A 57,671-nucleotide genomic window follows, 5' to 3' on the forward strand; every position below is an offset into this window, starting at 1 on the left:
GGAGTGGATGGTGTTTGACTCCTGGGGGATTAGCGTTACAGGCGAGACCCCGCAGGAGTGTCAGCGACGAGGAGGCTCGGCGAACGCCCCCCGGAAAGCAAACACCTGGAACGGAAATCAACGTATTTTAACAAAAATATAATCCCAAAATGACAAAGACATCGAGAGGGAGTCCTCTCGATGTCTTTTGTTGACAATCTGAAGCCATCCATTTTGATGGCTTTTTTAATTTTTTTCGAAAATTCTTAGCAAACTCACTTTGACTAATGTATAATTTTTCATTATGAAAGGAAAGGATTTTAGAGCATATGAATTCTTTTGTAAAAAAACAAATCGAACAATTTAAAATGCAAAATCAACATCGTGGACGTTTATTGGTGAGCTGCCCAGACCAGCCAGGAATTGTTTCTGCCATTTCTCAGTTTTTATTTTCATATAATGCCAATATCATAGAGTCTAGTCAGTATTCAACCAATCCTGAAGACGGGGTCTTTTTCATTCGGATTGAGTTTGAGTGCCCGTCATTGAAAGAAAAAGAAGGACAAATGGCGGAAAAATTTTCGGGAATTGCAGAAAAGTTTTCGATGGATTGGCATTTAACCCCTGTTTATAAGGTTAAAAAAACAGCTATTTTTGTTTCGAAAGAACTTCACTGTCTGCAGGAGCTTTTATGGGAGTGGCAAAGCGGAGATTTAATGACAGATATTGCTTTAGTTATAAGTAATCATGAAGCAGCCAGAGAGGTGGTAGAAGGTTTAGATATTCCTTTCTATTATATTCCAGCTAATAAGGATATTCGAGAGCAAGTGGAAGAACAGCAGTTGGAGCTGTTGAAAGAATATGACATCGACGTCATTGTTTTAGCCCGTTATATGCAAATACTGACGTCTAAATTCGTCTCAGCGAACTCAAAGAAAATTATCAATATCCACCATTCCTTTCTCCCAGCCTTTATCGGGGCAAGGCCATATGAACGTGCATATGACCGCGGGGTAAAATTAATCGGAGCTACAGCCCATTTTGTAACAGATGATTTGGATGAGGGTCCGATTATCGAACAGGATATTGCACGAGTTGATCACCGTTCCAATGTGGAAGCCCTTAAGAAAAAAGGACGTGCGATTGAACGAAGCGTATTGGCGCGGGCTGTAAAATGGCATCTTGAAGACAGAATCATTGTACATCAGAATAAAACGATTGTTTTTTAATGAAAAAAAGTATGTGGGTCAGATTCTCGGAAGATGAACAATTTTCGGGAAACTGACCCTTTTGTCATTTTTATGGCAGCAGGTTGAGAGGAGGTATATAATAGACGGGGACTTTAGAATATGGGAGGAGACGTAATGAATAAGCTGACGACATTGTTTCATCAAAGAATAGGTGTTCCGGAAAATGAAGCAGCAGCTTTTGAAAGTTTGGCTTCAATTCTTGAAAAAACAGCTGAAACAATCCCATTTGAAAATAGGTCAATAATGGAAAATAATCTGCGTGAGATCACTAAGGAAAACTTAGCTCATAAAATTTTAGAGAAAAAGGAAGGCGGACTTTGTTATGAATTAAATCCGCTATTCTATTTTTATCTACTAGAAAACGGGTTTAATGCAAAGTTAGCAACAGGGGTTGTGTTCAATCAAGCAGCAGGTCAATATGCCGCATTAGGAAGAACCCATGTGACAATTCTTTTAAATCATAAGGATCAATCCTATTTAATTGATACTGGTTTTGGCGGGAATTTGCCATTAATACCCGTTCCTTTTACTGGGGAAACCGTATCAACTAAAAATGGTGATTTTAGAATTAAAAAGGTTAAGATTGAACAGGGAGACTTTGCTCTAGAAATGAAATTAAAGCATAAAGATGCTGATTGGAGAATCGGTTATGCTTTTGATTCCCAAAATCTGATTACGAATTTAAATCAATTGAATGAAATCCAAACCATTATTGCAAAGCATCCAGAATCCTCTTTTAATAAACACCCATTATTGACCCGGCTGACGGAAACCGGAAATATTACTTTAACAGATTCACATTTTACACAATGGGTGGATGGGAATGTTTCGAAGGAGAATGTTAATAAAGCAAAATTCGATGAGCTCATTAAACTATTTTTTTGATGGTAAAATAGTGAAAGAAACGCTGTAATTATTGAATTGGCTGATTTATCATTTCGTTAGTTTTAAAAATGTTGTGGTTACACTAAAACATGTGTAATCTTTTAGAAAAGTTGGAGGAAACATCATTGGAATTTAAACCGAAAGCGATATTTTTAGATATGGATGGGACCATTTTGAACCATCAAAATAAGGTCAGTATCCGTACGAAAGAAGTCATTGACGAATTAAGAAAGCAAGGAATTTTCGTTTTTATTGCGACAGGAAGGTCATATGATGAAATCGAAGCAGTCGTACCAGCTGGATTTCAAGTAGATGGGGTCGTTTCTTCAAACGGCATGTTGGGAAATGTCGGGGATGAAGTGGTGTTTAAGGAATTACTCCCGCTTGAGCTGGTTGACCTTCTCATTAAAAAAGCAAGAGAATATCAATTATACTATGAAGTTTTTCCCTATGGAAGCCCCCGTTTTACTTTAAAACAGGATCAAACATATATGGAGAATGAGATCAGGGACCCCAAGCCGGAAGGTGTTGGAATCAATGAATGGCTTTCACGCAAGGAGGCTGTTCCAGAATTAATTGAATGGAAAGATCAAATAGATGGAAAAGAGTTTTCCAAATTTTACTTCTTTGCCAGAACAAAAGAACATATTAACAGCTGGAAACAAGAATTGGAGCGAATTCAAAACGACATAGATTTTACGATGTCTGTCTCCTCTGAGTACAATGTTGAGGTTATGGCGCCAAATGTAACGAAAGCTACTGGTATTCAACATATGCTCCAGTATTTTCATTTATCAGAAAATGAAATGATGGCAATAGGAGATAGTGACAATGATTTGCCGATGCTAAAACTAGCACATTTTGCCGTTGCCATGAAAAATGCACCCGATTTCATAAAAACAGCTGCTGATGATGTAACAGAATTTACCTGTGATGAAGATGGTGTATACTATTATTTGAAGTCAAAATTTGATCTTTAAATGGGGGAGTAAACCGAAATGATTAAAGTAGTGGCAAAAGGGAAATTAAAACCTGATGTTAAAGCAGAAGAATATATCAGGATATCAAGAGAACTTGTGGCTGAAACCCGAAAAGAAGAAGGTTGTATCTCATATGCTCTATTTGAAGAATTAAATGATCCTTCTATCTTTACAATGCTTGAAGAATGGGAGAATGAAGAGGCATTAGAGAAACATAATCAAACTGAACATATGAAAAGAATTATTCCAGAACTTTCGAAATTACGGGAGAGTATGGAAGTTAATATTTATCGAGAAGTGGAATAAATGGAAAAAATGCTGAAGTCAAAAGCTTCAGCATTTTTTCTTATAGGTCATGTTCCTTGCGTATTTTTTCCAGCAATGCCATACACCCTTCGGAAACAAGGTCATAAGTTTCCTGGAAATCTCCAGTGTAATAGGGATCCGGCACATCTTTTGGATGGTTGGTTAAATCAAGGAGACGGATTAGCTTTGGATGGCTTGGATTACCGGCAATCTCGGAAAGGTTTTTCATATTACTATCATCCATGCCAATAATATACTCGAATTTTTCAAAGTCATCTTTTGTTATTTGGCGGCCGATAAGACCCTCAGAGGAAATATTGTATTTTTTCAAAATAGTAATCGTTCCTTTGTGGGGAGGCGAACCAATCTCCCAAGAGCTGGTTGCTGCAGAGTCAACAGAAATTTTATCCGATAAATTTTCCTTTTCCAGTAAATTCCGAAAAAAAGCCTCAGCCATTGGAGATCGGCAGATGTTTCCTAGGCAGACAAATAAAACATTAATCATTTGAGAAACCCCTTTTTATGTATGTGAAATAATATTCATTCCAAATATGATAGTAAAAAAATGAAGAATAGTAAAGGAAAATGAAAGAAATTTGTTCCTTTCGAAAATCAAAAACTTTATTAATTTTCAATTAAATATGTTAAAATGAAGGCGGTATAAAGATGATGGAGGAGAACAACAGAATAGTGAAGCAATCAGTATGATGAGACAGAGAGATAAAATACATAGTGATGATTGATTATTTGTGAGAGGAGATAAAACATGAAATTCGTGAATTTTAAGGCAGATGGCCAAATTCGTTTAGGAATTAAAACGGACAAAGGTATCGTTGATGTTGAACAAGCTGCAAAGGCCTATCATTTGGATGCACCATTAACGATCGAGCAGGTGATCGCCAGCGGAGAAAAGGGACTTTCGCAATTAGCAGAATTAACAAATAAGGATATTCAAACGATTCTAGAAGAGGAAATTGTTTATGCACCCTGTGTAACACAGCCTGAAAAAATTTTATGTGTCGGTCTCAATTATGTGAATCATGCAGAAGAGTCCAAAATGGATATTCCAACTTCTCCTATCATTTTTAGTAAATTTAACAATGCATTGGCAGCACACAATCAAAAGATTCCGCTTCCAAAAAGTTCGGAGAAAGTTGATTATGAAGCAGAACTTGTAATTGTCATCGGGAAAGAGGCGGTAAATGTATCAACAGAAGATGCCTTATCGCATGTGTTTGGCTATACGGTTGGAAATGATTTATCGGCAAGGGATTTACAATTCCGCTCAAGCCAATGGCTGCTAGGAAAAAGCTGTGATTCTTTCGCACCAATTGGGCCATATTTGGTAACAGCGGATGAAATTGATCCAAACTCTTTGGAGGTTACCTGTAAAGTGAATGGGTCACTTCGCCAATCAGCTAATACGAAAGATATGATATTTGATTGTGCAACCATTATCAGCTATTTATCCCAGCATATGACATTAATGCCGGGAGATATTATTTTTTCTGGAACTCCGGATGGGGTGATTTTAGGATATCCGGAAGATCAACAAGTTTGGTTGAAATCAAATGATGAAGTGGAAATCTCGATTGAAAATATAGGCACTTTGGTAAATGTGCTGGATTAAAATGAAGAAATTGTGTTCGTTCTTAGACCGTTTGTGTTCATTACCAGCGGTCTTTTTCATTTCTTGTTTTTTTCCATATTCTTCACTTAAAATAGATAACTAGAGTAGACAATAGTGAATTTAGCATTAGAAGGTGTCGTTTTGGAGAAACAAAAGATTGGTTTTATTTATGAATGTATTTTAGCTGGACTGATTATTTTTTCTTTGAGTGTTGATTTGCCTGCACGGGAGGACGCAGTGTTAGGCTGGTTTGTATGGGGGCTGTTTGTGTTCGATTACTTGATCCGCTTTTTCTTAAGCAAGAATAAATGGGAATTTGTTAAAAATCATCCTGTTGAATTGCTGGCACTGATTCCTGTAGATCAGCTATTTAGAACGCTCCGTTTAGTACGTTTAATTCGTTTAATTAGATTAATCCTCGTCCTAAAAAGAAATAATTCTATTTTAGATCTCCTATTTGAAAAATATCGATTGGATAAAATATTTGTCACCGTTATTGCCCTCTTATTTTTATCAGCAATCCCCATGACTTGGATTGAACCGGGATTCGACAGCTATGGTGATGCTTTATGGTGGACCGTCGTAACAACGACAACTGTCGGCTATGGAGATTTATATCCCGAAACAGATGCCGGGAGAATTATAGCGAGTGTGCTGATGTTTGTCGGGATTGGTTTAATTGGGGTTGTAACCGGAACAGTGGCATCTTTTTTCTCTCATAAAACTAGTGATCTTCCCGAGCAGTTAAAATATGTAAGAGATAAGATTGATAACTATCCATCCATTACAGAACCTGAGCTCCGTGTCATGATTGAACAATTGAAAGAGTATCAAAAGGAACAAAATAAATCAGAGTAAAAAAAGTGCCAGACACCTAAAAATGGTGTTTGGCATTTTTCATTTATTTGAATTCATACTTTACAGATAGGAATTATAGAATTATAATAAGGGTAACAAAAAAATCTGAATGGATGTTTAATAAGGCAAGCCTTTAAAATAGTTGAAAAAGAAACATAAAATACCGAAGGAGTGTTTCTGATGCGAAAAAATGATGAAAAGAGAAGACAAAAATTAATCAATAAATTACTATTCTTTAACGTATATACTAAAGAAGATAAAAAGCTTTACGAAATGCCGCTGCTTAAATTAGAACGGGAATATAAAAAGTTTAAATTACAAAACCATCCACACGGCGAATTTGGCTCTATTAAGTGGGTGTAAAAAGAGATGCAAATTTCCTTATGTCAGGCACCTTCCAAACGGGGGAGAGGTGCCTGACATTTGTTTTGGGAAAATTTATCTGCAGGTTTGGTAAAGAAATCTGCTATTTTTGAGATTTATCTGCAGTTTTTAAGAAGATATTTGCAATTTTTCAAATGTATCTGCAATTTTAAAATCACCGCAATAAACTCTTCGATTTATCTGCGCCTTTTTCTTCCATAAAAGCCTAAAATAGATGTTTTCATGATAAACTAATATAAAAATAGACTATATGGAGGTTTATTTTGGGGAACGATATAATCTTTTTTAGTATTATTTTGACAGCATCTATCTTGCAAACGAGTACAGGATTTGGTTTTTCTATAATGGCAACCCCTTTTCTTTTATTGATATTCCAACCAAAAGAAGCGGTTCAAATAAACCTTATTTTGTCTTTAGTAATCTCTATATCCCTTATTTGGAAAATAAAATCAGATGTAAATGTTAAGCTGCTAAAGAGATTTATTATGGGAAGCATTGTTGGCGTACCTTTTGGAATTTTAATCTTTATGTCAATAAATTTGAATGCTTTTAAATTAATCGTCAGCATTCTTCTCTTAGTTTTAACGATGTTACTCATATTTAATTTTAAGGTTCGATCAACAAATGGAAGAGATTTAATTGTTGGAGGTTTTTCAGGACTTTTCACGACAAGTATTGGCATGCCGGGACCGCCGATCCTGCTTTACTTGACGGGAACGGATACTGAAAAAGGGAAATTGCGGGCGACCACTTTAGCCTTTTATCTGTTTATCTATTTTATTAGTTTATTCACCCAAATTATTTTTACCGGGACCGACCTAGTTATTTGGAAATCATCCCTTCATGCACTGCCACTGGTTCTCCTTGGGTTGTTTGCTGGTCAAATCATCTTTAAATGGATTAATCAGCGGATTTTCAAGATTTTTACATATATTCTCTTAAGCTGTACCGGCTTTTATTTACTATTGGAAAGCTGTAACTTGTTATAAACCATTAACAATGGATTTTATTTTGGAGGAAGACATGAGCAACCGTTTATTCGATTTCGTTAGACAATTTTCAAATGAGCTCGCAGATTTAGCACAGAGTATAGAGGATCAATTGTTTGAGAATCCTCATGGTACATTAATGCAAACTCGATTGTATGCGGAAGAGCTGGTTAAAATCATCAGCCAAAAAGAGGGATTGGAGAAAATCTATCCATTAAAACCGGCAGAGCGAATACATAAATTATATCGGCAGGATCTTATTGAGGAAGAAATTTATACCAAACTGGAGTGGATTAGAAGAACGGGGAATAAAGCAGTCCATGATGTGAAAAAAGCGGAGATAAAGGATGTTCTTGAAGCTCATAAACTGTTATTTGAAATCAGTGTTTGGTATATGCAGGTGTACGTAAACTTCGATTTTGAAGTTCCGGAATATCAGCTGCCAGTAAAAACAAGCCAGGAAGGCACACTCATTGCATTAGAAGACTTGGATGAACGGATTAGGGAAGAAGTGAAACGGCAAATTGAAGTAATTCGGGAAGAATCCATGAAGGTTCATCAGCGGCTTGAAGCAAAAGCAGTACAAAATTCAGCAGTTCTGGAAAAAGCCCCGGAAAAAATGGTCAAAATATCAGAAAGCAAAAAGAGCTTCTGTGATATTTTAGAAAAAAATGATTATATCATCACCAATGAAACGCCAAAAGCGGTGGAATTTGAACATACAATTAGCAAACAAATAATTTACATGGCACCTAATAAAAAAGAAACCAGCATCGTATTAGATCCAAATTTTGTGAATAAGCATGAAACATTAAAAAGCAACGGGGTGCGCCGAAGCAGTACTGCTTATAGGAAATTTCCAAAGGACTTAAACAAGGGAAAAACGCCTATCAATTTTGGTTATATGTATACTTTCAATAGTGAAGCGGAATTCGATTTGTTTTTAAAAAGCATAAACATCTTTCAGAGTAATTAGAATCAGGCACTGCTCGAAATGGGGCGGTGCCATTATTTTTACGGGGAAAGATTGGAAAAATCAAAAGCTTTCCGTCCTCATAGAGGATAGAATAAAGCGTTGATTTTACCAGCGAAAGCGGAAAAAACGGGTAAAGGTAAATATAAAGCAGTGATTCTTCCCGTTTAAAGAACACAATGCATTTTATGGTAAAAATGATCCTTGGTTTTTCGGAAATTTGATAAATAGGTGATCAGCATGGATACCTAGGCGGCAGCATGAGAGTTCTCCTATTTAAAAAAACCAAATATCCGCCACCCAAACCAGCCTTACCCATTTTTGGTACACCATAAAAAAATTAATCGTTTATAATGTACATGAGCACCAAAGGAAAGGGAGGAAAACATAATTGGAAAGAATCCATAACATTATTGACAAATACAAAATGATACCATTAGACCAAATTCTAACCCAGCATAAGGATATGTTTGATCAGCAATTTGAAAGAACGGCCAGCTGGCATATCGAGTATGACCAGAGGGTGGAGGGGATGAATTGGGATGCCAATAAAAAAGCGGCGTTCCGAAGAATAATGGATATCATCCGCACACCGGATGCTGTTTTTACAGAAGACGACATGACGGATTTGGATCTGTTTACAGGCGTAGTGGATATGATTGTAAAAACAAATAACATGATCAACAACTTTAAGTCGAGTAAACTCGATATTGTTGCATTATTTAATGAAATCAAAACCCAGAATGAAGACTACCGGATCATCCGGGACAACTTCGAAATGCCGAGTAAACTGAAAGGACATTTTGTCCATCTTTACTCAATTGTCAAAAACATGCAATTGCCTAATCAATTCATTGTGGCCTATAAATTTGAACGAAGCATTAACCGCCTCATTTTTGGAAAAAGATCGGATGATGATTATATCGATTTGCTAGATACATATCAGAAATTCCCTGAGATCAATGGCAAAAAGGATTTGACCTTCTATGTCTATACAGCAGTTATATTAAATTTAATTACTAACGACATAAATGAGCTCAATCCGCCGCTTAAACAAAATGAGTTTAAGAAGTTAAGCAAGCTGATTTTTCAATTCTCAGATCGAAGTGATTCTTTAAAATTAGATTGTTCTCTATTATCTTTCCAATCTGCGGCTTCTATAGCTGAAATGGAGGAAAAATTAATACATAATACTTTTATCATTGGAGCCATTGAAACAGAGGATATAAACAGGAAGACTCTTCCATACATACACCAAGCAACATTATATATCTGCGACCGTTCTACTAAAGAAATTGAATGGGCTGCTGCGATTGATGAAATCATCTTGAATGAAGAAGAAATTCCTTCACACATGGAAGTTCTAAATCTTCAAAACGTCTCGTCGAAAGGGAAAAAGATTTGGTTAAAGATTTCAAGTCTGACTAAATTATCACCACGAATAATGCTTGATCAATTCGCACCGGTTCATGGATCAACGGCGAAAATGCCGCAGCAGGATATTCATTTAGTTTTTACAAACGACAAGGAAACTGGAAAAACAAAGATTGTGAGGAACGAGACATTGGAAGTAGAACTAGTGCCAAACCATGAGAATGATGAACTGCTATTTGCACCAAATTTAATTTTGTACGGACCACCTGGTACAGGGAAAACTTATCAAGTGGCATCTAAAGCCCTGGAAATTATCTATCAAATGGCTCAAGATGATTTAACGGAAAAAATAGATATAAAGAATTATTATAAAAAGCTGCAGCAACAGGGACAAATTCGTTTCGTCACCTTCCACCAATCCTATGCCTATGAAGATTTTATTGAAGGGCTGCGTTCTGACGGGAAGGCATCCTTTGTACCAAAAGACGGAATTTTCAAACAAATTGTCATCGATGCACTTTTTGCCGGCCTGACCCAATCTTCCTACACACTCAATTATGAAGAACGTAAGAGCAAAGTATTAGAGGCTCTTGAACAGAACCAAGAATTCCATTTTGATAGGGCAGACCGCTATGTCATGATTATTGATGAAATAAACCGCGCTAATATATCAAAGGTGTTTGGGGAACTGATTACTTTATTGGAGGAAGACAAACGGCTCACAACTGAAAATGAAACAATAGTCAAATTACCTTATTCGGGTGATACCTTTGTCCTGCCGCCAAACCTTTATATCATTGCTACCATGAATACGGCCGATCGTTCGATTGCTTTATTAGATACAGCTTTACGGCGCCGGTTTGAATTTGAAGAAATCATGCCGCAGCCTTCTCTTTTGTCATCGATTGATGATATTGATCTGCCAACATTGTTGCACCGTATTAATCAACGGATCGAAGTGTTGTACAGCCGGGACCATATGATTGGCCATGCTTATTTCATTCATGTTGAAACCGTGGAGCAGTTGATTTCAACGATGCAGAACAAAATTATTCCTTTGTTGAAAGAGTATTTTTATGATGACTGGGAAAAAATTGGTCTGGTGCTTGGAGGGATAGGCAAAAGTGAACAAGACTCCTTTATCATTTACCAGGAGCAGGCTGATGTCTCTGCCTTGTTTAAACGGGCTTCAGGGTATACACCGCTGGATCTTCCGCCAAGATATCATGTGAAAGCCAATATTACGGTAGAAGATATTAAAGGGATTTATGAGTAATGAAATCCATAACGATACGTGAGGCCTATGATTGGCTTTATTTGGAAGAACATCTGACAAAAATGGAATGGGAGCACCTGACTCAATTTTTTGAACAAAAATACCAAAATGAAAATGTAGTAGAGTACGGGAACAAGCGGCTTAGGTTTATTAATTTAACAGGCGTAATCCAGCTAAAAACGGTTCGGATTGAGATTCTTCCAAAGCTGGACCTGCATCAGACCGACACCGCTCTAAACAGGCGTGCCTTATTAAATATGCTGAGTTTAACGAAACAGCTCCCGGTTCAGCTGAATGACCAGACAATCAGTCAGTTTGAGAAGGTTGATTTGGCCCATATTCTAGCACGACTTTATATTACCGAGCTCTTCAAGGCGGTCAAACGGGGACTATATCGCGGATATACGACAAAGTCTGAAAATATGAATCATTTAAAGGGGCGGCTGTTAATCTCTCCGCATATCCGTAAAAACGCTTTTGTTTCGGTAAATGCCTTTTGTGAATATGATGAGTTATCTCCGAATGTCCTGTTTAACCAGGTTTTAAAGGCTGCTTTGAAAATCATCTATCCTTATGTTCAGCAGTCTGCGTTAAAAACGCAGACTCTCATGATTTTTGAAATGTTTGATGAAGTGGACGATGTTTATGTAAATCCTGCTACAATGGATACTATTCAGATTAATCGTCAAAACCAGCACTATGAAGCTGTCCTGCAGCTCGCTCTTGCTATTATTCACTCTACATCCATGGGAACAGGGGCAAGCGGCCAAATCGCCTTTACATTTTTATTTAAAATAAATGACTTATATGAAGGATATGTCGGGGAATGCCTAAAAAGGGTTCTCCCGCCGTCAGATTATCAACTGGACTTGCAGCATCGGGGCAGAAAACTTTTAATTGATGCCAACACAGGCAGAAAAACGATTCAATTAAAACCGGATTTTGTGATTTCACGTCTGTCCGGGGAAGAGCCTGAACCTATCATCATCCTTGATACAAAATGGAAAAACATACTCTACCATTCACAGCAAGGTGATATTTATCAAATGTATGCCTACATTACTTCTTATAAAACAGCAGAGCGGTGTATCATTCTTTATCCAAGGATTAAGGATGAAGGACTACTTCCAAAATGGAGAGTGCCAGAGTCCACACCTGTGAAACATATTGAGGTGCAAACCATTCGATTAGATAGCGCTCAGCACACAGTGGATGATTTGAAAAAAATACTCTCAGATCTGGATGAAACGGGATGACTTAGATTTTAATCAGGGGGTGTACTATTTTTAGTACACCTTTTTGTATATAATAGTACATAGAAAATAAGGAGTGATCGCAGTGGGAGAAGTTATTTTTTCTAACTTTCAGGATACAGCTTCCAAACACCGCCTGAATGAATGGTTCATCCGGCAATCCGAGGAACAGAAACCAATTTACTATATACTTCCTTCCAAAGGAAAATGGCTTCTCACAGCGCGGCAATTGAAGCCGGGAATCCAATATAAAACGTTTGATGATCTGGCTGAATCTCTTTTAAAATCAGCTGGAGTTGAATTTGTCCGGATTTCAAAAGAAAATCGGATGCATATTTTTTATGAAATCCTTAAAAAACAAGTGAAAAATAAATCGGAAAAGGAATACTTGCTAAAAGCTGAAGCCTTTGCTGAAAGCTATGGGCAGTTAAAGCAGTTAGGGCTAACAGTGGAAGAAACCCCTGAACAATTGGCAGAGCTCAAAGAAGTATTTTACCAATACGAAAATGAGTACCGAGACAAAAAGCGTCTATTTGATTCCGAAAACCGGATTCAGATGGCTGCAGCAGCAGGTTTAAAAGGAGATTCCTTTCCGCTTAGTCATGTAGTGATAGACGGATACATGGAATTTGGACCAATACAATATCAGTTTATTGAATATTTAATCAGAGCATCCGTACCTTGTACCATTTATTTGCCGGCACTGGATATGCCAATAATCCGGGAAACAGCTGCTGTACTTAAAAGACTGGGATTGAAAGTACGAGAGGATTCAATACCACAGCTTGTGCAAGTTTGCCAAACTACTACTGTTGCTGGCGCAACTACAATGGAAGAGGAAATTTACGGGGTGCTTGAATCAATTGCTCAACTAAAGGGAGAGGAAGAATATCGCCAGTTTGGAATAGTGCTGACAAATGAACGAGCCTATTTACCAGAACTGGAACGAATCAGCGAAAAAATTCAAGTGCCGATTAAACGTTCTAAGAAAAAGCCGCTAGCTGAAACGTCCTTCATGCCATTCTTACAGCTGTTGTTGGATAAGCCAGAAATTCAAACAAAATGGGACTTGCTTCCCTTCATCGATACGGTTGCCAAACTCTATTTCCTCTTCCCAAATGAATTCAATGAAATAAAACAATTGTTTATTCAATCCGGGGAATGGGAACAAGAGGAGATTGCCTCCATTTTACAACAGATTGGGCAGTTTCAAGCGGGATTACCAGAAGAAGCAGCCACATTGGACTATCAAAAGTACCTGCTTCATTTTTTAGAAGAATTACAGCTTCCTGCAATATGGAAAAAGCTAATTAAAGCTAGAATGGCAGGATTTTCGGAGGCTGCACTTGAATGGAGGGCGTGCCAGCAGGTAAAGCAGTTTCTATCGACCGCGATTGAGGCAAAGTATTCGGTTGAAATGCCGATTCGATTGGAGACATTTAGAAATCTCCTGCTAAATAGATTGGAAGAAGTAGAACTCTATATTGACAGGGCTCCCACAGATGGCATCACACTATATTCATTCCAGGATGTTTCATTGTTTAAAGGAAAGCATTTATTTGTTCTCGGTCTTAATGAAGGAGAGTTTCCGAAGCAAACGAGTTTAAAGGGGTATTTCCAGGAAAGGTATCTGGATCATATCTTAAGTCCATTCCCATTCCCAACTGAAGCCTATTATCGAAAAAAAGATGACGCGTTATTTGCACAACTAAACGAAATTGCCGAAAATCTATCTTTTTCGTATGTAAAGGGAATGAATCCAAATCAGCCATTATTACCTTCCAAATATTTAATGGAGTTAACGGATCAAATCACCACCTATTCCACTATTTCCAGATTTACGGACGATACGTTCCTGACAAAAGATGAGTATGAGGAAAAACTCGCCTTCCATTCGGGAATAGGAAGACAGGTAACAAAGGCAGCGCCGCTTTTAGAAAAATATCAGAAAAACTTAGACCATTTACAATCAGGTAAAGAAATGATACCTAAAAAATGGGCTGATAAGCTTGCGTCAAACCGGACAAGCATTACAAAGCTCGAAAGTTATGCTGCCTGTTCGTTTAAATTTGCTATGGAAAAATGGCTGAAAGTGAAAGAGCCGCTGGAAAAACAGACTAGGATTGACCCAATTGAAACGGGTAATATGCTGCATAGGATTATTGAAACATTTTATAAGGAAGCAATAGGGGTACCTTTTAGCCAGTTACATTCATTTTTTCAAGGTATGGAAGAAAAGAAACTAAGGGAAATTTTTGAAACAGAATGGGAAACAATTGAACGAAACCATTTGGAGATTCCGAAATACACACTTGACCTGGAAAAAGCGGAATGGTGGAAAAAGCTGAGAAGATGGCTGGCCGCTGAAAAAATGTGTTTTTGGCACAATGAAGAGCTTGCAGATATGAGTATTTTCCGGCTGGAAGAACCTGTTGAGCTAACTTTTGAACTAGAAAATCATGAACTTCTTACCCTTACAGGAACAATCGATCGTATTGATATTGATGAAAATGGCTTCGTGATTTATGACTATAAGTCGAGCAATAAAGGCCTGGATTTTAAGACGGAAGTTCCTTGCGGCTTGGTGATGCAGATTCCTTTATACATGATTGCTCTTGAACATGAGTTTAAAGAGGGGAAATACCAGCATCATCGGATTCCAATTGGAGAGGCTGTTGGCGGCGGCTATATTTCTATTAAAGAACCAAATCAAAGAAAGAGAAATACGGTTTGGAGGGATGAAGAGCAGAAATTAAGATTCGCACCAAACAAAAGGGCCAAGGCCAATATCACCCCGCTTGACAGTCATTCACTTAAAGAGGATTACAAAATTCCTGAATTAATCGAAAAACTGTGGTATGGAACCTACACAGATTTTTCAGTCCGGCCATTTTCTAAAAGCTCCTGTACGTATTGCCAATTCAAGTCAGTCTGCCGGGTAACAAAGGAACAGCAGGATTCATAAGGAGAGGTGAAGAAAATGAATTATAATCAAGAGCAATCAAAGGCCATTTTCGGGGATGAACCGTTAATCGTAGTTTCAGCAGGAGCCGGTTCTGGAAAAACAAGGGTATTAACAGAACGCTATGTTCATTTATGTGAACTTAAGCTGCAAAGCTTACTGGGATATACGGAAAATACCCAAATGGGAGCCGAAACAAATGAAATTGTCACCCTCACCTTTACAGAAGATGCGGCATTGGAAATGAGAAGCCGGATTCGAAAAAGCCTGCTGGGGAAGCTCAAAAATGCGAAGGCGGAATATCCAAATTCAATGGAGGCGGAAACCTTCTGGAAAAAGCAGATTGAAGGCATGGAAACAGCCGTTATTTCAACTTTCCATAGTTTTTGTCAGAGGATTATTCAGGAGAATTCCCTTGAGGCAGATTTGTTCCCACATAATGTGGTGCTGGATAACATTCAAAGCTCATTCCTGAAGTCGGAAATATTTACAGATTTAATCAAACAAGCTGAACAGGACAATAGATGGCAGGCATTATTAAAGTCCATTAACAAATGGTCACTTAAAGACTGTCTTTATTTAGTTTATGGAAAGATTAGGGAATATGAAATGGGAGGTTTATTAAAAGATACCTTAAATGTGGAAGCAATGGCAGAAATCTGGCGGAATGAAGCAGAATCTCATTTACAAGCATTTGAACAAGATTTTTACCGATTTTTCCAATCTGAATCTGACAATCCGAAGTTGTCACCAGCAAACCAGCCGCTATTTTACGGTCCAAGGGAATTATTTGAAAAAGGACTGCATGGAGAAGAATTGCTAAATGGTCTGAAAATCAAATGGGAGTCAGTTAGTAACAAGGTGCCAAAAACGCTAATGGCTCAAAACCCCAGCTTATATACTTTGCTGGGAACGTGGCTGGATGTACGAGTATATCTTCCATATCAGCTGTTAGGGGCGGTTTTATTTGATTTTGAAGAGCTGCTAGTTTCATTTCACCAAGAATATAATCAAAGAAAACGCGAGATGGCAGCGCTTGATTTTTCCGACTTACAGCAACAGGCAATTGCCCTTATAGATAATCCTGCCATTCAACCATACTATTCAACTAAATTCAAACATTTTTTAGTAGATGAAATGCAGGACACCAACCAGCTGCAGCTTCGGATGATTGAAAAAATAAACCCTGCATACCGCTTCATTGTCGGAGATGGAAAACAATCCATCTACCGGTTCCGCGGTGCAGATGTACAAATTTTTAATGGTTTAATGAATCAGGCGAAGGTAGACAGCGGCTGCTCTTTTATTGATATGAATACGAACTATCGCACATGTGATTCAATTATTCGGTTTATTAATTTTCTGTTCGGCCAGGAAGAGCTGATGGGTGTTAGAGAGGGAGAATCCGCAGACCTTCTGTATAAAACCGCCTATTCCCCAATGACTGCCTTTCGAAACGAGGAGCGTGCTGCAAAACGAAGGGTGGAGTATATCAAAGTAAGCGAGGAACAGGAAAATTCGGCTGATGAAAATCAATATATGATGCTGGCACGGAGAATGGCGGAATTGGAAAGGGCGCAAACAGAAATTTTTGATAAGGATGAAGAGATGTGGCGCCCTGTAGAATGGCGGGATATGGCGGTCCTGATTGCTTCCAGAACTAACTTGACTACATTAGAGCTGTCCTTACAAGCCTATGATATTCCGTATAATGTCTACGGAGGACTGGGATTTTATGAGCGGCAGGAAGTTATCGATTTTCTTAGCCTGCTGCAGTGGCTAAACAAACCTTTTGAACCGCTTTACATGATGTCGGTTTTAAGAGGACCGCTTTTCGGAGTAACAATGGAAGAGTTTTTGGAGATTCAGTATGGACAAGAGAAACAGGAGAACCTTCCCATTTTTATTTACGGGAACAAATTTATAAAACTCAAAAACCCTGTGCTGCAAAAGAAACTGGAGACGTTTTGCCAGCTTTACGAGAAATGGGTTCCATTTTATTGGTCAGCTTCCAACCGTAAACGGCTGCTGAAGTTGTTTGAAGAGAGCGGACTGAAAAAAATGCTGCTGCTCCAAAAGAACAATCTAATGAAAATCAAGAATGTTGAAAAATTAATCGAGACCATTTCAACGTTACATGCCGTTTCCATGGATGAAATGCTGAACCAAATCTCGATTTTAGCCGACCTCTCGAAAAAGGAGGGAGACGCTGAAGTAGAACTGGCCGGAGGAAACTTTGTTCATATTATGACCGTCCATGGTTCAAAAGGTTTGGAGTTTCCTGTTGTATTTGTTCCGAATTTATCTAAGGGGATTCCGGCAGAAAAAGAACCGTTTCAATATGACTATGAACTTGGTTTGACGGTCAATTTCAATGCAGATGATGAGTCAGACCCTTTGGGAGATCCAATAAAAGTCTGCTCTCCTAATTTTAAGTCTGCTCATTCCAAATCTAGTGATCAGGCTGTTGAAGAATCGAAACGTTTATATTATGTGGCATTAACACGGGCACGGGATTTATTAATTTTATCTTCTAAGGATAAGGGAAATAAAAATACCTGGTATACTTGGTTAGAAAATGCCTTGCAAAATAGTCCAGAACTTATGGAACTGATTGAAATAAAAGAAGGTATCCCGGAACAAAAGGCTGTAAAGGAATTTAAGGAGCCTTATGAAGGTCCGAAGGTAAAACTGGAAAGAAACATTCCAGTTACATTTTCTGTTTCTGAAGTGATGAGCTATATTGCTGAGCCGGATGAATTTCTAAATAAACATCTATTGAAGCTGGGGGAAGACTGGCTGGAGGAAACGGAATTCATGGAGGAATTTAAGACGGATGATAAATTGAGTGAGGATTCGGCAGCAAATCTCATGCATCAGGTTGACCCGCGGACACTTGGTACTATAGTCCACCGAATCTGTGAACTTCTTGATAAAGGGTACAGCGAAAAAGATGCTTACAGGGAAGCTTTTTCCATTATGGTACAAGATGAACATGAACTTTATATGAGTAATGTTAAACCATTGATTCAATCCTATCAAAACAAAGAGTTTGGAAAGCCAATAGAAAATGAATGGGCCTTTGTTTTGGAATTAGATGGGGTTCAAATTCTTGGTGAAATTGATAAGGTGGTCCAAAAGAAGGGGAAATTGGAAGTGCTGGACCTTAAAACGAACCGAATCCATGACAACGTGGAAGAGTTAATCCAATATTATAGACCACAGTTATATTTGTACAAAATGGCCTATGAACACCAAAATCAGACTGAAATTGATAAAATGTCTTTAGTATTTTTGCGTGATAAAGGAAAAGGTGTATATGAGATTGAGTACGAACCTTCTTTTGAAAAGCATCTAAGAGATACCATTCAGGAAATGGCCAGACTAAAAAAGGAGGCTGCCTATAGTGGCTGATGTACCAAATACAACAAAAATTCTTGCATTGCAAAAGATATTTTTCGAAGAGACAGATGAAGCTAACAAATTCTCGGTGGCACAATTAATTGAGAAGCTTCAATCAGCTCTTTCGACCAATGATGCGATCGATAAAAAAAGAATTAAACGCTATATTGATTCCTTGAATGAGAGCGGATTTGAAATCATACAGGAGGAACAAAAATATGGAAAAATGGTATACAGCCACCAATCCCGGCTGTTTGAAACTTATGAACTGAGGATCCTTGTGGATGCCATTCTTTCCGCCAGTTTTGTCACAGAGTCACAGGCCAACAATATTATTGATAAGCTTGGAAAATTAACGAGCAGCAATTTAGCCAAAACCCTGCCAAGTCCGATTAAATACAATAAATCGATGGACCATATTTACCATCTTACAAAGGTATATATTGATAAGCTCCACCATGCTATTCAGGAAAAAAAGGTCATTACGTTTAAATATGGAAGATATACCATTGATCGGACTTTTGAGTTGAACCGCAACGGTCAGGAATATGTTTATCATCCATACGCCTTGATTTGGGACCAAGGATACTACTATCTAATTGGTCAGAAGGAGAATAAGGATGGTTTAAGCAACTACCGGATCGATCGAATGCGGGATGTAGAAGTGACGGAAAAGCGGTATCGAAGCAAAGAGTACAATATTGATGAATACCTGCATCTTAATTTTCATATGTTTCATGGTACAGGTGTATGGGTGGAAATTGAGTTCAGAAACAAATACCTCATCAATCCTATAATAGATAAATTCGGGCTGGATGCGGATATTCGGAAGGTTGACGAAAATACCTTTATTCTTAAAACAAAAGCCATTGTTGGTGAAGGTTTTTACAATTGGCTCCGCGGCTGGGGCAGCTCCGCCAGGCTTCTTTCACCTCCAGAATTGGTTCAGGAGATGAAGGAAGAAGTTGAAAAAATGAATAAGCTTTATTCCTGAGGTGTGCCTGTTTGGGTACACTTTATTTTATGAGAATATTGACAGATATCATTATTTATTTAGTAATGCAGCGTCCATTAACAGAACTGATACAATTCAAACATTCCCCAAATATTGCCAGCTTGCTGCTTCGAGGTTAGTGCATTATTCATATCAATATGTGTATTTCATAAAAATAGTATTATAATAACCAAAAGTATCAAACGAGGAGCAAAACTATTATGAGAAATATTTGGATTTTAAGTCTTGTTAGTTTTTTTACCGATTTAGGTACATACATGGTATATCCACTAATTCCTTTATTTCTTGCCTCTGTAGGTACAACACCTACAATCATTGGATTAATTGAAGGGATTGCTGAAAGTCTAGCTAGTCTGTTAAAACTTATTGCAGGTTATATTGCGGATAAGGTGAACAAAAGAAAATCATTAGCTATTTTCGGATATGGATTTTCTGCCATTGGCAGGATTCTTTTGATTGCAGCCCATTCATGGGTTGGCGTTTTTATTTGGAGAATGTCAGACCGAATTGGCAAGGGAGTCCGAACGGCTCCTCGTGATGCATTAATTGCCGAATCAAGCGTAAATGGAAGACATGGACGTTCATTTGGATTTCACCAAATGTTGGATATGCTGGGTGCAGCGATTGGAGTTGGAGTGGCATATCTACTCATTTTTGGTGGACATGCAAGCTACCAGAAGGTGTTTTTATATTCCATGCTTCCAGTTGTGATTGGGGTTGCATTGCTTTTTTTGATACGAGAGCCAAAGGATAGAAAAGAAGAAATAATGCGTAAGCCTATTCAATTCAATTGGAGTGTATTAGATCACCGTTTGAAGAGATTATTAGTTGTCATATTTCTTTTCACTCTAGTAAACAGTTCTAATCAATTCTTAATCCTACGTGCTTCAAATGTGGGTGTTTCTACTCAAAATGTGCTGTTATTGTATTTGTTGTTCTATTTGGTATCTGGTCTTTTGTCTTATCCTGCCGGCCGTTTATCAGATAAAGTGGGTAGGAAATCGCTCTTAGTTTTAGGGTATGTTTTTTATGGGATTGTTTATTTTGGATTTGGGCTCGCACAGTCAGCTAAATGGATGTGGGTTTTATTTGTGCTTTATGGAGTATATACTGGAGCGACAAAAGGAGTGGAAAGAGCCCTAGTGGCGGATGTGGCTCCAAAAGACTTAAAGGCAACTGTCATGGGAATGTACTCCATGATCGTTGGAATTGGTTTACTGCCTGCCTCTCTTATCACGGGATGGTTATGGGATAAGTTCGGTGCGGATGTGCCTTTTTATTTTAATGGAGTGCTGTCGATGATAACGGCTATATTGCTTTACTTTGCTATATCTAATCCTAATGAGAAACGTCTATGAGGCAGCCAATATGGCTGCCTAGCTTTCGTCACACACAATCATAAGAATAGTTCTTTGCATATTTGCTTCTTATTATATGGCTATTTTCGTAAACTATGTTGTTATGCCAAGAAAAGCGGTGGTTTGTTCTATTAGCGGACTCTGCGAGAAAGCTGGATTACAGGATAGTCCCCTTCGAAGTAAAAAATAAGCGGAATTTTTCCCGTTATTTGCAAAATTAAGAATTAAATAGTAAAAAATAAGCGGAGTTTTTTCCGTTATTCAATGAAAAGCACCCGATTTTAGCAGTTTAAAATCAAATAAGGGAAATTCCTCCGTCTATTTCAGCTAATTAACATCCAATTCCCTAAATAATAGGAATTTCTACCTCTATTTTTTGAACGAATCTTAAAAAGGGAGCAAAAAGCAACAATCTTTTAGAAAAGAGCCTATTATTTTCTTTACCTTCCTCAAAGTTCTTGTAAACATAACCCAAATACTTTTTTTGTTTTTACAGTGAATTAAAGAATGGTATTTCAATCAAATAGGCAAGTTAATGATATCAATAAAAGCTTATGCAGCTAATAGAACAGTAACATTTCATAAAAGCAAAATATATAAAAAAACGGAAGAATAGATAGAAAACTGCCAATCAAATGGGGGGAATCGTTAACGACAGGAGGAATGATTTTGTTTAGTCAAGTTGCAAAAGCAGTACCCAACCTATTTACAATGGGAAATTTATTATGCGGTGTTCTATCCATTACCTGTATGATGAGCGGCTTCTTAGAAACAGCCTCCATATTAGTTTTGTTTTCAGCGGTTTTTGATCTTCTTGATGGAAGAATTGCCAGAGGATTAAAAGTTAACAGTGAATTAGGTGTACAAATGGATTCCTTAGCAGATATTATTAGTTTTGGTGTTGCTCCTGCACTTCTATTTCATGCGATAGCACCTCCGTCTATTTTAACTTCTTTGGCATTTATCCTTTTCCCAATAATGGGGGCTTTAAGGTTAGCAAAGTTTAATGTTAAACCAACTATCGGTTATTTTAGCGGTTTGCCTATTCCAGCTGCGGGATTGCCGCTCGCTGTCATGGGATTCTTTTCATATAGCAATGTATGGATAACCATAATCCTTGCTGTTTTAATGGTGACCCCCATTAGAGTTAAAAAACTTTAATTTGTTTACTTTATGAAAAAGCTAGTGACCTGTTCGTAAAGGGAATAGCTTTTTTGTTTTTAACCCCTTCACCTATTTTTTCTATTAATAAATTATTAAAAATCCATTAATTTGGAAGATGTATTCAGTTATCGTGCTACATTGAATGTGAATAGAACAAAATGGAAGGAAATATCACATCAGAAGTAGTTTTTTGGTCAAAATGGAGGCATTCACATGTCATATTTAATAAGCTTATTTGAACAACACAGTTATCTGATTTTATTTTTAGGTATCTTTCTAGAACTAATGGCTTTTCCCATTTCTGGTGAATTGTTAATGAGTTACGCTGGGTATTTCGTCTATCAGGGGAAAATGAATTATATTTTAGCACTCCTGACAGTTTTTGTATCCGGGGGTGCCGGAATTACTATAACATACTGGATTGGAAAGGCAGGGGGATATAAATTAATCGAAAAATACGGAAAATATATTCACCTGGGACCTGAAAGATATAAGAAGGTGTCTGCTTGGTTTGAACGGTCAGGCAGTAAATTATTGATTTTTGCTTATTTCATTCCAGGGGTCAGGCATTTTACCGGTTATATATCCGGAATATCTAGAATCCCTTTTCGAAAATTTATCTTTCCTGCTTATACAGGTGCATTTCTATGGGGGATTTGTTTTATTACTCTTGGGAAAGTATTGGGACCCCAATGGAAGGTTTTCCATGAAGCAGCAAGTAAATATTTCGTCCTTTTCATTATCGTCATTGCTGTTTTGTTAGCAGGATTTTTTGCCTACCGGTTTTATAAAATCCAAATTAAGAACTTTTTTATTCATCTATTAAAATGGATGACTGGACGCTTAAAAACAATTAGAGCAACAGAAATATTTCTTATTTCCCTTACTGTCGTTTTAATCGGAATGGTCAGCTTGATGATTGGGCTTGCTCAAGACTATTTATATGATGAGTTTCGTCAGTTTAACGATATTACGGAATATATGGTCGATTCTATCGTATATACGAATTGGATGAATGCATTTGTAGTATTCCAATCCATAATTTCACTGGGTTCCATTATTGCAATAACTATAATCCGTATTTGGGGTAAGGGACGGAACAGAATACTGGAATTTCTTCTTCTTGGTGTTTCTATTGCAGGAGCAAAACCATTTCATGATTTAATTAGTAAGACATTTTCAACCCTCCAATCAATCGGATTCTTTGGGAAATTCCACTCTGCGAATTTTCCTGATAGGAATGCCTTTGTTATGTTCATAATTTATGGAACATGCTTATTTTTACTTGTTCGTCATTCAAAAAAAAGTTATACACCAATATATACTTCTTTATTGGTACTGTTCATTTTAGCCGGAATAGCTATTGTAAACATTGCACAAACTAATACGCTTCCGAGTGATATAGTTGGTGGATATGTATATGGCGGTGTCTGGATATTCTTTAACTTCTTATTGTTTGAAATGTTGAGACTTGTATTGGACAAGTATAAAGCAGGGATTGAGTGAAAATTGAAAACACATACTGAGAAAGGGTGTGCCGTTTTTGGTGCACCCTTTCTTATATAATTAGATTTGTAAAGATGATTAATTAAAAAACAAGGGGGAAATAAAGTGAAAAAGATTTTAAAGATTGCTGGAATCATAATCGGTGCAATTGTTTTCATTTTGATAGGAACAGGGATTGGTTCGAGTGGCGCTGAAGCAACAGTAAATGGAAAGAAAATGGATATTACGTCACTGGATAAAGAAATCAGTAAGATGAAAAAAGATCTAAACTCCATAAAGCAGGAACGAAATGAAGCAAAGGCAATCATTGATAAAAAGGATGCAGCAGAAGAAGAACTTGCTGATGCTGAGGCCAAACTTAAAGATATAAAAGGCACATTGGATAAAGAATTAGCTGAGGGACGAAAAGATGTTGATGCTAAGCTTCAAGGTGCAAAGAAAGAGTTATCTAACACACAAGCGAAACTTAAAGAAACGAAGGCTAAATTAGCATCAGCCACCGGCCAGCTGCAAAAGGCTGAAGGGGCACCGAAAAAATTAGGTTCCGGACAATATGTGGTTGGTAAAGATATCCCAGCAGGCCGTTACAATGCACATGCGCTAGGCCGCGGATCAAACTTTTTCGTTTACGATGGAGCCAGCGGGTCAGCCAAAGTGAATACCATTCTTGGCACGGCTGGGGGAATTGGTACTGGCGATTATACCTTTTTCTGCCAAGATGGAGATATCATTGAAACACACGAACCTGTTAGATTAACTCCAGTAAAATAGATTTCTTAAGAAATGTAATAATATGTAAAGGTGTACAGATTTTTCAGTACACCTTTTTACATTTATAATAAAGGGTGATAATACAAAAAATAATAAATAAATCATTATTATAGTAAGGTGAAAACATTGATAACATTTATATTAATCATAGCAATCCTCATTCTGCTTGTCCTTCTATATTCCGTGATCCCAACGGTGCTCATTCGTGTGCTCAGCTTGAGGATTACAAAAAGAACAAAAACCAATGGGATGGCTTTAACCTTTGATGACGGTCCTAATCCTGAATATACTCCTCAATTACTTGATTTGTTAAAAAAATATGGGGTAAAGGCAACCTTTTTTGTTGTAGGGAGCAAGGTAAAACAGTATCCTGAGATTATCAAGCGGATGAATCGTGAAGGTCATACAATCGGGATTCACCATTTTAAACATATTTCAGGCTGGATACTTTCTCCTTTTCAGCTGAAGAAACAGTTGAAAATGACGGAAGTGGCCATCAGTAATTGTACAAATGAAAAAGTGACTTTTTACCGTCCGCCATGGGGACATTTTAATCTTTTTACATTGCTGATGAGTAAAAAATATAACATCATCATGTGGTCAGATATCTTTGGGGATTGGAAAACGGAAAATTGTAAGAACACATTGCTTGACCAATTGCGGTCAACCAATAAACAGGGTTCGATTTTACTACTTCATGATTCCGGTGAAAATCCGGGTGCTGATGAAGAGGCGCCGCACTATATGCTGCAAAGCTTGGAGACTTATTTAAAAGAAAATCATGAAACGGGAACCCGTTATGTTACATTAAAAAATTTAAGTGAAGAGGATTTATGAATATTGACACCCTTCTACAGTATCTTAATACATATGGCTATCTGATTATTTTCGTTTTTTTATTCTTCGGTATCGTCGGTATTCCTGCACCGGAGGAATCACTCTTATTTTTAATCGGGGTATTAATTAACCAACATAGCCTTGCCTTTCTGCCATCAAGTTTGTCCGCTTTTATGGGGGCATTTACCGGTATGCTGACTGCCTATTTGGTTGGAAAATATGTAGGCAGTCCTTTTATTCGAAAATATGGAAAATATGTTGCGATTACGGATGAACGGTGGGAGAAAGTCCAAAATAAATATACGAAAAATGTTAGGAAAACAATTCTATTTGGATTCTATATGCCCGGAATAAGGCAAATCAGCCCGTACTTTGCCGGAATAACCAAAATTTCAATTGTAGAATTCCTGCTATATTCGATAATGGGAACCATTTTATGGACCCTTCCATTTATTTTAGCCGGCTATTACGCAGGAAGTGCCCTGCACATTAATCCGAGGTATGTTCCATATTTAGGATTACTATTTTTATTCATTTTTTTGGTTTTTGTTTTCGTGAATTTTTTAAAAAGAAAAAGAGGTAAAGCTTAAGAGCAGCTCCAAGATGAGGAGCTGCTCTTTTCTATACTGTGAAATGCTGTCTCCCTATCCATAACTTAAAAATCTCCTGTTCGTTTCATTAAAATTTAATGAAAATGGAAGGAATTAAAAAAATCGGTGATAGATTAGAAGAGTGGAAAACATATAAATGATTCCTACTGAACAGGAGATGAATCAGATATGAAAAAGATATTATTTTTACCTTTTTTACAAATGCGATCAGGCCATCATCAGGTTGCTGAGGCATTAATGGATATCGTTAAAAAACAAACAAGTGAAATAATCGTGAAAAAAATAGACCTTTTAAGCTATGCAAATCAATCTTTAGAAAAAATGATTACGAGCGGATATTTAAAATGGATCCGTTATGCACCGGAAACATATGATCTTGCATATAAAAAGTTCTTCTATGCAGAGACACCAAATGAACATTCCTTCAAATGGTATCACTATTTCTTTTTGAAAAAAATGGAGCAGCTGTTACTGGAAGAGAAACCAGATTTAATTGTTTGCACACATGGTTTCCCATCCTATCTTCTAAGTCAATTAAAAAGAAAGAAAAAATGCAAAGCCCCAGTTATTAATGTATATACAGACTTTTTTATTAACAATTTCTGGGGAAGAGATGAAATTGAATATCATTTCCTTCCAAGCCAGGATATAAAAGAAGAATTCATTCAAAAATATCAGATTCCAGAACAAAGATTGTTTGTTACGGGTATTCCGGTCCATGCGGAAATTACCAAAAGCACTGAGAAGCAAAGAAAAGGAAACAGACCCAGGATATTAATTTCTGGCGGGAACAATGGATTGGGAGGAATTGTTAAACTATTGAAAAAGTCAAAGCAAACATCCCAGTCTGATTTCTACGTACTCTGCGGCAATAATAAAAAATTGTACAATGAAATTCTTTCATGGAATATAGAGCATATCAATCCGCTGCCTTATATTTCATCCAGGTCGGAAATGAATAAATTGTATGAAAAAATGGATGCGATTGTCACGAAGCCTGGCGGGGTGACGATTAGCGAAGTACTGCAAAAAAGACTTCCGGTTTTTGTTCAAAATGTTCTTCCGGGACAGGAAGAAATCAATCTTAAGTATTTAACGCAAAAAGGATTGGTTTTTAAACTGAAACAGAAAAAATCCTTTGAACAAGAATTGTTAAATATCTTAAAGAATCCAATCAAAATGAATCAATGGGAACAGTCTATACATGCTTATCAAAAGGGAATTGAAATGGAAGGATCAAGGGGAATTGCTGAAATTTTCAACGGAATTTTGGAACAGAAATCTCTTATGCCTGCGGGCAAGGGCGAAGAATCGAAGGTTTATCGTTTGGCTAGAGCATAGGTTTTAAAGGAGGAAAACAAGATGAGTAATCGTGAAAAAGAAAAATACCTTATTCTATCAGCCACTTTTGGCGAGGGCCATAAACAAGTAGCCAATGCTATAAGTGAAGCTGTAGATTATATGCTTGCGGATGCTGAACCTATTACGATAGATGTAATGGAGTGGATTCATCCTTATCTTTATCCGATTAGTCATTTCCTTTACAAAAGAGGCATCAATAGGCTGCCGCAGCTGTACAGTTTTTTGTATAAAAAAACACGTGTTAGAAATTCCTTTTCCGTTAAGTTGAATTCACTATTTTTACTAGGGATGCAGTCGATGCTGAAAATCATCCAGGAAATTAAACCGAAAGTAGTGGTCTCCACTTACCCATTCGCGGCGGGGATTATCTCTAAATTAAAAGAACGGGGATTGATTGATATTCCGGCAGTAACGATCATTACGGATTATACAGACCATTCCTATTGGATTTATCCTTATACTGATCAATATGTTGTAGGTTCCACTCAGGTGCGTGACCGTTTCATTTCATTAGGTGTAGAAGAATATAAAATTAAAACGACTGGGATTCCTGTAAGGAAAAAATTTAGAGAGGTACATTCAAAAAGACTTCTTCTCGAAAAGTATATGATTGATTCAAATCAATTCACCATTCTCATCATGGGCGGAGGAGACGGATTTTTCGGAAAAGGGCTTTCAACTTTCCGTGCATTAGAATCAATCTCAACTCCGATACAAATTTTTATCGTTTGTGGTAAAAATAAAAAGTTGAAAAAACAATTAGAGTGGGAATTAAAAGATTCTAAACATGATGTAAGAATATTGGGATACTGTGAAAATATTCATGAATTAATGGCTATAGCAGACTTAATGATTAGTAAGCCGGGTGGTGTGACTGCTTCTGAAGCGTTAGCCATGAATCTGCCATTATTAATCTACCACTCACTGCCTGGTCAGGAAGAAGATAATGCGAAATACCTTTTTCATTCGGGATTTGCTTTTCTTGCAAATTCAGAAAAAGATTTGATCGGGCAAATTAAAAATCTTGTTCGTGACCCGGGCCCATTAACATTAATGAAACAAAGAATGAAAATACATCAAACCAAAACATCTTCTTCCGATGCTCTTCGTGTCATTGTCATGGCGGCTAATCGAGGCCAAAGACAAAAAATAGGCTAATTGAGTTTAATAACAAGACCATGTGGCTAAAGAGGTGATGAGTATGAGCTGCATTATTTTTGGACTTATCTTTTTGTTTTTATTATATACTGCTTTACCCTATTTTCTATCACGTGGATTAGGGTTGAAAATTTTTAAAAAAGGGGCAGATACATCAAAAATTGCCTTTACGTTTGATGATGGACCTGATCCGATTTATACCCCGATTCTTCTGGATCTATTAAAGAAAAACGAGGTGAAAGCTACTTTTTTTGTGGTCGGACAAAGGGCAAAAAAACACCCTGAATTGATTAGGCGTATGTATCAAGAAGGCCATTTAATTGGGATTCATAATTTTGTTCATCAGTCGAACTGGTTTATGTCACCTTGGAAGGTTCGCAGGGGACTTGAGGATACTGCTGATATTATTGAAAAAATCACAGGAGTAAGACCTGTTTATTATCGTCCACCATGGGGATTACTTAATCTTTTTGATCTAATCCTAAAAGGCAGTTACAAAATCATCCTTTGGTCAGTTATGGCAGAAGATTGGCGGACTACTGGCGGAAGTGAAAAAATCAAGCAGCGGCTGGCCGAAATAAAAGGCGGTGATGTCATCCTGCTGCATGATTGCGGGGAAACACCTGGGGCTGAGTTAGATGCTCCTAGGAATACAATCAATGCATTGAAGGATGTATTGAAACAAGTAAAAATTAAAGGTTTGGCATGTGTTCGGATTGACGAACTATGAATTGTCCTTTTTCTTAAAGGAAAATTTGGATAATTTAGATCATAAAGGAGAGGGAATTCATATGAATAGACCTATCTTAACTATCGTTGTACCGTGCTACAACGAGGAAGAAGTTTTAAGTGAAACTTCGAAACAATTATCCGGTGTGTTAAAAAATTTAATCGATGATTTTTTGATTTCAACAGAGAGCAAAATTCTCTTTGTAGATGATGGCAGTAGGGACCAGACATGGTTCTTAATTGAAAAAGAGATGGCAAAAAATCCATTTGTAAAGGGATTAAAATTGGCAAGAAATGTTGGTCATCAAAATGCATTATTAGCAGGAATGGAAACGGCCAGCAGCCAATCTGACTGCGTGGTATCCATTGATGCTGATCTCCAGGATGATATTCAGGTGATTCGGACATTTGTGGAAAAGTTTTGGGAAGGCTTTGATATTGTTTACGGGGTCAGAGACAAAAGGGATACAGATACATTTTTCAAACGGACTACAGCATTAGGTTTTTACCGTTTGATGAATAGAATTGGGATTAAGCTGGTACCCAATCATGCTGATTTTCGGTTAATGAGCAAACGGGCATTGGATGAACTCTTTAAATATAAGGAAACGAACCTTTTTCTTCGGGGACTTGTACCTCTTGTAGGATTTCCTTCTACAAAGGTTTTCTATGACAGGAAAGAACGGTTTGCAGGGGAATCTAAATATCCTTTGAAGAAGATGCTCGCTTTTGCCTTTGACGGAATTACTTCCTTTAGCATTACTCCAATTCGCTTTGTCACCTTAATAGGTTTTTTATCCGTGATTATCAGCGCGATTGCCGGGGGTTATGCCATTTTTCAAGAAATGGTTGGACATACAGAGTCAGGATGGACCTCTATCGTTATATCGATCTGGTTTGTTGGCGGTCTGCAGCTCTTAGCTGCAGGAATTATTGGCGAGTACATTGGAAAAATCTATCGTGAAGTGAAACGACGTCCAAGATATGCGGTTGAAGTGGATACTTTTTCTCAAAATAATAAGGGAAAACAGAATCTTGAAGTCCTTTTGAATACGGTGGGGAAATGAATTTTACCTTTATCCGCTTCATCATAGTAGGGATTGCCAACACTTTGATCGGTTTGTCTATCATGTTTTTAACCTTTCATTTGCTAGGTCTTTCCTACTGGATGGCCACTTTTATAGGAAATACAGCAGGGGCAGCTTTCAGCTATTGTTTGAATCGAAGCTTTACCTTTAAAAGTGACGCTTTAATTTCTAAAAGTTTGATTCGCTTTGCTGGGGTTATTCTTTTCTGTTATTTCGTATCCTATTATATAGGAAAGCAGGCTGTCCATTTTGTGTTCATCCATACCAATGTCTTTACTCCCGTTATTTCATCAGATATCGCTATTTTGGCTAGTACCTGTATATATACAGTATTAAATTATACATTACAAAAATGGATTGTTTTTCCGCAAAAGAACGCAAAAACACCGGGTTAAAGAGCCGGTGTTTATTATTGTGATGAGGAATGGAGAAAATGAAAAGAACTGCTTTTACACGTGAGAGGATTTATTTGTTAATTGCTATCGTAATTATTGCCCTTTGGGTGGCACCTTACTTTGTTCTTGGTGAAGAAGCGCATATGCGGATTCATGATAATTTGGATTCAAATATTGCCTGGTACAAGGTTTTAATGGACAGCGGGCAGTTATTTGGTTCCATCCATGCAAATATTCCTCAAATTATCAATGGGGAATTATCAAGAAATGCCTATTACTCCGAATTTTATGGGATTGTGGAGTTGTTTCGCTTTTTTCCACCTGTTGCAGCCTATGGACTTAATCAAGCAATCTCACGCTTTTTTGCCTTTTTGGGTATGTATTTATTATTAAAGAAATATGTAATGAAAGGTGAAAAGCAAGGATTCATCATTATTATTTCAGCCTTAACATTTGCGCTGACACCATTCTGGCCAAACGGAATGCTAAGTACATTAGGAATGCCTTTAGCCTTATGGGCTTTTTTGAATATCAAAAATCATGAGCACACTGTAATCAGCATCATAACCATCACCCTGTTACCATTCTATTCTACCTTTATGTTGGGCTTTTTCTTTTTCTTAAGTGCAATGGGGGTATTTTGGGTAGTGGAGGTCATCAGGACCAAAAGGCCTGAATGGCGGCTGTTTTTCTCGATTTCCTATATGACGCTTATCTATTTAGCGATTGAATATAGGGAACTGGCTTCCCTTATTTTTTCACATGAACCGACAAACCGCTCCGAGTTTTTTGAATCAAAGAATAACCTGATTCAAACCATTTGGCTCATTTTCAAAAATTACATTGTCGGCCATAATCAGGATCAGACTCTCTTTGGGATTATCATCCTGCCGGTGTCCATAATTGCCCTGGTGATCGTGATGGGACAAAAAAGCTGGAAAAGGGAAAAACTTTTTATTTGGCTGCATCTTGCAAACTTTTTGTTATCGGTCTGGTATGCCTTTTGGTGGTATGATGGCTGGGTGCCGTTGAAGCAAAAAATTAGTATTCTAAATACGTTTAATTTCTCGCGTTATCATTATTTGCGGCCAATGATCATTTATATCTTATTTGCTCTATCCCTTCGAATCTTATGGCAGTATAAGAAAAAATGGCGGATAACAGCTGTGGTTTTTGCATTGCTGCAGATTGGTGTATTGATTCCTTCAAACGAACAAATTTGGTATCACAATTCACCGTCATTTGGCGAGTTCTATGCGGTGAAGGAATTTGCTGATATTAAGAAGTTTATTGATAAGCCTGTGCAGGATTATCGGGTCGTAAGCATTGGTCTGCATCCGGCAATTGCGCAGTATAATGGAATGTACACGCTAGATACGTATAATAACTTTTATCCATTGTCCTATAAACATCGATTCCGAAAGATGATTGCACCGGAATTGGCAAAAAATAAAGAATTGGAAAGTTACTTTGACCAATGGGGCGGCCGCTGTTATCTATTTGTCGATGAATTGGGGAAAAACTATTTATTTTCTAAACAGTCCTCGAATGTCATTCATCAGTTGAATTTAAATGTAAAAGCATTTAAACAATTGGGCGGAGAGTATATCTTATCTGCTGTTCCTATTGAAAATGCGAAGGATAATCAACTGAATCTAGAGAAGGTTTTTCAATCAAAAGATGCTTATTGGAAAATTTACCTTTATAAGGTTTTCTAAAAATAATTGAGACATAACAAAACACTGACTCGGAAAAGTCAGTGTTTTGTTATGTCTATTTATTTAATGATTTGGAATTACTTGTGGGTTCCATATTTTTTGGAACAAACGGAATCCGATTATAAATGTGGATAATAGCATTCGCAATAGGTTCAAGAAAAGGACTCAGCTTGTAAACAATAATACTAATGACTAACGATACAATCATGCTTCCTAAAATATCAAATGGGTAATGATGTCCAACATAGATACGAGAAAAACCTGTTAAAAAGGCAAACAAGAGCATGCCCAGCCCTATTTTACGATGAACAAATAGAACTGCAAGTGCTAAAGCAAAGGCACCGGTCGTATGGTCACTAGGAAATGAGGCGTCTGCCGCATGATCCATTAATAGATTAACCTTATGTGTGACAAACGGACGAGGTTCAAAAAAGATATGCCCAATGATAAAGTTAATGAGTAATGCAAGAGCACCGGTAATTGCAGCGTAAACAACGGTTTTTTTATACTGATTTTTTCCGAAAAACCAAATGAGAACCAACACAACGGCATAGATGATCAACGCATTGTTCGTCACACCTGCCATTAGTCCATCTAAAAAAGGGTGATGTCCTGCAAATTGGTTAATCGATTTAAATAAATCGTAGTTCATTTTAGACTCCTTTTATTATGAAATATTTTTTTATTACATGGAAGAGTTACGATAAAAAAATGATTCACCAGCTTTCTAATTTGGGTAGATGAACTGATGAAATTACTTTTAGCCCCAAGCGGGTATCTTAACTATAAACAAGAAACCTAAACAGGCTATGAAAAAAACATTAATTTTCCATTAAAAAATGAAATTATCTATATGTAATGGTACAGTGAAATATAGATAAAGAGGTAAAAATAAGATGGATGAATCAGGGGGTATAGTACTTGAAAACCCATATTTTAGTTGTAGAAGATGAAATTCAAATTGCCCGTGTTTTAAAGATGGAGCTTGAGTATGAAGGTTACCAAGTAACAGTTGAACATAATGGGAAGGCAGGGCTGGAAGCAGCCTTACATAGTGAAATCGATTTAATCCTGTTAGATGTGATGCTGCCTAAATTAAATGGTATTGAAGTGCTAAGGAGATTAAGGAAAGAAAAAGAGGATCTTCCTGTTATTCTCCTAACGGCACGTAATACCACATTTGATAAGGTAGCGGGACTTGATCAAGGCGCCAATGATTACGTAACAAAGCCATTTGAAATCGAAGAATTGTTAGCAAGAATTCGTTCCTGTCTCCGCCATTATTCAAAAAATGGTCTAAATGGGGATGATTCTATTCTTTCAGTAGATGATTTAGAAATCAACACCGATACAAGAGAAGTAACAAGAGCAAATTCTTCCATCGTTTTAACGCCAAAGGAATATGACTTGCTGGTGTATTTAATTGTAAATAAAAATAAAGTAGTTACAAGGGAAAACATCCTTCTAAATGTTTGGGGTTATGATTATGAGGGGGAAACGAACGTAATTGATGTGTTCATCCGGCATTTGCGGAAAAAAATCGAAGACGGTTTTTCAGGTCCTCTCATAACTACAGTTAGAGGTATCGGCTATACCATAAAGGAGAACCCAGATGAGGATTACATTAAAAATTAATCTATTAACAACGGCTTGGATGCTCCTTATCCTCATTTTAATCAATATTGTCGTGTTCATATTATTTATGAGAACGACTCTTAATATGGAAGAAGATATGGGGTTTCAAAAAGCAGGGGACATTGTAAAAAATATCGATATCAATGACACACCTGAAAGCATTCAAAGTAAATTAAAGAATAATTTAACCGAACATTCCTATATTCGAATTGTGCAGCCAAAGGGTCAAATCCCTTATGAAGTAACGAATGAAAAAGCACTTGCCAAAAAAATTAAAGGGAAATTTGTAAACAAATCAGAATCTGAGAGACGGGGAATTATTTTAGAGGATAAGGAAAAGCAGGTGTTAATCGTTAGGGTCCCTTTGAAAGATGGAAGGTTTCATAATGCGAGTCTAGAAATAGGTGAAGAGCTGGAAGGACTGGAAACAAGGAAAGATATCCTTTTATGGATCCTGGGAGTCAGTACCGTGTTAGCAGGTATTTTATCATTGCTTAGCGGTAAATGGTTGTCAAATATCATCATGAGGCCGATTACAAATATGATTAATACGATGGAAGATATTGAACGAAGCGGTGTGCCAAAAAAAATAACAATTCATAATGATACAAAGGATGAACTTCAAACATTAGCCAGTACATTTAACCGGATGATTGACAGGCTGGAAGAGAATTTTGAAAAGCAGTCCCAGTTTGTTTCGGATGCTTCCCATGAATTGAAGACTCCGTTAACCGTTATTAAAAGCTATGCCAATTTGCTTAGACGCCATGGACTGGAAGATAAGGAAATGGCTGAAGAAGCAATCCAAGCTATTCACTCAGAAGCAACCAGAATTCAAAAAATGACGGAAACCTTTCTGGATGTCGCTTCTTTGGAAAAAGAGATAGAACTAGAGACGAGTGTTGTCAATCTAGTATCATTGTGCCAGTCGATTTTAAAACAAATGAAACAAGTATATAAGAGAGAAATCAATTTGCATTATCAAGAATCACCTATTCTAATTATGGCAGATGAATTAAAAATCAAACAGGTCATCGTGATTTTACTCGATAATGCCATTAAATATAGTAATGGAAAAATTGATGTTTTTTTAGATAAAAATGAGGAAAACGCGATTATTCGTGTTAAGGATAGTGGTATCGGCATTCCACAGGAAGAAATAAAGAACATTTTTGAACGATTTTACCGAGTGGATAAAGCGAGGAGCCGGGAAACAGGAGGATCTGGTTTAGGTCTTCATATTGCGAAAAGGATCATAAAGCTGCATAAAGGTGAAATCAGAATAAATAGCAAGGAGGGAGAGGGGACAGAGGTAGAATTGATTTTATCTTCCCGCTTGGAATTGTGAAGTAAAAAAGGCTGTCCAGAAAAGATTATCTGGTCCAGCCTTTTTTAGATTTATCATTTTTGGGGCGCCATTTTATTTTTTATAAAAGTAAATATAACCGGCAGCACGGAAATTACTACAATTCCAAGAATAACGATGCTGAAGTTATTTTTCACAAATGGAATGTTACCAAAGAAAAAGCCCGCAAACAAAGCGATTGTTACCCAAAGAAAGCCTCCAATTATATTAAAAGAGATAAATTTCCGGTAGGGCATTGTCCCAACTCCGGCTGTGAATGGTGCAAAGGTACGAATAATGGGTACAAACCTGGCCAGGATGATCGTGGCAGAACCATGCTTTTCAAAAAAAGCGGCGGTCTGGTCCAAGTATTCTTTCTTAATAAAACGAATCTTGTTGCGTGCCGCAACCTTTTCCCTTAAAAAATGGCCGATAGAGTAATTTACTGTATCACCGGCTATTGCAGCTAAACAAAAGATCAGATAGATTGGAAGTAACTTTATGGAGCCTGCTGCAGCAAGTGCCCCAGTTGCAAATATAAGGGAGTCCCCCGGTAAAAACGGTAAAATGACAAGCCCTGTTTCACAAAAAACGATGGTAAACAGGATAAGGTAAATATAGATCCCATATTCATTCATATAAAGACTTAAATGCTGATCGAGATGCAAAAAAATATCAATTAAACTGCTCACAACATGATCCCCTAACATAAATTTTCCTTTTAACAATTTAACTTTAGTCTTTTTGTCTAAAGTTCTTATTAATTTAATATTAACATTAGATTAAATATTTAATAGCATATCCTGCCTTAACACAATTTATTGGGTGCTTTTTGTTAAAAATAGATTAAATAGATTTCTGAATTTAGGGAATAATCGGGGCGTTGGATGAGTTTAATGATAAAATAGGAAAGATAAATTTATAAAATATGATTATCAATCGTTTGAAATAAAAGAATAAATGAAGGAAGTGTATTCATTGTTATTAATAGATCCAGCCCATAATACCGAGAGAGAAAACTATAAAATTCTAATAGGAAGTATTATTCCAAGGCCAATTGCATTTGTTACATCTGTTTCATCAGAGGGGGTTTTAAATGGTGCACCATTTAGCTTTTTTAATGTTGTGTCCGCGAATCCGCCTATGATTTCATTATCGATTCAACGTTCCTCCGGGAGACAGAAGGATACAGTCAGGAATATCTTAGAGTCCAAGCAATTTGTGGTACATATCGTGGATGAGAAAAATGTTGAAATGATCAATAAGACAGCTGCCAGTCTTCCTCCAGATCAAAGCGAAATTGAGTTAGCTGACTTAACTCCAGTGGAAAGTGTAAAGATTTCTGTTCCAGGTGTGAAGGAAGCAAAAATGAGAATGGAATGTGTATTTGAACATTCCTTGGAACTTGGGGGCGGGGAAACACCGGGATGTGATTTGATCATTGGAAAAGTGGTTCAATTTCATATTGAAAATGATATTTATGAAAATGGCAGGATTGATCCAAGAGGTTTAGGAGCAGTAAGCCGATTAGCTGGAAACTATTACGCAAAAATTGGAGACATTTTTGAAATCAAAAGACCTAAATAGAAGGTACTAACAGAGGATTTTTTTCGATATGATTAGCAGAACCTTAACGGGCATCACTATGTGAAACTTTCACATAGTGACGCATTATTATTTAAATAATGCCCTTTTCAAGACTGCTCCAATGATTTTGGGATACATCAAAATGGTCATTGGCTGGATCAAGTTCATTACTTTGACAAATGAATGATAGATTCTTTGATTTTGGGATGACAAGAGAAAAATTTGTTTGGCGTACCATTGCTGAAGAGAAAGTCCCATTGGCTTTTTCCCAATTGTATCTGGAAAACGGAAATCTTCCGTTATCACCATATTCCAGATTGGCGCAATGATTTTTGCCGCATGTTTATAAAAAACAGCGGTCCACTTTTGACCCAAAGTCTTCTGTTTTCTAAGCAATTTTCTAAGGGCGAGTGCTTCTAAAATAGCGATGCTCATTCCTTGGCCAAAGACGGGATCAATTCTGCAGAGGGTATCTCCCAACAGCAAAAGGCCATCTGGCAATTTCTTCACCTTATCCATTCTTCTCCAAATGATGTGCGGTATCCGGTAAATGGCGGGCTTGGTTAAGGGTGCAGCATCTCTTAATTCATCGTAAATATCCGGCTTGGGAAGTCTTCTTGCGAGATTCAGCATGCCGTTATGATTCTTTAAAACTTCCTGATCATTAATGACGTTATGGTACCCGCTAATCGTAACGATATGCCGGTTACCTTCTACCTTCGAAAGGGTACCGCCTATTTTTTCTTTAGGCGGATTGGGATAAACCATTTTAATACTCCAATCCCGCGATTGGTTCTCATTTAATTGAACGAGCTGGCTTACATAGGTTAAATCAATTTTTACTTTTTCCTCAGGAATATGAAGGCCTTGTTTTTTTAACCAGCTGGAAGATAGGCTGCCTGCCCCGCTGGCATCTACTACCAGTGCCGCCTCTAAAGTTGTTTTGCGACCGCTCCCGTCCATGATTTCGACCCCGGTCATTCGATTTTCGTCTGGATTGTATAAAAAGTTTTTGACCGTTTGATTATAGTGAATCGTAATGTTTGAAAAATTTTTTATGTATTGGGTGATTTTCCATTCCAATTGCGGCCTAGTCTGCAGTGTGGTGGTGAAGTTTCCATCATAACGCAGTTTCCAAACCCCATGATGGAACCATGCAAGTTCTTTTGTGGAATTAATTCTAACTGCACCGCTATTGTAAAAATCTTCTGTGATTCCTGGGAATAATTCTTCTAGGCCATATTGCCCGGCGAAAAGAAGGGCATGTAAATGCAGGCCTTGCGGAGCCCCCTTTCTGGCAATGGGCCTTTTCGTTTCATGATCACGTTCCAAAATAATCACTTCATTATAGAACTCTGACAACACCCGTGCTGCCAGTTTACCGGCAATTCCGCCGCCAATGATTATAACCTTTTGCATTTCGTCCAAGAAAAAAAGCCTCCATTAAACAATTAAAATATTTTCCTATTATACTACGTAATTTGGCCTATTTGAACTGGATTTGGCGGAATGCCTTTCAATTATGTATCAAATTTTTAAACAAAGTTTAAAAATTAAATCTGGATTCAATAAAATGCTTGCTTAGAAAAAGATATGGTGGTAAAGTACAGTTAATAGTGAATATTCCGAAAATTAACACGATATATAAAGATATAACTATTTTCTAAGTTTATAAGGCAGCGGTGATCATATGAAACTTTCAGAAAAGAAGCTTCTTAAAAAGAAAGAACAAATTCTTTTTTCCGCGCTTGAAATTATTAATAAAAGAGGCTATAGCGGTGCAACGATGGAGGAAATTGCAGCAGATTTATTCATGACCAAAGGCTCCCTCTATTACTATTTTAAGAATAAAAGTGATTTAATGTATCAATGCCATAATTTCGTCCTATCCCATGCAATAGAGGATTTGGAAGCCATACTCCAGCATGAAAAAGGATCAGCAGCAGATATTTTAAAAAAAATGATTGAAATCCATTTGGAATACGCGATTGATGAGAAGGAAGTTTTTAATTTAATTATGGATCCAAAGCTATATTTTAATGAGGAGCAGCTGGAGCTGGTCTTAAAGCTTAGAAAAAAATATGAAAATTTATTTCATGAAATTATTATCAGGGGAATACAAAATAAAGAGTTCCATATAGCAGAGCCCTCAATCGTAAGGATGATAATGCTTGGCGCGATGAACTGGGTACAGCAATGGTATAACCCAGAAGGGCGTTTATCCAAGGAGGATGTAATCACAATATATTTGGAATATATAATGAAAATTTTGATGTGAGGAGGTCTTCGCTAATCTGCTAGAACGCAAGAAATATGCACTATTAAGTGTTCTGAAACTGGGCGCATATAGCTGGAACTTTTCGGATTGTCTGAGAAAATCTCTGGTCTGTCGTCAAAAAAATGGAAAGGGGCTTAAAACTTGTTAGTATCATATGAACAAAAAGGTTTTGTCTATCTATTAACTATTTCAAACCCTCCGGTAAATGTCCTTACGGATCAGCTTTTAAATGATTTAGATGATTGTATAAACGAGATTAATGCGAAATCCGACTGCCGTGTATTGATTGTTACCGGGGCTGGTGAAAAGGCATTTGTAGCCGGTGCCGATATTAAACAATTCCTTCAGCTGGATGCTGAAGAAGGTTCAAATTTAGTAGAAAAAGGGAAAAAGATTTTTGATAAGCTGGCACATGCATCTTACCCAGTTATCTGTGCTATTAAAGGGCTTGCTTTAGGCGGAGGTCTCGAACTGGCCCTTGCCTGCGATATTAGGATTGCGGAACGAAAGGCCAAGCTTGGTTTGCCTGAAACAGGTTTAGCTATATTGCCAGGTTATGGCGGTACACAAAGACTGGCTAAACTTATCGGTCCTGGACGGGCAAAGGAAATGATTTTTACAGGTGCTCCTATTTCGGCAGAACAAGCCTATGAATGGGGAGTAGTAGAAAGGGTTGTGCCTGATGGTGAATCAGTGAAGGAAGCCTATACCCTTGCTGAAAAAATCGTTACAAAAGGCCCGTTGGCTATTGCCAAGGCAAAACAAGCCATATCCTATGGTCTTGATCGTTCATTGGAGGAGGGGCAGGCATTTGAAACACAATGTTTTGCCGAGTTGTGCTTAACAGAAGACATGCAAGAAGGGGCAAAAGCCTTTTTGGAGAAACGTGTACCAATTTATGATGGTAAATAAGAAATCTTTGAAAGCTGTTAACTAGTAACATATGAATTTACAGGAGGGGAATAAATTGACGGAAGTATATTTGATTGATGGTGCAAGAACTGCATTCACCAGTTTTGGCGGTTCCTTTGCCCAAACTGGAGCAACAGAACTAGGTGTAGCAAGTGCGGTAGAAGCAATGCGCCGCTCAAAGGTTGAACCACAGCAAATTGATCATGTCATTTATGGAAATGTAATCCATACAGAGAAAAATGCCTCATACTTATCAAGGCATATTAGTTTAAAAAGCGGGATCCCGCAAGAGGTGCCGGCATTTGCATTAAATCGTCTATGCGGCTCAGGACTGCAGGCTGCTGTTTCTGCTGTCCAGCATATTTTAGTGGGCGATGCCGCAATCGTTCTTGCAGGCGGCGCGGAAAATATGTCCCAATCTCCGTTTGCTAATTTTAATCAGCGCTTTAATGGACCCAAAATGGGCAATTTGTCATTTGAAGATATGTTATTAGCTACCTTAACGGACCAATATACAGGAAGCGGAATGGGCCTTACCGCTGAAAAATTAGCTGAAATGTATGAAATAAATAGAGAAGAACAAGATGCATTTGCTGCCTTATCCCATCAACGGGCAGCCAAATCCACAAAAGCCTTCCAGGAAGAGATAGTCCCGGTTGAAGTAAAAACCAGAAAAGGGAGCCTGGTTATTGAAAAAGATGAACACATCAGGCCGAACACAACTATAGAGACATTGTCTAAATTAAAGCCTTCATTTAAAAAAGAAGGAACCGTTACAGCGGGGAATTCATCTGGTATAAATGATGGGGCTGCTTCAATGGTTCTTGCTGGAAAATCCGCTGTACGTGAACATAGCTTAAAGCCGGTGGCACGTATTGTATCATGGGCCGTGTGCGGGGTTGATCCAACGATTATGGGCTTCGGGCCTGTTCCTGCTATAAAACAAGCACTTCAACGGGCGAAGTTAACCCTTAATGATATGGATATTGTTGAAATCAATGAAGCATTTGCTGCCCAATATCTTGCGGTGGAAAGAGCATTAGAATTAGACCGTGCAAAAACGAATGTTAATGGAGGGGCTATTGCCTTGGGTCACCCGGTTGGAGCCAGCGGTGCTAGATTGTTACTCTCCGCAGCCTATCAATTAAGACGACAAGGCGGGCAGTATGCTTGCGTCAGCTTATGTATCGGCGGCGGACAAGGGATTGCGATGGTAATTGAGCGAGCCTAAATGGTCTGCTGGTAAATGAACGGTGAACTTCTATAGGAAAGGGAGATGAAAGATGAAAATTGGTGTTTTAGGATCAGGAATTATGGGGAATGGAATTGCTCAGGTAATGGCTGCCAGCAATAATCAGGTGACATTAGTGGACATCTCAGAAGAGGTTTTGAAAAGAGCGGAAGCAACGATAAGAAAGAGTTTAACAAAGCTATCACAAAAAAACCCTTCCATTGACCCTGAGCAGGTATTAAGCCGGTTAAATTTTTCTATAAATAAACAAGACTTACAAGATGCCGATCTTGTTATTGAGGCTATTACTGAAAACATAGAGGCAAAAAAAGCAGTCTTTCGAGAACTTGATCAATTATGTAATCCCAAAACCATTTTAGCGTCAAATACATCAAGTTTTACTATTAAAGAAATGTCCGATGTAACCGAACGGGCAGACCGGGTTTGCGGCATGCATTTCTTTAATCCGGTGCCGCTTATGGATCTTGTTGAAATTTCGGCAACAAATGAAACGTCTGGAGAAACCATCCAAACAGCAGAAAGGCTTGTGAACCAAATGAACAAGGAAAGTATCCTTGTAAGGGATACCCCATTGTTTGTTGTAAACCGTCTGCTCGTCCCAATGATTTGTGAGGCCATTGCTCTTGTTGAGGATGGGACGGCAACGCCCGTAGATATTGATAAAGGGATGAAATTAGGTGCTAACCATCCAATTGGTCCACTACGCCTTGCCGACATGATTGGCCTTGATACGATGCTTCATGTTCAAGAATCATTGTTTGAGAGAACCCATGATTCAAAATACCGTGTACCTAACTTACTAAGAGAAATGGTTGAAAAAGGTGAATTAGGTAAAAAGAGCGGTAAAGGTTTTTATCAATATTAATAGGCAGGAGAAGAAATACTGAGGCCTTCGCAGGGTTCAGTATTTTTTTATTCTTTAGTCTCCAAAAGAAATAGGGAGGAAGCCCGCAGCATGTATTGATTTTTCCTTCTAGGGTTCTATTGCCTCTTTGGGATTAAAAGTAAAGCGAAAGGGAAAAGAAAAGAGTTCTATTACCCGTTCAGACTTAAGAGTAAAGTCATCGGGAAAAAGGAAGGGGGTCTATTGCCAGTGCGGGGGTTAAAAGTAAGGCCAATGGTAAAAAGAAAAGAGTTCAATTGCCAATGTGGGAGTTAAAAGTAAAGCCAAACGGAAAAAGGAACGGGTTCTATTGCCCATGCGGGGGTTAAAGTAAGGCCAAAGGGAAAAGAAGAGGGCTCTATTGCCCAAGCAGGTGTTAAAAGTAAGGCCAAAGGGAAAAAAAAGAGGGCTCTATTGCCCAAGCAGGCTTAGATGAAAGGCCGACGGTAAAAAGAAAAGAATTCTATTTCCCATGCAATGTGCAAAGTATAGTCAATGGAAAAAAGATGGTTTAATTAAAGAAACTCTAACAAATATAATACCAGCAATAAATAAAACTAGAATAAACAGCTCCACAGGGGTAAAATTTCTTATATCACTATTGAAATACGGAAGGGAAATGAGGACTCGATGGTTCTGGATTTTTTCTAAAAAGAAGACATACAAAATAGCTGCTTTCAACACAAAACCCAAATTGCTTTTAAAAATTTAATAATTAAGAGGTTGATGGAAGTGTTAAATAATACTAAAGATTTAACTGTTAAAGAACCGGCTATCTTTAATCACATTGGCAATAAAATTCACACAGATGATAGAGATATTAACATTATTGCTAGATTTGATGAACCGCTTATCGTCATTTTAGGGAATGTTTTGAGTGACGAAGAATGTGATACACTCATCAGGATGTCAAAAGATAGGCTTCAGCGTTCTGAAATCAGGGGGCACGAGGTTCATGAACTTCGAACAAGCAGCAGTATGTTCTTTGAAGATAGTGAAAATGAGACCATTACCAGAATTGAAAAACGAATTTCCCAAATTATGAATATCCCAGTAGAACATGAAGAGGGCATTCAAGTACTTAACTATCAAAAAGGGCAGGAATATAAAGCCCATTTTGATTTCTTTTCGAAAACGAACAACCCAAGAATCAGTACACTTGTTATGTATTTAAGTGATGTTGAAGATGGAGGGGAAACGTATTTCCCAAAACTAAATTTATCTGTTTCACCGCATAAGGGGATGGCTGTGTACTTTGAATATTTTTATAATGATCCCGCTTTAAACAAGTTAACATTGCATGGCAGTGCACCCGTTATAATTGGAGATAAGTGGGCTGCTACACAGTGGATGAGGCGAAAAGCTGAAAGATAAATTAATGCAGTACCATTTATTTGAAGGTGTCTGCCATCAATCGAAAAAATAATGTCACAAATTGTTCACAAAGAAAAGGAAATATGGTATCTTTTTAAATGACATTAGAAAGATCATTGATGAAATGTAACCATTTGCTGCATCTTCATCCTGTTCTTCTAGTATTGAAATGGCGGGTAGGATTGCTAGTATATGTGAATGCTTAGTTATTAGCCCACCATAAAACGGTTTATGCAAATATATGCAGAAACCGCTTTATGGTGGGATTTTTTGCGTTTTTTAAAACTATTAATCCTTGTCCAAACATATTAATCTACATTCAAAATGAAAAATGAATACATAAAAGGGAGGAAAATAAATGGGATTTCATAGCCCAGACCGTATTGCACAGAAAATAGCGGAAGCAGGTGCCAAAAAAGCGGTCATGCCAATTCGACAGACTTTAATTCTTGGTTTCCTTGGCGGAGCATTTATCGCGTTAGGTTTTCTATTAGACGTTCGTGTGATTGCAAATCTGCCAAAGGAATGGGGCAGCTTTAGTTCGCTTATTGGAGGTGCAGTTTTCCCAGTCGGCTTGATGCTTATTGTTATTGCTGGGGGAGAACTGTTGACGGGAAATATGATGGCATTGCCGATGGCTGTATTCACAAAGCGTGCATCAGTCTTACAGCTTGTGAGAAATTGGGTGCTGATTTTAATAAGTAATTTTGCTGGAGCCATCTTTGTTGCCTATTTTTTTGGCCATATTGTTGGTTTAACAGAAATTGGGCCATTTTTTACCAAAACAGTTGCAATCGCACAAGGAAAAATAGGGGATTCATTTATTCAAGCCCTAATTTCTGCGATTGGTTGTAACTGGCTTGTATGTTTAGCTGTTTGGATGGCATTTGGAGCAGAGGATATCGGCGGAAAAATTCTGGCTATTTGGTTCCCAATCATGGGATTTGTCGCCATCGGTTTCCAACACGTTGTTGCTAATATGTTTATTATCCCTGCGGCCATTTTTGCAGGCCAATTGGGATGGGCCGGCTACTTCTCCAACTTTGTACCAGTGTTTATCGGCAATGCGATTGGCGGTGGTGTATTTGTAGCCTTCATGTACTGGATGGTTTATAAAGAAGTGAATGGAAACGATGTCTCTCAGGCTTCTAACAAAATAAAGAAGGCCGTGTAAACTATTTATCTGCTAAAATAAATCAGCGTTATTCTAGTTTCACTTCAAAAAGTGATATATTAATAGTATAAATATTGAAAAAATAAAAACGAATGCATAGATATCAGGTACAAGTGGCTGCTTTGGTATCCTGTTTTCTTACGAATATGCGGCGGAAAGATTGTTAGTAAGTAAAAATGCTAAGTGATTCTCCCCGATAAAATGGTTATAGCCAATGTTGGCAGCATCTGCTTAAAAAGGCTTTTTAGGAGGGCTTTAAATTGCCAGAAAAAGTGAAATTATTTATTAATGGAACAGTACACGAGGTATATAAAGGAACACGGATATTAGATTACCTTCTTTCTCAGGATATTCAGCATCCACATGTGTGTTATTCGGAAATTCTTGGTCCGGTTCAAAGTTGTGATACTTGTATGTGTGAAGTGAATGGAGAGATTATGCGTGCCTGTTCGACAGTGGTTGAAGAGGGGATGAATATTTTAACTTCCTCTGAACTAGCGAAAAAGTCACAGGAAGAAGCAATGGACCGGATTTTGGAAAACCATTTATTATACTGTACCGTTTGTGATAATAATAACGGGAACTGCCGGGTTCATAATACAGCTGAACTCATGGGAATAGAACATCAAACACGACCGTACCGTTCCAAGGGTTACGAAGTAGACATGTCTCATCCATTTTATCGTTATGATCCTGAACAATGTATTTTGTGCGGCCGCTGTGTGGAAACATGCCAGGATTTACAAGTCAATGAATCTTTAACAATTGACTGGGAAAGTCAGCAGCCGCGTGTGTTGTGGGATGGAGGTAAAAGCATTAATGAATCCTCCTGTGTTTCCTGCGGCCAATGTGTCAGTGTTTGTCCTTGTAATGCCTTAATGGAAAAATCCATGCTGGGCAATGCTGGAATAATGACAGGAATAGAAGATGACCTGCTAACACCGATGATTGATCTTGTTAAAGCGGTTGAACCAGATTACCAAACGATTTTTGCCGTTTCTGAAGTGGAAGCAGCAATGCGTGAGACACAAATTAAGAAAACCAAAACGGTTTGTACTTTCTGCGGCGTTGGCTGCTCCTTTGAAGTTTGGACAAAAGACCATGAAATTTTAAAAATTGAACCATCTGAAAACGCACCGGTGAACAGTGTATCAACTTGTGTAAAAGGAAAGTTCGGCTGGGATTTTGTCAATTCTCAAGAACGAATTACCACTCCGCTGATTCGTAAAGGCGATGTATTTGAAGAAGCTACATGGGATGAAGCGCTAGACCTTGTTGCTGAAAAACTAGGCGGCATCAGAGATCAGTACGGGAGCGATGCACTCGGATTTATCGCCTCATCTAAAATTACGAATGAAGAGAATTATTTAATTCAAAAGCTTTCCCGCCAGGTTTTTGGTACAAACAATGTAGACAACTGTTCCCGTTATTGCCAATCACCAGCTTCATGGGGTCTGCAGCAAACAGGAGGTATCGGCGGTGACAGTGGAACCATCAAGGACATTGCAGGTGCTGGCCTTGTCATGCTTGTCGGATGTGCTCCGGGCGAGGGACACCCAGTACTTGCTTCGCGGATTAAGCGTGCCCATAAGCTTCATGGACAAAAACTAATTACCGTGGACGTACGCAAACATGAAATGGCAGAGCGCGCCGATATTTTTGTTCGTCCAAAACAAGGAACTGATTATGTATGGCTGTCTGCAGTTACTAAATACATCATTGACCAAGGATGGCATGATGAAGAATTTATTCAAAAGCATGTGAACCAATATGATGAATTTTTGAAAAAACTTGCTCCATATTCCCTTGAAGAAGCAGAAAAAGTAACCGGAATTACGAAAGAGACCTTAATCCAAATGGCAAAAATGATTCATGAGGCTGACGGAACAGCGATTTGCTGGGGAATGGGTGTAACGCAGAACATTGCCGGATCTCATACCTCTGCTGCCATTGCTAATCTGCTTCTTACCACTGGTAATATGATGCGTAAAAACGCAGGGGCATTCCCGCTGCGCGGACATAACAATGTCCAAGGTGCGAGCGACATGGGTACAATGCCTAATATCTTCCCAGGTTATCAGTCGGTCGCAGATGATGAAATCCGCGCGAAGTTTGAGAAATCCTACGGCGTCACACTGCCTGCTAAGCCGGGTCTGGATAATATACAAATGCTCGAATCGATTGATAATGATGAATTGAAGGGCATGTATATCGTTGGTGAAGATATGGCCTGGGTCGATGCTGATTCCAACCATACCCAAGCCATGCTTGAAAAACTTGATTTTCTTGTGGTCCAGGAGATTTTCTTAACGACAACGGCACAGTTTGCCGATGTTATCTTACCAGGGGTTCCCTCCCTAGAAAAAGCTGGGACTTTTACTAATACGGAACGCCGTGTCCAGCGGCTGTACCAGGCTTTAGAGCCAACGGGAAACAGCAAGCCTGACTGGTGGATTCTTCAGCAGGTGGCAGGCCGGATGGGCTATAACTGGAATTTTGAGGATCCGAGTGAAATTTTTGCGGAGATGGCAGGTTTAACTCCATTCTTCACACATTGTAACTATGGTGTGCTCGAAGGCTGGAATAGTTTCAATTGGGGTTCGCCAGATGGAACTGATACACCTGTTCTATACCTGAATGGCTTTAATTTCCCTGATAAGAAAGCTCGTTTCGGATTGTTTGACTATGTGCCGCCATTTGAATTTCCGAATGAGTTTGACCTGTCGCTTGATAATGGACGGCTGCTTGAGCACTTCCATGAAGGGAACTTGACTCATAAATCGGAAGGCCTTCAATATAAGTTTCCGAAAGTATTTGTCGAAGTTTCACCTGAACTTGCAAAAGAACGGAGTGTGAAGGATGGTACTCTTGTTCGATTGGTATCACCATATGGTGCAGTTCGGCTTCCGGTTCTTGTTACTGACCGCATGGAAGGTAAAAGCGTATATGTCCCAATGCACTCTGCAAGTCATGAAAGTGCGGTGAACCTGCTGACTGGTGGTGCATTTGATGTAGTGACCAATACACCTGCCTATAAACAAACAAAGGTGCGAATGGAAGTGTTAGAGAAAGAGGGGGAAAACCCGCTTCCAAAATTCAATCCGCGTCATGCTAAACGCACACCGCAAATGGGTCTTGAAATCTACCGAAAATGGGAGCGCGGCGACTATGCCCCAATTTCCAGCGTAAATGAACATGTACAGCCCGGCCTGTATGACAGGAGGAATGCATAATGGCTAAGCCGATTCAAATCATAAAAAAAGTAGAACTGACAGAAGAACAAAAAAAGACGCAATCCTTGGAGAGCCTTCTCTCCGAGGTTGCTGAAAATAAAGATTCCCTGCTGGATACGCTCGAGTTGTTACAGGAACTACACAACAGCGGTATTTTAGAAGCACTGAATAGCCTTGTAAAAGCCAAAGAAGAAGTGGCAAAAATTGCTGTTGGCCAAATGACTCGTGAACCAGTCACCAATCTTATCAACAACGCGATGGCCGCAGGGGGAGCTTTAACCACACTAGATCCGGAGATGACCAGTAAATTAATGGGAAGCCTTGCAAAAGGTTTTGAAAAAGCAGAAGAAGGACTTCGGTCGAATTCAAAAGTTGGAATTTTAGACTTGTTAAAGGTGTTGAACGATCCGGATATCAATCGTGCTATCGGTTTTGGTTTAAATCTCCTAAAGGGTGTCGGTGAAGGTTTAAAGGAATAGGATAGAAGGAAATCCATTTGCTGAATGATGGAGCAAGTGGATTTCCTTGGAACTTTCGGAGCAACGATTAAAGGGGAAGTTAATAATGGGAAAAAATTTAGAACATCAATTTAGTGTGCTTGTTCGGGAAATCAGAAAGGAACATGTTGGGAACGGCCCTAAGGAAATTAGCACTCGTTTTGTTGGCAATTGGGCTATTAGTGAAATGATAGGAAACCTGACCAATGTAGAAAAGTTTATGATTACCTCCGACCAAGGAAAACAAATGGTACACGAGGCCCGCACCAAAATGGTAAAGGAAATTTACAAGAGGCTGGATGTGGTAGATAAGTTCGAGGCATTAATGGGGGCAAAGGTGGTGCGGCTTTTTTCCGATATTAATATAGAGGAAGATATTGCAATGACTGTTTTTGTTTTTGACAAACCCTTAGATCGAAAAGACAATTGAAGTGGCAAGGGGGAGAGAAACGTGGATCAGCAAATGCAGGTTACAAACAAAGTGCTGCATTATGAAAATGGAGTCGCCCAAGTGGTAGAGGATGTCATTGTAACAGAATATCCGGTTACGATTGTTCTAAATGACCAGGAATTCGCCACTATTGTTTGCAGCCCGGAACATATCGAGGAACTGGTCATCGGATTTTTAGCGTCGGAGGGAATTATTAGCCGTATTGATGACATAAAAGAAATTCAAGTGATTGAAACAGTGGGGAAAGCCATTGTGACGACACATCGGATGAATAAATTTAATGAACAATTCCATTCAAAGCGCTATGTGACCTCATGCTGCGGCAAAAGCCGTCAAAGTTTCTATTTTTATAATGATGCCAGAACCGTCAAGCCAATTGAAACAAAAAATAGAATACTAACCATTGATGATTGTTTTCGTCTCATGGAAATGATGCAGAAATCTTCAACGATTTTCCAAGAAACTGGCGGCGTTCACAATGCCGCATTATGTGACGAACACGGCATGGTTGTGGCAAGAACAGATATTGGGAGACACAATGCTTTAGATAAAATATATGGTTATTGTCTGAAACATTCCATTTCACTGGAGGATAAGGTGATTGTCTTTAGCGGGCGCATTTCCTCAGAGGTATTATTGAAGGTGGCAAAAATTAAATGCGGCACGGTGCTGTCTAAATCTGCCCCAACAGAATTAGCCTTACGTTTGGCAGAAGAACTAGGTATTACCACTGTGGGATTTATCCGAAATAATGCTTTAAATATCTATACCAATCCAGAACGAATTTTTATACCTGAGACTGATGTGAAATAATCGATACCGCTCTCTTTGTGGGAAGCGGTATTGTTTTTTTAATAGGATAAAAGCAAAAAAATCGGTCAACGGTAAAAAGAAGAGGATCCTATTACCCGGCAGAGATGAAAAAGTGTGTGTGCGGTAAAAAGAGAGGTTTCTATTGCCTTCACAAAGCAGAGGAGGCACCGCGGCAGACGGTAAAAAGAAGTTAATCCTAATGCCCGGTAGAGATGCGAAAAGTGTGTCAACGGTAAAAGATAGGCTAGAAACAGAAAAACGAGCCCTTTAACAGCTCGTTTTCTGAGTCTTACTTTTCTTTTACAGCCAGCCCAATGATCATCACTATGAGTGTGAGTAACTGGATCAATACCTCTGGTTCGATCAGAGTTCTCCTCCAGACCTAAGTGAATTTTCATCCCCCAGCCTCTCCAAGAAAAGTGAAGACTTACGTTCCCCTAATACACCATATTCCTTATAATCAGCAATTATGACTTTTTAGAACGTTTGATGGATTTTATAAAAAAATTCAATAACCTACCCTAGAACATTCAAGTTAAAAAGACTCCGCTAACAAGATATAAAATAAGGGCAATTATTCCGCCAATAGCAGAAATCTTCAATTTGTACCGGGAATAATCGACCAATGGCAGATCGAGAATGGAGGCGGTTGTTATGGTTGTATCTCCCAATGGGGATGATAATGCTCCGAAGGCTCCACTTGCAAATACTGCACCTACTGTTAACGGGATGGATGCCCCAGTTGAAGCCGCGAGGGAAATTCCCAGCGGCATAAACAAACCCCATGTCCCCCAAGAAGAACCAATAAAGTATCCCGTAACAGAACCGAGTAAAAAGATAATGGCTGGAGTTATGAAGGCAGGCAGGAATGAGCCTAATGTTGAACTAATAAAAGTTGAAAAACCAAGATCCTCTGCTGATAAAGTCAGTGACCATATTAGAACAAGCAGACTAATGGCTTCCATCATTTGATTTCCCCCATCATAAAAATGGTACAAGAGTTCATGTAACGGCTGCCGTCTCATGATATAAAAAATAAAGGAGAATACAAGGGTGATGAAAACTGCTAAGAGCATGACAAACGTGGCATCGGCTTTCGAAAAGGCATCAAATATGGTGTCTGCCCCTTTTTCTGTACCATCTTTCCATAAAAGAAGCAAGGATAGTCCCAGGAGCAAAAAAACAGGGAAAATCAAATTCCACGGCTGCGCTTTTACCAGTGTTAATTCTTTTTTAATTCCAACCCGATGGTATTTATTTCCATCATTTTCTAACAGTTCTTGTTCCTTTTTTATGTTGAAATCTTTTGGTTTTTTAGTCCAGAATGTTTGGATAATCCCAATCACCAACATCGCGATGGCAAAAAAATCAAACAGAATACTAAGTAAAAAGATTTGATAGGGTGACATATCTATATGAAGTCCTCTAATGCTTCCTTTTACTAAAGACACCATGAACCCAACAAATGCAGTAGCAACTGGTAATAGAACTATAACCGACTCCGTGGAAATATCCATTGTCAGCCCTACTTTATGTTTGGGCAAGTTCATCTTTTTAGCGAGCGATTTAACAACAGGACCAATCATCATGATACGAAACATCGGCATCATAAAGGTAAAAGGCAGAGTAAGCCAAATAAACCCAAGCAAGCCGCGTTCTGTCCGTATCTTTGTCCCCATCCATTCAGAAAAACCCTTAATCCCGCCAGATATGTTCATCATTCCAACGAGACCGCCAAATAAATAAAGAAACCCGATGATTTTCATATTTGTCTCATCGGATAACGTAGTGACAATATAGGTGACTGTCTGAGACGCACCTTCTACTATATGAGAGGTAACAATGAAAGAACCCACAAGAAGGCCTAAGATTAGACCAGGCAGGATGTTTTTAATCCATATAGACATTAAAATGACAATGACAAAAGGTATCAGAGAAAGCCAGGCATGTTCCAAGATTTCCTCCTCCTGCAGTTTATTTGCAATGATTTCCTTTAATTACCTTTTATTATGTTCAGATTGGCGGATTAAAACCCTAAAAATTGTTGACAAAGTTTTTGATATAATAGGATAAAAAAAACCTGCGGGAGATTTATTTAGAAGATATTTTTGAATGAAGAAAATAGTGCTGGAGGTTTCCCTTAATAGGCATTAAAGCGGGCTGTGATTCATGAGATTGGATGATTGCTTTTGCTGCACCTGTTTCAAAAAATACGATTACTTCATTATAAGAATTGACTCCTTAGAAAGAGCAGGGTACGAATCCTTCTAGAATCAATGTCGTGAAATTCAGCTAAGCTGCTGCATTAGAAATGAAAAAGCGTTTAAAGTCATAAATATACGGGGGGATATTGTTGTGAAAATCAAGATTACAGAATTAAAAAAACATCTTAAGGAATTGGATCAAAAAGAACTAATTGAACTAGTTGTGGAGATGTTCAAGGCGAACAAAGATGTTCAGAGCTTCCTGTCAAGTAAATTTCTTGGTGACGGAGCGATTGAATTTCTTTTTAAGGAAGCCCGGAAAAAAGTAGAGAATGAATTTTTTCCAGAAAGGGGAGACGGTAAACTCAGGCTGGCAGAAGCAAAAAAAGTAATTTTAAATTTTAGGAAAGTAACAAATGATGACAAACGAACGGTAGATCTTAAGCTCTTCTATGTTGAACAGGGCGTCAAATATACTAATTCATTTGGAGACATAAATGAGAACTTCTATATAAGTATGGAAAAAATGTTTCACGAAGTTGCTCTAGAATGTGATCGCAACGAAGCGTTATATCGAGAATTTTCTAATAGATTACATAATGTTGTTGGAGCTGCAGAGGGAACTGGCTGGGGCTTTTATGAAGGTTTAGCAGATTCCTATTATTTAATTGAATGGGTCCATGAAGACGAAGAGTAAAATTTCGTCCTATAAAAATGGGCAAAACAATGCATCGGAAAAATATAGTGAAAGAATATAGTAATTGGTTTGGTGTCAGCACCATGTGATTCAGGATGGTGCCTGACACCTTTAGAATAACTCATTAAAACAACTGCATCTGCTCACTTTTTTTATCGTTATTTTTATCATCTGCTGTTATATAACCCATTGATTTATAACCTTTAAACCGCTTTTCATACATGGTTTTTAGAACTGGAACATGTAAATCCACATAATCAAAAACTTTTACTTCCTGCTTGTTGGAATGAATTCTATGCAGTCTTCCCACATATTGCTGGAGAGTGCCTTTCCAGGAGATTGGCATTGCTAAAAAAAGCGTATCCAGCCGTGGATCATCAAATCCTTCACCGATATATTTTCCCGTTGCAATGACTAGTCGTTCTTCGTTATCAGCTATATTCTCAAGCCGTTGTAACTCTAATGACCGCTCTTTCTTGGTCATATTTCCTGTTAAAACAATGATGTTTTTGGCAAAACCTTTAAATTGGTTTCGAAGATGTTCAAGATGCTCGACTCTTTCCGTTAGGATGATGGGGGATCGCCCTTTGTCTAGTTCATGTAAAACATCATCAAATAGTAATTGATTACGAACGTCATCCGATAAAATGGCATGATAAAGTTCTTGAATATCAGTTGCTTGTGAACGGAAATGTGTAAACCTTGGAATTAAAGTATGCTTAAACGGCCTGATTTTTGCTTGAACTTTGGCATCTGTCTTATAACGAATAGGGCCGCACTGCATAAAGATGATAGGATGCAGGCCATCTTTACGAATGGGCGTAGCAGTAAGACCATATATATTTCTCGCTCGAACCTGCTTTACTACTTTTTCAAAACTAAACGCAGAGATATGGTGGCACTCATCTACAATAATTTGGCCATACTGTGTGATAAAGGATTTAATTCCGCCTTTTGAAATTAAACTTTGTATAGTCGTTACATCAATTTTTCCTGTAATCTTCTTTTTGCCTCCTCCAATTTGACCAATATCATTTGGTGAGATAGTAAGAAAATTGGACAAACTATCGATCCATTGCTGTAAGAGTTGAATTCTGTTAACAATGATTAATGTGTTAGTTTTCCGTTTTGCAATCGATGCGGCGGCAGTAACTGTTTTTCCGAAACCAGTGGAGGCGGAAAGTGTGCCGTTTTCATAATCTAATAGTGCTGTGACAGCTTCTTCCTGTTGAGAGGTTAACTCTCCCTTAAAGTTTACTTCAAATTTTTCTCCAGAAAATGATTGATCTTCTATCTCTAGTTCAATGGAATGTTCTTGCATCAGTTTTTTTAAATCTTCGAAGCAGCCCCGCGGTAAGATTAGATTTTGTGAATTCTCATCAAAGCAGCTTATCACCTTTTGTATTCCATAGGTTGACATTCTTTTAGACTGCGCCTTATAAAATTCAGGATTCTTAAAAGATGCCAGTGCTATCATTTTTGAAAAAATAGGAGATGGAATTCCCTGTTTTGGTATATGCAGGCCGTTTTTAACGATAACTTTTATTTTAGAAGGCGGCGGTAAAGTATTGTCAGGTTTGTCTTTGGAGTCAATTAATTGATTAAACACAGCTAAAATATCCTGTTTGTTTATTTTTTCAATTGAAGAAAGATACAGCCATTGATCCGGGAAGGGATGAAAGTTTTCATCAACAAACACACTATTACCCCCGTTTTTTGATTGGAGCTGCAGCGGCAAAGCGATGAGATTACCGAAACCTCCTTTAGGCATTGTATCTTGGTTGGGAAACATTCTGTCAAAGGAGTCCATGCCTATTTGGCGGCGTTTCTCTAATGCTTTTGTTAGAAGCTGTGTGCCTAGTTTTCTTGCTAATGACGCAGGTATTCTATCGGAAAAGAAGATCCATACATGTGCACCGTTTCCGGACCTTGAACGTTCAATATAAACCGGTAATTTACTATTTTTACATACACTTATAAACGCCTGTACATCATGCTGCCAGTTTTGTTTGTCAAAATCAAAGGCAAGGAAATAACATGTTTCATCGTGAAGGAGTGGGTATAGGCCAACTGTTTTTCTCCCGCTTAAATGTTGAAAGATTACTTGATTTGTGAGCGGTGAGAGTTTCCGATGCTGGCATTCCGAACATTTAATTATGGGTTTTTGACAAATGGGTTTTTCCCATTCAAAATCACATGCAGGGGTATAACCGCTTCGACCATCCTTGGATTCCCAACGCAAAGCAAAGACATCAGTTCTGCCTTTAAATAAGCTATTAAATAGATGAATTTTTTCTTCAGGCAATGATCGATTACTAACAGTCGTCTCTCTTATAGTAATGTTCGCTGATTCATCCCGCTGATGCATCATGTTTGATAGAAGCTGTTTTAAATACATATTTTCTTTTTTTACCCGATCCAACTCTTTTAATAGAAGATGATATTCCACAATAAATCCCTCATAAAATAGTTTTTATACTATCATTTTACCAAAATTGAAGGAAGGTATTCAAAGGATGGAAAATCTTATTTACAGTAATTAGTTAAAGGCCACTAATAATCGGTATAATAATTGTATTAACTGAAAAAGGAGCTTTTAAAAATTGGATTTACAATTAGCAGGAAAAAATGTACTAATCACCGGGGGATCAAAGGGGATTGGAAAAGCTATCACCAAAGTGTTTTTGGAAGAGGGAGCAAATGTTGCTATTTCTGCCCGGGGAATGGAATCCTTAGAAAAGGCAAAAGAAGAACTTGGAGGCAATGTTACCGTTTTTCAAGCGGATGTTACGGTTGCGGATGAACGGATTAAACTGATTCATGCATTTATTGAACAATATGGAAAAATGGACATCTTAATCAATAATGCGGGCGGCAGTAATGGCGGGAAAGCGCTGGAAACCGATATGGATTTGTATTATAAAGCCATGGAGTTAAATTATTTTTCTGCTGTCCATTTAAGCAAGTTGGCTGTAGAATGTATGAAAAAACAAAGGTCTGGTTCAATCATTAATATTACTTCCATTTACGGAAGAGAGAGTGGAGGGAAGGTCACCTATAACAATGCTAAATCAGCCCTTATAAGTTTTACAAAGGCATTGGCAGATGAAGCAATTTCATATGGAATCAGGGTGAATAGTTTAGCGCCTGGGAGCATTTTACACGCGACAGGGAATTGGCAAAGACGACTGGAGGAAAATCCTAAAGGCATAAAAGACTTTGTGAATAAGGAAATACCTGCAGGCCGTTTTGGGAAGCCTGAAGAAATCGCAAATGTCGCAGCATTTCTTGCTTCTGAAAAAGCCTCCTGGATCGTGGGTGCCAGCATCAATGTTGATGGCGGGCAGTCGAAGATGAATTTTTGATATTGAAGCTAGAGAAAGAATTAACAGAAAAAACTAATCCAGGAAAAATCATTAGGGGAGAGATTGATTGGACAGAAAAAAGAGTCATTGCAGAACTTACCAGGGATCTGGCAGTCAAAAGTCGAATTTCCTGATTATGTGCAGGTAGAATTCTGTTATAAGGATAGAACACAAGTACCAGGCGCTCTTTGAAATATGGTAGGTGCCCGGTACTTTTTTATGGTGATATACAGAAGTCCTGGCCGGCAGCAATTTTTTGTGGCCCTTTCTATAATATTTTTCAACATATAATTGAAAAAATAACTTAGAGAAGCTGGCGGTAAACCATTTTATACAGAATCCAGCTGAGTTGAAATATGGGCATAGATCATAGGTTCCGGCATTTGATAATAAACAAATGATTGAATGGATGTTTAATAGTAAATGAAATCCTAATGCATCATTTTAATAGACAAATAAATTGAAAAATAAGACCGTATAGGTAAATACTAGCGGTCTTTTTCCAATAAAAAGGCTATATTACTATTCAGTTTAAAAGTCAAGAAAACATTTTTTAGATTTGAATCAAAAGGATTTAAGAAACAATTTAATACATATATTAAAATATTCAGTTATTACACACGATAAGGAATCTATTAGTGTCATAAAGGAGCTGTTCGAATGCAAAAAGAAAGTGAAAAGATTGGATGGCTGGAAGGAATTATTGAAGCCGTTCATGATGGAATTCTTGTGATAGATCAGGATGGAATCGTTCAATTAATTAATGAAGAATATACAAATATTACAGGCGTAAGAAAAGAGCAAATTATTGGAAAGCCTTTAATTGACGTGCGCCCCGGAGCAGTTTTGCCTTCTGTTTTAAAAACTGGAAAAGTGAAAGAAGGTGTGTTCCGTAAAGAAAAGGAAATGGAATATGTCGTTGATATGGCCCCTATTTATGAAAATTATGACATCATTGGGGCAGTATCCGTTTGCAAAAGCATCCCTGAGGTATATGAATTATCAATGGAATTGAGGAAGAGTAAACAAAGAGTAAGTCAATTGGAGAAAGCGGTTGGCCGAATTCATCAAGCAAGGTATACTTTTTCAGATTTAATCGGAAATACTCCCCTTTTTAAAAAGATGATTCATCAGGCGAAAAAGATTGCTGCTTCGAATCTTAGTATTTTAATTACTGGAGAATCGGGCACAGGAAAAGAGTTATTTGCTCAAGCGATTCATCAGGAAAGTACAAGAAATGACCAGCCCTTCATCCCTGTTAATTGTGCAGCGATCCCCGGCTCCCTCTTAGAAAGTGAATTATTTGGATATGAAGAAGGTGCCTTTACCAGTTCAAAGAGGGAAGGAAAAATAGGATTATTTGAACTTGCTAATAATGGAACCCTTTTTTTGGATGAAATTGGGGATATGACGCTTGAACTCCAAGCAAAGCTTTTACGTGTTCTGCAGGAGGGAACCTTTCGAAAAATTGGCGGATTAAAAGAAAAGCAGATTGATGTTCGGATCATTGCTGCAACTAATAAAGATTTGCAAAGCATGGTCCAAAAAGAGCGTTTCCGGGAGGACCTTTTCTATAGGATTAATACTGTTCAACTTCGGTTACCATCACTTCGGGAACGGAGAGGAGATATACCAGAAATTATTGCTTATTTTTTGCGGAATCAAAAATTTCAAATAGAGGAGGATGTAATCGATATTCTTATGCAATATGATTGGCCGGGGAATATTCGTGAGTTAAAAAATACAATTCATTATGCC

At 38.0% G+C, this 57,671-nt stretch carries 49 protein-coding genes (1 of these 49 running past the window's edge); 42 read left to right on the forward strand and 7 right to left on the reverse strand.

What is annotated here, in order from left to right; genetic code table 11:
* Window positions 1–308: 308 nt before the first annotated feature.
* The 4 genes from purU to M3183_RS19630 all read left to right on the forward strand — a co-directional run bounded on the left by purU (window position 309) and on the right by M3183_RS19630 (window position 3,400).
* Window positions 309–1,208: a formyltetrahydrofolate deformylase gene (gene purU, locus M3183_RS19615; protein WP_251472326.1), complete on the forward strand. Its 900-nt coding sequence runs from the start codon at window positions 309–311 to the stop codon at window positions 1,206–1,208.
* Window positions 1,209–1,343: 135 nt separating this feature from the next.
* On the forward strand, window positions 1,344–2,114 hold the full coding sequence (locus tag M3183_RS19620) for an arylamine N-acetyltransferase family protein (RefSeq protein ID WP_251472327.1): 771 nt from the start codon (window positions 1,344–1,346) through the stop codon (window positions 2,112–2,114).
* Between the two features lie 125 nt (window positions 2,115–2,239).
* Entirely contained in the window at window positions 2,240–3,094 is an 855-nt protein-coding gene (locus tag M3183_RS19625) for an HAD family hydrolase (RefSeq protein WP_251472328.1), read from the forward strand.
* A gap of 18 nt (window positions 3,095–3,112) precedes the next feature.
* Window positions 3,113–3,400: a putative quinol monooxygenase gene (locus M3183_RS19630; protein ID WP_251472329.1), complete on the forward strand. Its 288-nt coding sequence runs from the start codon at window positions 3,113–3,115 to the stop codon at window positions 3,398–3,400.
* 40 nt (window positions 3,401–3,440) lie between these two features.
* Here M3183_RS19630 and M3183_RS19635 read toward each other — a convergent pair whose 3' ends face one another.
* The gene (locus tag M3183_RS19635; protein ID WP_251472330.1) at window positions 3,441–3,905 is read right to left on the reverse strand and encodes a low molecular weight protein-tyrosine-phosphatase; all 465 of its coding nucleotides are present in this window, start codon (window positions 3,903–3,905) and stop codon (window positions 3,441–3,443) included.
* A 261-nt stretch (window positions 3,906–4,166) separates the two neighbouring features.
* On the opposite strand from M3183_RS19635, the gene M3183_RS19640 reads away from it, so the two are divergent.
* From M3183_RS19640 to M3183_RS19745, 22 genes are all read left to right on the forward strand, one after another.
* A complete protein-coding gene (locus tag M3183_RS19640) occupies window positions 4,167–5,030 on the forward strand; it encodes a fumarylacetoacetate hydrolase family protein (RefSeq protein WP_251472331.1) in 864 nt (287 codons plus the stop codon).
* A gap of 114 nt (window positions 5,031–5,144) precedes the next feature.
* On the forward strand, window positions 5,145–5,888 hold the full coding sequence (locus tag M3183_RS19645) for a potassium channel family protein (RefSeq protein ID WP_251472332.1): 744 nt from the start codon (window positions 5,145–5,147) through the stop codon (window positions 5,886–5,888).
* A gap of 180 nt (window positions 5,889–6,068) precedes the next feature.
* Window positions 6,069–6,251, forward strand: a complete 183-nt coding sequence (locus M3183_RS19650) for a Fur-regulated basic protein FbpA (protein ID WP_251472333.1) — start codon at window positions 6,069–6,071, stop codon at window positions 6,249–6,251.
* Between the two features lie 284 nt (window positions 6,252–6,535).
* Window positions 6,536–7,261 (forward strand): sulfite exporter TauE/SafE family protein, encoded by a 726-nt coding sequence (locus M3183_RS19655; protein WP_251472334.1) that lies wholly within the window; start codon window positions 6,536–6,538, stop codon window positions 7,259–7,261.
* 34 nt (window positions 7,262–7,295) lie between these two features.
* Window positions 7,296–8,237, forward strand: coding sequence for a DUF4145 domain-containing protein (locus M3183_RS19660; RefSeq protein WP_251472335.1), 942 nt, complete (start codon window positions 7,296–7,298; stop codon window positions 8,235–8,237).
* A gap of 388 nt (window positions 8,238–8,625) precedes the next feature.
* The gene (locus tag M3183_RS27175; RefSeq protein WP_285880477.1) at window positions 8,626–10,884 is read left to right on the forward strand and encodes an McrB family protein; all 2,259 of its coding nucleotides are present in this window, start codon (window positions 8,626–8,628) and stop codon (window positions 10,882–10,884) included.
* A complete protein-coding gene (locus M3183_RS19670; RefSeq protein ID WP_251472336.1) occupies window positions 10,884–12,140 on the forward strand; it encodes an McrC family protein in 1,257 nt (418 codons plus the stop codon). The genes M3183_RS27175 and M3183_RS19670 overlap by 1 nt, the downstream gene beginning before the upstream one ends.
* An 82-nt stretch (window positions 12,141–12,222) precedes the next feature.
* Window positions 12,223–15,102 (forward strand): PD-(D/E)XK nuclease family protein, encoded by a 2,880-nt coding sequence (locus M3183_RS27345; protein ID WP_251472338.1) that lies wholly within the window; start codon window positions 12,223–12,225, stop codon window positions 15,100–15,102.
* 15 nt (window positions 15,103–15,117) lie between these two features.
* Entirely contained in the window at window positions 15,118–18,513 is a 3,396-nt protein-coding gene (locus M3183_RS19680) for a UvrD-helicase domain-containing protein (RefSeq protein WP_251472340.1), read from the forward strand.
* Window positions 18,506–19,495 carry a helix-turn-helix transcriptional regulator gene (locus M3183_RS27350; RefSeq protein WP_251472342.1) on the forward strand — a complete coding sequence of 330 codons (990 nt, stop codon included), beginning with the start codon at window positions 18,506–18,508 and terminating at the stop codon, window positions 19,493–19,495. Before M3183_RS19680 ends, M3183_RS27350 begins: the two co-directional genes overlap by 8 nt.
* Window positions 19,496–19,716: 221 nt before the next feature.
* Complete coding sequence (locus tag M3183_RS19690; protein ID WP_251472344.1) at window positions 19,717–20,874, forward strand: MFS transporter; 1,158 nt, start codon at window positions 19,717–19,719, stop codon at window positions 20,872–20,874.
* 663 nt (window positions 20,875–21,537) lie between these two features.
* Complete coding sequence (gene pssA, locus M3183_RS19695) at window positions 21,538–22,035, forward strand: CDP-diacylglycerol--serine O-phosphatidyltransferase (RefSeq protein ID WP_396953740.1); 498 nt, start codon at window positions 21,538–21,540, stop codon at window positions 22,033–22,035.
* A 216-nt stretch (window positions 22,036–22,251) separates the two neighbouring features.
* Window positions 22,252–23,544, forward strand: coding sequence for a VTT domain-containing protein (locus M3183_RS19700; protein ID WP_251472348.1), 1,293 nt, complete (start codon window positions 22,252–22,254; stop codon window positions 23,542–23,544).
* 105 nt (window positions 23,545–23,649) lie between these two features.
* Window positions 23,650–24,315 (forward strand): coiled-coil domain-containing protein, encoded by a 666-nt coding sequence (locus tag M3183_RS19705; RefSeq protein WP_251472349.1) that lies wholly within the window; start codon window positions 23,650–23,652, stop codon window positions 24,313–24,315.
* Window positions 24,316–24,441: 126 nt separating this feature from the next.
* Complete coding sequence (locus M3183_RS19710; protein ID WP_251472351.1) at window positions 24,442–25,152, forward strand: polysaccharide deacetylase family protein; 711 nt, start codon at window positions 24,442–24,444, stop codon at window positions 25,150–25,152.
* Entirely contained in the window at window positions 25,149–25,742 is a 594-nt protein-coding gene (locus M3183_RS19715; RefSeq protein WP_251472353.1) for a DedA family protein, read from the forward strand. Before M3183_RS19710 ends, M3183_RS19715 begins: the two co-directional genes overlap by 4 nt.
* Before the next feature lie 189 nt (window positions 25,743–25,931).
* Window positions 25,932–27,104, forward strand: a complete 1,173-nt coding sequence (locus M3183_RS19720) for an MGDG synthase family glycosyltransferase (protein ID WP_251472355.1) — start codon at window positions 25,932–25,934, stop codon at window positions 27,102–27,104.
* Between the two features lie 21 nt (window positions 27,105–27,125).
* Complete coding sequence (locus M3183_RS19725; protein ID WP_251472356.1) at window positions 27,126–28,283, forward strand: MGDG synthase family glycosyltransferase; 1,158 nt, start codon at window positions 27,126–27,128, stop codon at window positions 28,281–28,283.
* 43 nt (window positions 28,284–28,326) lie between these two features.
* Entirely contained in the window at window positions 28,327–29,013 is a 687-nt protein-coding gene (locus M3183_RS19730; protein ID WP_251472358.1) for a polysaccharide deacetylase family protein, read from the forward strand.
* Window positions 29,014–29,074: 61 nt separating this feature from the next.
* Complete coding sequence (locus M3183_RS19735) at window positions 29,075–30,079, forward strand: glycosyltransferase family 2 protein (protein ID WP_251472359.1); 1,005 nt, start codon at window positions 29,075–29,077, stop codon at window positions 30,077–30,079.
* Complete coding sequence (locus M3183_RS19740; RefSeq protein WP_251472360.1) at window positions 30,076–30,495, forward strand: GtrA family protein; 420 nt, start codon at window positions 30,076–30,078, stop codon at window positions 30,493–30,495. Before M3183_RS19735 ends, M3183_RS19740 begins: the two co-directional genes overlap by 4 nt.
* Window positions 30,496–30,533: 38 nt before the next feature.
* On the forward strand, window positions 30,534–32,213 hold the full coding sequence (locus tag M3183_RS19745; RefSeq protein WP_251472361.1) for a DUF6044 family protein: 1,680 nt from the start codon (window positions 30,534–30,536) through the stop codon (window positions 32,211–32,213).
* Window positions 32,214–32,268: 55 nt separating this feature from the next.
* On the opposite strand, the gene M3183_RS19750 is transcribed toward M3183_RS19745, so the two are convergent.
* The gene (locus M3183_RS19750; protein ID WP_251472362.1) at window positions 32,269–32,865 is read right to left on the reverse strand and encodes an undecaprenyl-diphosphatase; all 597 of its coding nucleotides are present in this window, start codon (window positions 32,863–32,865) and stop codon (window positions 32,269–32,271) included.
* Between the two features lie 269 nt (window positions 32,866–33,134).
* On the opposite strand from M3183_RS19750, the gene M3183_RS19755 reads away from it, so the two are divergent.
* Window positions 33,135–33,848, forward strand: a complete 714-nt coding sequence (locus M3183_RS19755; protein WP_285880485.1) for a response regulator transcription factor — start codon at window positions 33,135–33,137, stop codon at window positions 33,846–33,848.
* Window positions 33,826–35,196, forward strand: a complete 1,371-nt coding sequence (locus M3183_RS19760) for a sensor histidine kinase (protein WP_251472363.1) — start codon at window positions 33,826–33,828, stop codon at window positions 35,194–35,196. Before M3183_RS19755 ends, M3183_RS19760 begins: the two co-directional genes overlap by 23 nt.
* A 53-nt stretch (window positions 35,197–35,249) precedes the next feature.
* On the opposite strand, the gene M3183_RS19765 is transcribed toward M3183_RS19760, so the two are convergent.
* The gene (locus M3183_RS19765; RefSeq protein WP_285880487.1) at window positions 35,250–35,903 is read right to left on the reverse strand and encodes a DedA family protein; all 654 of its coding nucleotides are present in this window, start codon (window positions 35,901–35,903) and stop codon (window positions 35,250–35,252) included.
* Window positions 35,904–36,171: 268 nt separating this feature from the next.
* On the opposite strand from M3183_RS19765, the gene M3183_RS19770 reads away from it, so the two are divergent.
* Window positions 36,172–36,780 carry a flavin reductase family protein gene (locus M3183_RS19770; RefSeq protein ID WP_251472366.1) on the forward strand — a complete coding sequence of 203 codons (609 nt, stop codon included), beginning with the start codon at window positions 36,172–36,174 and terminating at the stop codon, window positions 36,778–36,780.
* A gap of 87 nt (window positions 36,781–36,867) precedes the next feature.
* Here M3183_RS19770 and M3183_RS19775 read toward each other — a convergent pair whose 3' ends face one another.
* Entirely contained in the window at window positions 36,868–38,199 is a 1,332-nt protein-coding gene (locus M3183_RS19775) for an FAD-dependent monooxygenase (RefSeq protein WP_251472390.1), read from the reverse strand.
* Between the two features lie 271 nt (window positions 38,200–38,470).
* On the opposite strand from M3183_RS19775, the gene M3183_RS19780 reads away from it, so the two are divergent.
* The 10 genes from M3183_RS19780 to fdhD all read left to right on the forward strand — a co-directional run bounded on the left by M3183_RS19780 (window position 38,471) and on the right by fdhD (window position 49,647).
* Window positions 38,471–39,058 (forward strand): TetR/AcrR family transcriptional regulator, encoded by a 588-nt coding sequence (locus tag M3183_RS19780; protein WP_251472368.1) that lies wholly within the window; start codon window positions 38,471–38,473, stop codon window positions 39,056–39,058.
* Window positions 39,059–39,199: 141 nt separating this feature from the next.
* Window positions 39,200–39,970 (forward strand): enoyl-CoA hydratase/isomerase family protein, encoded by a 771-nt coding sequence (locus M3183_RS19785; protein ID WP_251472369.1) that lies wholly within the window; start codon window positions 39,200–39,202, stop codon window positions 39,968–39,970.
* A 55-nt stretch (window positions 39,971–40,025) separates the two neighbouring features.
* Window positions 40,026–41,201, forward strand: a complete 1,176-nt coding sequence (locus M3183_RS19790; RefSeq protein ID WP_251472370.1) for an acetyl-CoA C-acetyltransferase — start codon at window positions 40,026–40,028, stop codon at window positions 41,199–41,201.
* A gap of 52 nt (window positions 41,202–41,253) precedes the next feature.
* Entirely contained in the window at window positions 41,254–42,087 is an 834-nt protein-coding gene (locus M3183_RS19795) for a 3-hydroxyacyl-CoA dehydrogenase family protein (RefSeq protein ID WP_251472371.1), read from the forward strand.
* A 744-nt stretch (window positions 42,088–42,831) separates the two neighbouring features.
* Complete coding sequence (locus M3183_RS19800; protein ID WP_396953742.1) at window positions 42,832–43,479, forward strand: 2OG-Fe(II) oxygenase; 648 nt, start codon at window positions 42,832–42,834, stop codon at window positions 43,477–43,479.
* A 358-nt stretch (window positions 43,480–43,837) separates the two neighbouring features.
* A complete protein-coding gene (locus M3183_RS19805) occupies window positions 43,838–44,653 on the forward strand; it encodes a formate/nitrite transporter family protein (RefSeq protein WP_251472373.1) in 816 nt (271 codons plus the stop codon).
* A gap of 260 nt (window positions 44,654–44,913) precedes the next feature.
* Entirely contained in the window at window positions 44,914–47,886 is a 2,973-nt protein-coding gene (gene fdhF, locus M3183_RS19810; protein WP_285880492.1) for a formate dehydrogenase subunit alpha, read from the forward strand.
* Entirely contained in the window at window positions 47,886–48,365 is a 480-nt protein-coding gene (locus M3183_RS19815) for a helical membrane plugin domain-containing protein (RefSeq protein ID WP_251472374.1), read from the forward strand. Before fdhF ends, M3183_RS19815 begins: the two co-directional genes overlap by 1 nt.
* 85 nt (window positions 48,366–48,450) lie before the next feature.
* Window positions 48,451–48,813 carry a Na-translocating system protein MpsC family protein gene (locus M3183_RS19820; RefSeq protein ID WP_251472376.1) on the forward strand — a complete coding sequence of 121 codons (363 nt, stop codon included), beginning with the start codon at window positions 48,451–48,453 and terminating at the stop codon, window positions 48,811–48,813.
* A 33-nt stretch (window positions 48,814–48,846) separates the two neighbouring features.
* The gene (gene fdhD, locus M3183_RS19825) at window positions 48,847–49,647 is read left to right on the forward strand and encodes a formate dehydrogenase accessory sulfurtransferase FdhD (RefSeq protein ID WP_251472393.1); all 801 of its coding nucleotides are present in this window, start codon (window positions 48,847–48,849) and stop codon (window positions 49,645–49,647) included.
* Window positions 49,648–49,712: 65 nt separating this feature from the next.
* Here fdhD and M3183_RS19830 read toward each other — a convergent pair whose 3' ends face one another.
* Together M3183_RS19830 and M3183_RS19835 are read right to left on the reverse strand one after the other, a co-directional pair.
* Complete coding sequence (locus M3183_RS19830; protein WP_251472378.1) at window positions 49,713–50,045, reverse strand: hypothetical protein; 333 nt, start codon at window positions 50,043–50,045, stop codon at window positions 49,713–49,715.
* Window positions 50,046–50,177: 132 nt separating this feature from the next.
* Complete coding sequence (locus tag M3183_RS19835; protein WP_251472380.1) at window positions 50,178–51,602, reverse strand: Na+/H+ antiporter NhaC family protein; 1,425 nt, start codon at window positions 51,600–51,602, stop codon at window positions 50,178–50,180.
* Window positions 51,603–52,002: 400 nt separating this feature from the next.
* Between M3183_RS19835 and M3183_RS19840 the strand changes: the two genes are divergently transcribed.
* Entirely contained in the window at window positions 52,003–52,548 is a 546-nt protein-coding gene (locus M3183_RS19840) for a DUF6155 family protein (RefSeq protein ID WP_251472382.1), read from the forward strand.
* A 124-nt stretch (window positions 52,549–52,672) separates the two neighbouring features.
* On the opposite strand, the gene M3183_RS19845 is transcribed toward M3183_RS19840, so the two are convergent.
* The gene (locus tag M3183_RS19845; protein ID WP_311315388.1) at window positions 52,673–54,997 is read right to left on the reverse strand and encodes a TOTE conflict system archaeo-eukaryotic primase domain-containing protein; all 2,325 of its coding nucleotides are present in this window, start codon (window positions 54,995–54,997) and stop codon (window positions 52,673–52,675) included.
* Between the two features lie 154 nt (window positions 54,998–55,151).
* Between M3183_RS19845 and M3183_RS19850 the strand changes: the two genes are divergently transcribed.
* The gene (locus M3183_RS19850) at window positions 55,152–55,913 is read left to right on the forward strand and encodes an SDR family NAD(P)-dependent oxidoreductase (RefSeq protein WP_251472383.1); all 762 of its coding nucleotides are present in this window, start codon (window positions 55,152–55,154) and stop codon (window positions 55,911–55,913) included.
* Window positions 55,914–56,573: 660 nt separating this feature from the next.
* Window positions 56,574–57,671 carry the 5' portion of a sigma-54 interaction domain-containing protein gene (locus M3183_RS19855; protein WP_251472384.1) on the forward strand. It continues 261 nt past the right edge of the window, so only the first 1,098 of its 1,359 coding nucleotides appear in the window; its start codon is at window positions 56,574–56,576; its stop codon lies beyond the right edge, outside the window.

Origin of the sequence: Neobacillus mesonae, from assembly GCF_023715155.1 — a bacterium.
Classification (GTDB): domain Bacteria; phylum Bacillota; class Bacilli; order Bacillales; family Cytobacillaceae; genus Neobacillus; species Neobacillus mesonae_A.

Coding starts and splice junctions, on each gene's coding strand:
- M3183_RS19775 (WP_251472390.1), bottom strand. CDS start 38,199: ATGCAAAAGGTTATAATCATTGGCGGCGGAATTGCCGGTAAACTGGCA.
- M3183_RS19765 (WP_285880487.1), bottom strand. CDS start 35,903: ATGTTAGGGGATCATGTTGTGAGCAGTTTAATTGATATTTTTTTGCAT.
- M3183_RS19830 (WP_251472378.1), bottom strand. CDS start 50,045: ATGAAAATTCACTTAGGTCTGGAGGAGAACTCTGATCGAACCAGAGGT.
- M3183_RS19690 (WP_251472344.1), top strand. CDS start 19,717: ATGAGAAATATTTGGATTTTAAGTCTTGTTAGTTTTTTTACCGATTTA.
- M3183_RS19805 (WP_251472373.1), top strand. CDS start 43,838: ATGGGATTTCATAGCCCAGACCGTATTGCACAGAAAATAGCGGAAGCA.
- M3183_RS19620 (WP_251472327.1), top strand. CDS start 1,344: ATGAATAAGCTGACGACATTGTTTCATCAAAGAATAGGTGTTCCGGAA.
- M3183_RS19640 (WP_251472331.1), top strand. CDS start 4,167: ATGAAATTCGTGAATTTTAAGGCAGATGGCCAAATTCGTTTAGGAATT.
- M3183_RS19820 (WP_251472376.1), top strand. CDS start 48,451: ATGGGAAAAAATTTAGAACATCAATTTAGTGTGCTTGTTCGGGAAATC.
- M3183_RS19635 (WP_251472330.1), bottom strand. CDS start 3,905: ATGATTAATGTTTTATTTGTCTGCCTAGGAAACATCTGCCGATCTCCA.
- M3183_RS19780 (WP_251472368.1), top strand. CDS start 38,471: ATGAAACTTTCAGAAAAGAAGCTTCTTAAAAAGAAAGAACAAATTCTT.
- M3183_RS19725 (WP_251472356.1), top strand. CDS start 27,126: ATGAGTAATCGTGAAAAAGAAAAATACCTTATTCTATCAGCCACTTTT.
- M3183_RS19650 (WP_251472333.1), top strand. CDS start 6,069: ATGCGAAAAAATGATGAAAAGAGAAGACAAAAATTAATCAATAAATTA.
- M3183_RS19730 (WP_251472358.1), top strand. CDS start 28,327: ATGAGCTGCATTATTTTTGGACTTATCTTTTTGTTTTTATTATATACT.
- M3183_RS19630 (WP_251472329.1), top strand. CDS start 3,113: ATGATTAAAGTAGTGGCAAAAGGGAAATTAAAACCTGATGTTAAAGCA.
- M3183_RS19795 (WP_251472371.1), top strand. CDS start 41,254: ATGAAAATTGGTGTTTTAGGATCAGGAATTATGGGGAATGGAATTGCT.
- M3183_RS19680 (WP_251472340.1), top strand. CDS start 15,118: ATGAATTATAATCAAGAGCAATCAAAGGCCATTTTCGGGGATGAACCG.
- M3183_RS19750 (WP_251472362.1), bottom strand. CDS start 32,865: ATGAACTACGATTTATTTAAATCGATTAACCAATTTGCAGGACATCAC.
- M3183_RS19735 (WP_251472359.1), top strand. CDS start 29,075: ATGAATAGACCTATCTTAACTATCGTTGTACCGTGCTACAACGAGGAA.
- pssA (WP_396953740.1), top strand. CDS start 21,538: ATGATTTTGTTTAGTCAAGTTGCAAAAGCAGTACCCAACCTATTTACA.
- purU (WP_251472326.1), top strand. CDS start 309: ATGAATTCTTTTGTAAAAAAACAAATCGAACAATTTAAAATGCAAAAT.
- M3183_RS19670 (WP_251472336.1), top strand. CDS start 10,884: ATGAAATCCATAACGATACGTGAGGCCTATGATTGGCTTTATTTGGAA.
- M3183_RS19815 (WP_251472374.1), top strand. CDS start 47,886: ATGGCTAAGCCGATTCAAATCATAAAAAAAGTAGAACTGACAGAAGAA.
- fdhD (WP_251472393.1), top strand. CDS start 48,847: ATGCAGGTTACAAACAAAGTGCTGCATTATGAAAATGGAGTCGCCCAA.
- M3183_RS19745 (WP_251472361.1), top strand. CDS start 30,534: ATGAAAAGAACTGCTTTTACACGTGAGAGGATTTATTTGTTAATTGCT.
- M3183_RS19720 (WP_251472355.1), top strand. CDS start 25,932: ATGAAAAAGATATTATTTTTACCTTTTTTACAAATGCGATCAGGCCAT.
- M3183_RS19660 (WP_251472335.1), top strand. CDS start 7,296: ATGAGCAACCGTTTATTCGATTTCGTTAGACAATTTTCAAATGAGCTC.
- M3183_RS19700 (WP_251472348.1), top strand. CDS start 22,252: ATGTCATATTTAATAAGCTTATTTGAACAACACAGTTATCTGATTTTA.
- M3183_RS19800 (WP_396953742.1), top strand. CDS start 42,832: ATGGAAGTGTTAAATAATACTAAAGATTTAACTGTTAAAGAACCGGCT.
- M3183_RS19760 (WP_251472363.1), top strand. CDS start 33,826: ATGAGGATTACATTAAAAATTAATCTATTAACAACGGCTTGGATGCTC.
- M3183_RS19715 (WP_251472353.1), top strand. CDS start 25,149: ATGAATATTGACACCCTTCTACAGTATCTTAATACATATGGCTATCTG.
- M3183_RS19740 (WP_251472360.1), top strand. CDS start 30,076: ATGAATTTTACCTTTATCCGCTTCATCATAGTAGGGATTGCCAACACT.